The sequence below is a fragment of the Edwardsiella anguillarum ET080813 genome (assembly GCF_000264765.2).
Lineage (GTDB): Bacteria > Pseudomonadota > Gammaproteobacteria > Enterobacterales > Enterobacteriaceae > Edwardsiella > Edwardsiella anguillarum.
Map to the genome: position 1 here is coordinate 3,098,912 of NZ_CP006664.1, position 57,671 is coordinate 3,156,582.

Genomic DNA, 57,671 nt, shown 5'->3' on the forward strand with positions numbered 1-57,671 from the left:
CCGCGCTGTATGCGCGGGCCTATGACGGCGAGTGTCGGCGGGTGGTGGCGGCGGAAGCGACGGCGGTGGTCTGCCGCGCGCCGCAGAGCGCGCGGGTCAGCTACCTGTTCAGTGGGCAATGGGGTGGCCCGGCGGGGCTGATGCCGCCGGATGACGTGCTGAAATCATGGACGGTGAGCCAGATTGTCTGGCAGGCGGATGCGCAGTAACACGCCCTATTGTTTGTTTTACAGCAAGGGAATGCATGAGGTATGGCGTAAGATATGCATGGTCTGGCGTGGCCGGGCCACTGTTGCCCGGTGGCGGCGTAGCAGAAAACACCGATTATTTAGACTGTACAGTAATGGAGAGCTTCATGTCTCAGCCTCAGAGCGGCATTCTGCCGGAGCACTGCCGCTTCGGTATTTTTATCGAAGCCATGGCGCAAGGTGATCTGGATGGATTGCGTCAGGGATGTAAAACGTTTATTACCCAGCTGCAGGCGCTGCAACAGCGTTATCCTGATGCGCATCTGGGTGCGGTTGTGGCCTTTGGCCATGCGCTGTGGCGTGAAATGACGGCCAATGAGGAGGAGGGGGCGGCGCTGAAACCCTTCGAGCCGCTGGGTAAGGGGCTGGCGCCGGCGACGCAGCGCGATCTGCTGATCCATATTCAGTCGCTGCGTCACGACGTTAACTTTTCGCTGGCGCAGGCGGCGCTGGCCGCCTTTGGCGATGCCATTGAGGTAGAGGAAGAGATCCACGGTTTCCGCTGGGTTGATGAGCGCGATCTGAGCGGCTTTATCGATGGCACCGAGAACCCGGCCGGCGATGCCCGCCCGGCCGTCGGCGTGATTGCCGACGGTGTAGACGCCGGCGGCAGCTATGTTCTGGTGCAGCGCTGGGAGCATAATCTGCGTCAGTGGTCTCGCTTCAGCGTCGATCAGCAGCAGCAGATTATCGGGCGCACCAAGCAGGACAGCGAAGAGCTGGATCCCAGCGAGCGCCCTGATACCTCGCACGTGAGCCGCGTCGATCTGAAAGAGAATGGCAAGGGGCTGAAGATCATCCGCCAGAGCCTGCCCTATGGCACCGCCAGTGGGAAGCATGGCCTGATGTTTATCGCCTACTGCGCACAGCTGCATAATATTGAAAAGCAGCTGCTGAGCATGTTCGGTGAGCTGGACGGTAAACACGATCAGCTGCTGCGTTTCAGCAAGCCGGTCAGCGGAAGCTATTACTTCGCGCCGTCCGCGACGCGTTTGCTGACGCTGTGATAGCCGCGGGCCGTCGGCCCGCTCTGGCTTTGCGCAGCGCGTGCACCGTGCGGCGGGGATAAAAAAAAACGGCGCCGTGGGCGCCGTTTCTGTTTGCTGCTCGGTGCGATTACTTCTTGATGCGGATCACCGGCGTTTCGCCGACGACAACGTCGCCGGACAGCTTGATCAGCTCTTTGATCTCATCCATGTTGGAGATAACGACCGGCGTCAGGGTAGACTTGGCCTTCTCTTCCAGCAGCGGCAGATCGAACTCGATGACCACGTCACCCTTCTTCACGCGCTGACCTTCTTCGGCGATGCGCTTGAAGCCTTCGCCTTTCAGTTCAACGGTATCGATGCCGAAGTGTACAAACAGCTCTACGCCGCTGTCGGACTCGATAGAGAAAGCATGGTTAGTTTCAAAGATTTTACCGATGGTGCCATCAACCGGCGCGACCATTTTGTCACCGGTCGGTTTGATTGCGATGCCGTCACCGACGATTTTTTCAGCAAAGACGACGTCAGGCACATCTTCAATATTGACGATCTCACCGGACAGGGGCGCAAAAATCTCAATGCTGCCCGTTTCTTTCTTGTCGTCTGAAACCAGCGATTTCAGTTTATCGAACAAACCCATGATCTTCTCCTAAGCAAGTAATATTGGGCGGCGTTCCAGCTTTCGCCATCAGCAAAGGGTCTTTTCTTCGATAAACGTATTGATCACGCTCATCAAATCGTCAGCCGTCGGCTGACGCAGCGCCTCTTCTGCCAATGCCTTCACATCTTCAAAGTTCGCATTGCGAATGATTTTTTTGATGCGCGGAATTGAGATTGAACTCATGCTGAACTCATCAAGCCCCATGCCCAACAGAAGCAGTGTAGCACGCTCATCGCCAGCCAGTTCACCGCACATACCGGTCCACTTGCCGTGCGCGTGAGATGCATCGATCACCTGTTTAATCAGGGTCAACACTGACGGCGCCATCGGGTTATAGAGATGAGATATCAGCTCATTGCCACGATCTACTGCTAGAGTATACTGGGTTAAGTCATTTGTCCCAATACTAAAGAAGTCAACTTCCTTCGCCAGATGATGGGCGACGGTGGCGGCGGCCGGTGTTTCGACCATCACGCCGACTTCGATGGTTTCATCGAATACTTTGCCCTCTTCGCGCAGCTGCGCTTTCAGCTGCTCCAGCTCCGCTTTCAGCATGCGCACCTCTTCGACCGAGATGATCATCGGGAACATGATACGCAGCTTGCCGAAGGCCGAGGCGCGCAGGATAGCACGCAGCTGGGCATGCAGGATCTCTTTACGATCCAGGCAGATACGAATTGCACGCCAGCCAAGGAATGGGTTTTCTTCTTTCGGCAGGTCCATGTAGGGCAGATCCTTGTCCCCGCCGATGTCCATGGTACGGACGATCACCGCCTGCGAGCCCATGGCTTCGGCAACGGCCTTATACGCCTGGAACTGCTCTTCTTCCGTCGGCAGCGCGTCGCGGTCCATGAACAGGAATTCGGTGCGGTACAGGCCAACGCCCTCTGCGCCGTTGCGTTCGGCGCCGGCGACGTCACGCACGGTACCGATGTTGGCGCAGACTTCCACCTGATGACCATCCAGCGTGATCGCCGGCAGATCCTTCAGCTTGGCCAGTTCGTTCTTCTCGTTGATGTACTGCGTCTGGACGGCTTTCAGCGCGTCGATCGTCTCGGCGGTCGGGTTCAGGTAGATCTTGTTGTTGACCGCGTCCAGAATCAGATAGTCGCCGTTTTTCACCTGCTGAGTCACATCGCTGGTGCCGACGATCGCCGGCAGCTCCAGGGAGCGGGCCATGATGGAGGTGTGGGAAGTACGGCCACCCAGATCGGTAATGAAGCCCAGCACCTTATCCAGGTTCAGCTGCGCGGTTTCAGACGGCGTCAGGTCGGTTGCGACCAGAATGACTTCGTCCTGAATCGCGCCCAGATCGATGATGGTCATGCCGAGAATGTTCTTCAGCAGACGCTTACCGATGTCGCGCACGTCGGCCGCACGCTCTTTCAGGTACTCATCGTCCAGCTCTTCCAGGGCGGTGGCCTGGCCTTCGATAATTTCACGGGCAGCCGCCTCGGCGCTCATGGCGTTATCTTTAATCAGGGCTATGATTTCCTGCTCAAGCTCTTCATCCTCCAGCAACATGATGTGCCCTTCGAAGATCGCCGCTTTCTCTTCCCCGAGGGTTTCGCTGGCTTTCTGACGAATGGCTTCCAGTTGTTGGGCGGCCTTGTCGCGGCCGTCCTTGAAGCGGGCAATCTCCTGCTCGACTTCGTCGGCAGTGATTTTCTTACGGCTGATGACAATCTCGTCTTCTTTCAGAAGAAGCGCCTTACCAAAAGCGATGCCCGGTGATACTAAGATACCTGAAATCATAACCCTACCTTTGACGTTAGACTGGTTTTACCTGGAATGCTGAGCCGTCAGATTTACTCGAGCTCGGCCATCAGTTTTACCAGATGCTCAACGGCTTTCTGCTCGTCTTCACCCTCTGCGGAGATGGTGACGACGGTACCCTGGGTCAGGCCCAGCGTTTGCAGTTTGAACAGGCTTTTGGCGCTGGCGCTCTTACCGTTAGAGGTGACGGTGATGTCAGAAGCGAATGCTTTGGCTTCCTTCACAAACTGAGCGGCAGGGCGGGTATGCAGACCATTCGGAGCGGTGATAGTAACTTCTTGCTGGAACATAGGTTTCCCCAACTATTTTATGTTGAATGTTGTGGAGCTAAAGTTTAGCGCAATCGCTTGGCTTTAGCCTGTCTTTAGGTGCGTATCCGGTACGCTGGCGCCGTGGGCCTCCCCGCGGACAGGATAACGGGGTTCCCCCCTCTCCTGACCGGTTGACGGTGCTCAGCTTACCCCGGTTAAGGCCGCCGTCTGTATCGTTAAATCGATTCAGCGGCCTTTTCATACAAAGCGCGAATAATTTTGCGCTTCAAAATAATGGTCTGGTTAAATACTAGACCCCGGCGATAAAAGCAAGGAGAGGGGGTGGTAAAATTTGAACTGCTCCACAAAAAAAGCACCCAAATGGGTGCTCCTTTGAACAATTCATGCCATCGCATTCGCCGCTCATTCCGGCTCGGGAAACAGGCCGGCAAACAGGGCGGTGCTCAGATAACGTTCACCCGAGGAGGGCAGGATCACCACGATGGTTTTCTCCTGGAACGCCGGCATATTGGCCAGCCGTTCTGCAGCGACGACGGCGGCGCCGGAGGAGATTCCGGCGAGGATCCCCTCTTTACGCATCAGGCGGCGCGCCATGGCGATGGACTCATCGTTGCCGATGCGCTCCACGCGATCGACCAGCGTTAAATCGAGGTTGTCGGGAATAAAACCGGCACCGATGCCCTGGATTTTGTGTGGCCCGGGGACTATCGGGTCTCCGGCGAGCGCCTGGGTGATCACCGGAGAGTCTTCCGGCTCGACGGCCACGACGCTGACATTTTTAGCGCGATCCTGCTTCAGATAGCGGGCGGTGCCGGTCAGGGTGCCGCCGGTGCCGACGCCGGCGATGAAGACATCTACCTGCCCGTCGGTATCCTGCCAGATCTCCGGTCCGGTGGTCTGGCGGTGGATCTCGGGGTTGGCCGGGTTGCTGAACTGCTGCAGCATGACATAGCGCGCCGGATCGCGGGCGACAATCGATTCGGCCTTGCTGATAGCCCCCTTCATCCCCAGGGCGCCGTCGGTCAGGATCAGCTCGGCTCCCAGCCCCTTCAGCAGCTTACGCCGTTCTAGGCTCATGGTCTCGGGCATGGTCAGGGTCAGCTTGTAGCCGCGGGCCGCGGCTACAAAGGCCAGTGCGATGCCAGTGTTGCCGCTGGTCGGCTCAACCAGCTCGACGCCGGGCTTCAGAATACCGCGTTTTTCGGCGTCCCAGATCATGTTGGCGCCGATGCGATCTTTAACGCTAAAGCTGGGATTACGCGACTCTACTTTGGCCAGGATGCGACCGTTGCCGATATGATTGAGACGTACCAGCGGGGTATGTCCGATGGTATGGGAGTTATCTTGATAGATTTTGCTCATGGCCGCTCCTTTGCAGTCGTCTTTATCCGTCATACTGCTAGCAGCATACGCAATAACCCGTTAATAGGAAGTAAATAAAAATTATATCGTTATGAGGGATCACGATAACGGCGCGGGCGGCGCACTCGCGGGGGAGTGCGCCGCGGCAGGATTAGCGATTGATGGCCAGCTCGGCGCGATAGCGATCGACCCACATGGCCGTGGCGCCGCAGATGGCGACCGGCATGATCACCAGATTGACGAAGGGGAGCATGGTAAACAGGCTGACCAGCGCCCCAAACTGCAAGTTGTCGACCTTGTCAGCGCGCAGGGCATCGCGCATGCGCGGGAAACTAACCTTGTGGTTGTCAAAAGGATAATCGCAGTATTGCACCGCCATCATCCAGGCGCTGAACAGAAACCACAGCACGGGGGCCAGGGTCTGGCCGACGCCGGGGATCAGGTACAGCAGCAGCAGCACCAAGGCGCGCGGCAGGTAATAGGCCAGCTTAATCCATTCGCGCTTCAGAATACGCGGCAGATCTTTCATTACGCTCCACAGCCCGCTGTCCGGCAGCGGCTTGCCGGTCAGCTGTCCTTCAAGCTGCTCGGCCAGCAGGCCGTTAAAGGGGGCCGCGACCCAGTTGGCCAGGGTGCTGAAGAAATAGCTGAACACCAGCAGAACCGAGATGACGGCCAGGGGCCACAGCAGGTAGCCCAGCCACTGCAGCCAGTCGGGAACATAGCTCATCAGCGCTGGAATCCAGCGTCCGAGACGATCGAATAGCCACCAAAACGCCAGTCCCATCAGGATGATGTTGACCAGCAGCGGCATCAGCACGTAGCGCTTGATGCCGGGCAGGCGGATCAGGCGCCAGCCCTGGGCAAAATAGTATACGCCGTTGGCGTTGGTCGGCGACTGTGCGCCGCCGGCCGGGGATGTCGTGTTCATTTAACTCCGTCTTATGCTGTTACCGTGGTTGCTCGGGCCGCGGCGCGCTCCGCGATGTGATGGCGGCCAATGGCGCAGCCCGATGACTTATGATATCGGCGGATGCCGTGGGTTACCAGTTAGGACTTGGCTGAAAAAAGAGCAAAATAGAAGGAAAAATCATCTTTATTAACAGAAAGTTTAGTCCAGACTTGCACTTGTCCCAACACCCCAATACATTTATAGATTGAGGGTTTGCCAAAATGGCAATGTAATAAAACAACAGAGATTGCGATGATGCAGGATTTGCGTCTGATATTAATTGTTGTTGGCGCGGTTGCCATAATAGCGTTGTTGCTGCACGGCCTATGGACCAGCCGTAAGGAACGCTCTGCGCTGTTTCGCGATCGTCCGAACAAACGTCAAAAGCCGCGGCGCGACGAGAAACCGTTCTCTGAAATGGATGAAGGGGTCGGTGAGGTGCGCGTGCAGCGCGGCGGCAGCCCGCTTCCTCATCCGGTGGAGCCGGCCATGGGGGCGCTGGGTGAGGAGAGCGACGCGCGTCCCGATCCGCTGGATCTGCGGGAGAGCGAAACGCATCCGCTGGCGTCACCGACGCCGCGCCGCGACGAGACGGTCGATCCCCTGCTGGGCGATCCGCTGTTGGCCGCCGAGCCTGACGAAGCGGTGCCGCTGGCGTCGCCGTCTGCCGCGGTAGACGGCGCGCCTGCGGAGTCTTGCCCGACGGCAGCGGCGGACGAACGCCCCGCGGCGGAGGATGACGGCAAGGTGCGGGAGACGGTACTGGTGATGCACGTTGCGGCGCATCAGGGCAGCAGCATTGGCGGTGAGGTTTTGCTGCAAAGCGTGTTGCAGGCCGGTTTCCAGTACGGTGCGATGAAAATATTCCATCGCCACCTCAACCCGGCTGGCAGTGGGCCGGTGCTGTTCAGCATGGCCAACATGGTGAAGCCGGGAACCTTTGACGTCGAAAATATGGCGGATTTCTCTACGCCGGGCGTGTCGATCTTTATGATGGTGCCCTCGTATGGCGATGCCAGCCAGAACTTTAAGCTGATGCTGCAGTCTGCGCAGCGCATTGCCGACGATGTCGGCGGCGTGGTGCTGGACGATGAGCGGCGGATGATGACCCCGCAAAAGCTAGAAACCTATAAGGCGCGTATTCGTACGGTGCTGGAGAACCTGGGCCGGACCGCGTGACGTGATCGCGCCAGCGCCTTACCAAAACCCCCGTACTCCGGGGGTTTTTTATCATTAAATGGTGGCTTATGACTCCCACGATTGAACAACAACTCGAACAGCTGCGTGACGCGCTGCGCCATCATGAGTATCAATACTACGTTTTGGACGATCCGCAGGTTACCGATGCGGAGTACGATCGCCTGATGGCGCAGCTTAAGCAGCTGGAGGCCGAACACCCGGCGCTGGTGACGGCGGATTCGCCGAGCCAGCGCGTCGGCGGCGCGCCGCTGGCGGCCTTTGGTCAGGTGCGCCACGAGGTGCCGATGCTCTCGTTGGATAACGTATTTGATGAGGAAAGCTATCAGGCGTTTGACAAGCGCCTGCATGAGCGGCTGAAAAGCGGCGAGCCGCTGACCTTTTGCTGTGAGCCAAAGCTGGACGGGCTGGCGGTCAGCCTGCTGTATGAGCAGGGGGTGCTGGTCCGGGCGGCGACGCGCGGCGATGGCAGCACCGGCGAAGATATCACCGCCAACGTGAAAACTATCCGAGCCATTCCGCTGCGCCTGCAGGGAGAGGGGATCCCCGCGCGCATCGAGGTTCGCGGCGAGGTCTTCATGCCGCAGGATGGCTTTGAGGCGATGAATGAGGAGGCGCGCCGGCGCGGTGCGAAGATTTTTGCCAATCCGCGCAACGCCGCCGCCGGATCGCTGCGCCAGCTCGATCCGCGCATTACCGCGCAGCGTCCGCTGACCTTCTACTGCTACGGCTCTGGCCTGCTGGAGGGCGGGGCGCTGCCGGACAGTCACTATCAGTGCCTGCAGCGCTTTAAGTCCTGGGGACTGCCGGTCAGCGAGCGGGTGAGGCTGTGCTGCGGCAGCGCGGAGGTCTTGGCCTACTATCGCCAGACCGAGCAGGAGAGGCCCGGCTTAGGCTTTGATATCGACGGCGTGGTGATCAAGGTGGACGATCTCGCCATCCAGGAGCGGCTGGGCTTTGTCGCCCGCGCGCCGCGCTGGGCGACGGCGTTTAAGTTTCCGGCGCAGGAGCAGATGACGCGGCTAAACGGGGTGGAGTTTCAGGTTGGTCGCACCGGTGCCATCACGCCGGTCGCGCGTCTGGAGCCGGTGCAGGTGGCCGGAGTGACCGTCAGCAACGCGACGCTGCACAACGCGGATGAGATTGAGCGTCTGGATCTACGGATCGGCGATACGGTGATCGTACGCCGCGCTGGCGACGTGATCCCGCAGGTGGTGGGGGTGGTGGAGGCGATGCGTCCGCGCGATGCCCAGGAGATCGGCTTTCCGACCCACTGTCCGGTATGTGGCTCTGAGGTGGAGCGGACGGCGGGCGAGGCGGTGGCACGCTGCAGCGGTGGCCTGATCTGCGCCGCGCAGCGCAAGGAGTCGCTGAAGCATTTTGTGTCGCGCCGCGCGATGGATGTCGAGGGGATGGGCGATAAGGTCATCGAGCAGCTGGTGGATAAAGAGTATGTCGCGACGCCCGCCGATCTGTACCGCCTGAGCGCTGGTAAGCTGACCGGCCTGGAGCGGATGGGGCCCAAGTCGGCCACCAAGCTTATTGCCGCCCTCGATCGCTCGCGGGAAACCACGCTGGCCCGTTTTCTCTTTGCGCTGGGCATCCGCGAGGTGGGGGAGGCGACGGCGGCCAATCTGGCCAGCCACTTTGGCTCCCTACAGGCGCTGCGGGCGGCGGATTTGGAGAGTCTGAAGCAGGTTCCCGAGGTGGGCGAGGTGGTCGCCAGCCACGTCGTCCACTTTTTGAGCGAGGCGCATAACCGTCAGGTGATCGATGAGCTGATCTCCGACGAGGTCGGCATTCGCTGGCCTGAGGGCGCGCCGGCGCAGGCGGCGTCGGCGATCGACAGCCCGTTTGCCGGTAAGACCGTGGTGTTGACCGGTTCACTGAGCGTACTGTCGCGCGATGAGGCGAAGGAGCGTCTGACGGCGTTGGGCGCCCGCGTCAGCGGCAGCGTATCGAAGAAGACCGATCTGGTGATCGCCGGCGATGCGGCGGGCTCCAAGCTGGCGAAGGCCAATGCGCTGGGCATCGAGGTGATCGATGAGGCGCAGATGCTGCGTATGCTGGGGGCATAGCGGCCCCGCCGGGTCTCACGCGCCCGTTGGCTGCCGCTTCCGTGAGCAGACGGCGGGCGGTGATGATGGGATAGGTTAAAGTTGGCGTGCGTTGGCGCCGTTATATATCCCGACGGGCAGCAATCAGTGGAGAGGAACGTATGGCGTTGGGGCCAATAGATATGGCGGGCGGTATGTCGCCGCAGGCGCACGGCGGAGGACAGCTGAGCGCAGAGCTGTTGGATGCGCGCATCGAGCGGCTGCTGCAGGTGTTAAACCGCGGGGATTTAACCCCGGCGCAGCGTGAAAACACGCTGCGCGCCCTGACGGCGCTGCAGCGCGAGCGTACGCTGCTGCAGGCGTTTAGCCAGAGTGAGCCGAGCTCGGCCGCTGCCGCGGGACGGGAGTCTCCGCTGGCCAGCACCCAGCGGGGCGCGGCGGCGATGGCGGCGTCGACGGGACAGCCGGTATCGCGGGTTACTCTGGGGGAGCACGGTCGCATGCTATCGGAGATGGCCAACGTCGAGCGCGCGCTGGAGGTCAAAGAGGGGGCCGATAAGCTGTTTTCGTCCCTGGGCAAGTCGACGCTGCAGGCCGATCCGCTGCGTTCTCCGCTGGAAAACCAGGTGATCGTCGCCAGTCAGCTGGCCGTTCCGCCCGAGGGGGCCGACGACGATCCGCCGCCGGTGACGTCGGTGCTCAACCCTCAGCCGGTTTTTGGTTTCATTCCGGCGCAGTGGATCCCGGGCAGCGTTCGTGTGCAGGCCCGCTCGCCGGCCACGCTGCTGCTGATCGGGATTGTGATACTGCTTATGGTGATCCTGCTGGCCTGGTAGCGCTGCATGCACGGCGCTGCGGCGCCGTCGTGACGCGTTGATCGCCTGTTGTGCGGAATTACGCACGGCGTGACGTTTGTGCTGGATAGTGCTCGGGCAAGGCCGATATACGAATGTAGGAAGGTCATCAGGAACGGACGGAAAGGGAAAATGGTCAGACGCGATCAGATTGGTGGGTGATGACGGGATCGAACCGCCGACCCCCTCCTTGTAAGGGAGGTGCTCTCCCGGCTGAGCTAATCACCCAATCTGGAACCGGTAGGTCAGTACTCTAATGTATGTCAGCTGGAATAGGATGCTATGCTGCCGCAGCTCCATTCAGAGAGGGCTAAAACGCCTGACGTAACCTACCTAAGCGAGGTCAGTCGCTGCGCTAAATAACCATCTTTCATCGAATGAATGGTGGGTCGTGCAGGATTCGAACCTGCGACCAATTGATTAAAAGTCAACTGCTCTACCAACTGAGCTAACGACCCGAGTGGTGGGTGATGACGGGATCGAACCGCCGACCCCCTCCTTGTAAGGGAGGTGCTCTCCCAGCTGAGCTAATCACCCACAACGGTACTGCTGGCGCCCTGCGTTCAAGAAGTGGTGGGTGATGACGGGATCGAACCGCCGACCCCCTCCTTGTAAGGGAGGTGCTCTCCCAGCTGAGCTAATCACCCACTTCTTGAGATGCCGGATTGTTCAGGTTTCAGATTGGTGGGTGATGACGGGATCGAACCGCCGACCCTCTCCTTGTAAGGGAGATGCTCTCCCAGCTGAGCTAATCACCCATCTGGAAACCTGATTCGCGCAATAGAGATTGGTGGGTGATGACGGGATCGAACCGCCGACCCCCTCCTTGTAAGGGAGGTGCTCTCCCAGCTGAGCTAATCACCCAATCTGTATGGCGCTACACGGCGGGACACTCTAAAAGAGTGGTGGGTGATGACGGGATCGAACCGCCGACCCTCTCCTTGTAAGGGAGATGCTCTCCCAGCTGAGCTAATCACCCCCGCTGTGTGAGGCCGCATTATAGGGAGCCGCGGAAAATGGTCAACGCTTTTTTCAAGAAAAACTGTCGTTCGCCGGAAAAACGCCCAACGTGTCGCAGACTTAGCCAAAAGGGGCGGATTTAGCGTCTTTTCCCTGCCGATCCCGGCGCGGCCGGTGGGGGAGGCGCTATGTCGGCGGCGTCGGCTGACGCTGAGCGCGGGTGTGAGGGGGGAATTGCCTAACGACGTTGAGGAATTGAGGGGTAATGGTAAAATGCCGCCCACAGATATTTTGCAGCCCGCTTACCTATACTGGGAAAGGGTGGGTAACCTGCGTAACAAGGCCACTGTTCACATGAAAATTAAAACCCGTTTTGCGCCCAGCCCGACCGGCTATCTGCACGTCGGCGGCGCCCGTACTGCGCTTTACTCTTGGCTGTATGCCCGACATAACCAGGGCGAGTTTGTCCTGCGTATTGAAGATACTGACCTGGAGCGCTCCACGCAGGAGGCTATCGATGCCATTATGGATGGCATGAACTGGCTGAATTTGGATTGGGATGAGGGTCCGTACTACCAGACCAAGCGTTTCGATCGCTACAACCAGGTGATCGATCAGATGCTGGAGCAGGGGACCGCCTATAAATGCTATTGCTCCAAAGAGCATCTGGAGCAGCTGCGCGAAGATCAGATGGCCCGTGGAGAGAAGCCGCGCTATGACGGCCGCTGCCGCCATGACCACAGCCACCATGCCGATGATGAGCCACACGTGGTGCGCTTCCTCAACCCGCAGGAAGGCTCCGTCATTTTTGATGACAAGATCCGTGGCCCGATCGAATTCAGTAACCAGGAGCTGGACGATCTGATCATCCGCCGTACCGATGGCTCACCGACCTATAACTTCTGCGTGGTGATCGATGACTGGGATATGGGGATCACTCACGTTATCCGCGGTGAGGATCACATCAACAATACGCCGCGCCAGATCAACATCCTTAAGGCGCTCGGCGCGCCGGTGCCGGAGTATGCCCACGTTTCGATGATCCTGGGTGACGATGGCAAAAAGCTGTCCAAACGCCACGGCGCCGTCGGCGTCATGCAGTACCGTGACGATGGCTATCTGCCGGAGGCGCTGCTCAACTACCTGGTGCGTCTGGGCTGGGCCCATGGCGATCAGGAGATCTTCAGCGTAGCGGAAATGACGGAGTTCTTTACTCTGGACGCCATCAGCAAGTCAGCCAGCGCCTTTAATACCGAAAAGCTGCAGTGGCTGAACCACCACTATATTAACCATCTGCCGCCGGAGCAGGTCGCCGGGCACCTGGCCTGGCACGTGGCGCAGGCTGGCTATGACATCGCCAACGGTCCGCAACTGACCGAGATCGTGACCCTGCTGGGCGAGCGCTGCAAGACGCTGAAAGAGATGGCGCAGCAGGCCCGCTACTTCTACGAGGAGTTTAGCGAGTTTGACGCCGACGCCGCGAAGAAGCACCTGCGTCCGGTTGCGCGTCAGCCGCTGGAGCTGGCCCGTACCAAGCTGGCCGCCATCGGTGACTGGCAGGTGGAGTCCATTCACCATGCGATTCAGTCAACGGCCGATGAGCTGGAGGTCGGAATGGGCAAGGTCGGCATGCCGCTGCGCGTCGCGGTGACCGGTCAGGGGCAGTCGCCGAGCGTGGACGTGACCATTCACGCTATCGGCCAGGCGCGTGCGCTGGCGCGTATCGATCGCGCGCTGGCGTTTATCGACGAGCGCGCGGCGCAGCAGTAAGCGTCGAGATCGTCAGATATCCAAACCGGCCGCTGGCCGGTTTTTTGTTGTTCAGTCGCCCAGGCGGCGCAGAAACTCGTTGATACCGATACGCAGGATCAGCGAGGTGACCTTTTGGCGCTCCTCTTCGCTCATCTGCAGCAGAATGGAGTACCACACCTTTTCCGGTTGGCTACTGCTGATCAGATACTGCGCCTGTTCGTCACGGGCCAGTAGTTCGTCGATCACCTCCTGCGGAAAACTGCTGATGTGATATTCCACCGCTTTGCCCTGGACGCCGCTGCGTCGCTGTCGGCGCCAGCCTTCGGACTTCGCCCGCTGGTTGATGGCCTGCGGGGTCGATGGAAATCCTCCGATGCCGACCAGCTCTTTAGCCGAGTACCACTCCTTGTTCATGCCGCATTCCTGAATAGAGAGAAGTCAGTCGTATCATTTAACTGTACGAGTAACATGTTTACTCAATGTTAGGGGATGACGCTAGACGGAAAAAGGTAAAATTGTGGATTACCGGGCAGAATTGTTGAGTAAATAGACTGACTTGGCGGCTTTTGCCGCGCTTAACGCAGGAAAGGTAATTAGCCGTTGACAGTGCCGGTGGCCTTGCCCTATCATGCGCCCCGTTCCCGCGATGAAGCGGTGTGTACGGGGCTATAGCTCAGCTGGGAGAGCGCTTGCATGGCATGCAAGAGGTCAGCGGTTCGATCCCGCTTAGCTCCACCACTCTTTTCCAGAGAGAGTGGGTAAGGTACACAGGGTTTGGGAACGGCCACAAACGTGGGGCTATAGCTCAGCTGGGAGAGCGCTTGCATGGCATGCAAGAGGTCAGCGGTTCGATCCCGCTTAGCTCCACCAAATTTACCCGGCGGGCGATAGCCTGCGTCAGGGACCACGATTACGTGGGGCTATAGCTCAGCTGGGAGAGCGCTTGCATGGCATGCAAGAGGTCAGCGGTTCGATCCCGCTTAGCTCCACCAAACTTACCCGGCGGGCGTTAGCCTGTGTCAGGGGCCACGAATACGTGGGGCTATAGCTCAGCTGGGAGAGCGCTTGCATGGCATGCAAGAGGTCAGCGGTTCGATCCCGCTTAGCTCCACCAAAATATCAGGCCGACAGCGATGTCGGCCTTTTTTTGTCTTTTTTTGCCCTTTCTTTGCGGCGTTGTGCAGTGTTCCGGGTATTCTCCTCTTGCCTCTTGCCTCTTGCCTCTTGCCTCTTGCCTCTTGCCTCTTGCCTCTTGCCTCTTGCCTCTTGCCTCTTGCCTCTTGCCTCTTGCCTCTTGCCTCTTGCCTCTTGCCTTTTGCCTCTAGTCACTAAGCCACTCAGTCACTCAGCTGCCTTTCCGTGGGCTCTGGGAGTGGTGGGTGACGCACAGGGAGAGGGCGATAAAAAAGGCGCCCCGTAGGGCGCCTGGCATCGCGATAGCGTGGGTCGTGAATTACAGGAACAGACCCGCGATGGACGCAGAGAGAATGCTGACCAGCGTAGAGCCATAGACCAGCTTCAGGCCGAAGCGGGAGACCACGTTACCCTGGTGCTCATTCAGCCCCTTGATGGCGCCGGCAACGATACCGATAGAAGAGAAATTGGCGAAGGAGACCAGGAACACAGATAGGATCCCCAGGCCGCGCGGCGATAGCTCGCCGGCGATTTTCTGCAGATCAATCATGGCAACGAACTCGTTGGAGACCAGCTTGGTGGCCATGATGCTGCCGGCGTGCAGGGCCTCACCGCTCGGGATCCCCATGATCCAGGCAAACGGGTAGAACACGTAGCCGAGGATGCCCTGGAAGCTAATGCCAAACAGCGTGTCAAACAGGGCGTTGACGGCCGCGATCAGGGCGATGAAGCCAATCAGCATGGCAGAGACGATGATCGCAACCTTGAAGCCGGCCAGGATATATTCCCCCAGCATTTCGAAGAAGCTCTGTCCTTCGTGGGTGTTTTTCAGCTGCAGATCCGACTCACCCTCAACGGAGTAGGGGTTGATCAGGGACAGCACGATAAAGGTGCTGAACATGTTCAATACCAGCGCCGCCACCACATACTTGGGATCCAGCATGGTCATATAGGCGCCGACGATGGACATCGATACGGTAGACATCGCCGTTGCCGCCATGGTGTACATGCGGCGCTCTGACATTTTGCCCAGCACGTCTTTGTAGGCAATGAAGTTTTCAGACTGGCCGAGGATCAGGGAGCTGACGGCGTTGAAGGATTCCAGCTTGCCCATCCCGTTGATCTTGGACAGAACGGTACCGATAGCGCGGATAACGATCGGCAGGACACGGATGTGCTGCAGGATACCGATCAGCGCAGAGATGAAGACGATCGGACACAGGACATTCAGGAAGAAGAAGGCCAGGCCTTTATCGCTCATGTTACCGAAGACAAAGTTGGTACCTTCCGCGGCGAACTTGAGCAGCGTCTCGAAGAAGCCGGAGAAGCCTTTGACGAACCCCAGGCCGATGTCGGAGTTCAGGAAGAAGTAAGCCAGCAGAATTTCCACCACGAGCAACTGAATAATAAAGCGCACGCGGATGCTCTTGCGGTCATGGCTGACCAGCAGGGCGAGTACCGCCACCACCACAAGGGCCAGTAAAAAGTGCAGAATGGGGGACATACTTTGCTCCAAATTATGAGGCAGGCTAAATTTCGCAGCTAATTCTATGTAACGCTGGAACTAAAAACGAGACATTGATTGCATTTATTGAAATTGTTTTCACTTGGTAAGTAAAAAAAGTTAGAAAAGTAACAAAACTGCGCGGGACTGCGGGGGGAAAGGGAGCGCGTTGCGGCTACGTACGGCATAAACCACGCGGGACGGCGGCTGTGCGAATGTGATTAGCATAGCAGAATTACCCGGTGATTACCCTTTGCTGTGAGATTATTTTCAGCGGTCCATTGAGCATACCGATTGCAGGGATAGGTATTAACGCAAAAACGCAGTTGATAATCATTATCATCTATCTATACTGGAGGTAATAGAAACAACGGCAGTAAGGGCATCCTATGTTGAACACTCGGACCGTCGACGGCGTCACCCGCTCCCCTGCGCGCAGGATTAAGATCTCGCTGATGGGGCCCGCCTTCATTGCCGCCATTGGCTATATCGATCCGGGTAACTTCGCCACCAATATCCAGGCCGGCGCCTCGTACGGCTACACCCTGCTGTGGGTGGTGGTATGGGCCAACCTGATGGCGATGCTGATCCAACTGCTGTCCGCCAAGCTGGGGATTGCGACGGGAAAGAACCTAGCCGAGCATATCCGCGATCGTTTCCCGCGCCCGGCGGTATGGGCCTATTGGGTACAGGCCGAGATCATCGCGATGGCCACGGATTTGGCGGAGTTTATCGGCGCCGCCATCGGCTTTAAGCTGCTGCTGGGCGTCAGCCTGCTGCAGGGGGCGATTCTGACCGGGATCGCGACGTTTCTGATCCTGGGGCTACAGCGTCGCGGCCAAAAACCGCTGGAGCTGGTGATCGGGGCGCTGCTGCTGTTTGTCGCCGCCGCCTATATCGTGGAGCTGGTCTTCTCGCGCCCGAGCGTGGCCGGGCTGGCTCAGGGCATGCTGCTGCCGGACCTGCCGACGCAGGATGCGGTGGTGCTGGCCGCCGGCGTCCTGGGGGCGACGATTATGCCACACGTGATCTATCTGCACTCGTCGCTGACCCAAAAAGGCGACCATGGCACTCGGGCGGAGCGCTATGCCTCGACCAAGCTGGACGTGGCGATAGCCATGACCATCGCCGGCTTCGTTAACTTGGCCATGATGGCGACGGCGGCGGCGGCCTTCCACTTTAACGGGCACAGCGGGATCAGCGAGCTGGATCAGGCGTACCTGACGCTGAAGCCCCTGCTCGGCGAGGCCGCTGCCACGATCTTTGGCCTGAGCTTGGTCGCGGCGGGTCTCTCGTCGACGGTGGTGGGGACGCTGGCAGGGCAGGTCGTCATGCAGGGCTTCGTCCATTTCCACATTCCGCTGTGGCTGCGCCGCGCGGTGACCATGCTGCCGTCGTTTATCGTGATCCTGGCCGGCCTGGATGCCACCCGTATTCTGGTGCTCAGCCAGGTTTTACTGAGCTTCGGGATCGCCCTGGCGCTGCTGCCGCTGCTGGCCTTCACCGGTAATCGCGCGCTGATGGGGGATATGGTCAATAGCCGACTGGTACAGGCGCTGGGGAGGGTGATCGTCTTTCTGGTGGTCGGACTTAACCTGTACCTACTGATCACCGTACTGGCCGGTTAATCGTCGTCATCATCGTCGTCGTCGTGATGGCGATGCCAGATCGGGCGACGCCCCTGGTCGTCCCGATCGCCGCGCCATTTCCTGTGGCGCAGCGCGTTCTTCGGCCAGTCATCCAATGGCTCCAGCGCTTTTTCCGACCAATCATCCAGCGGCTCCAGGGCGTTTTCCGACCAGTCATCCAGCGGCTCCAACGCCTCCTCCAACGGATTATCGATGGACAGTTTGACCCCCGGCAATAGGTGCAGATCCGTATCGGCCTGCAGAGGGGCGCAGAGTAGCCACAGCACCGCCAGCAATAGATAACCATTTTTTGCCATTTCTCTCTCCAGATACATCGGATAGCAACGGGATATCGCCCAGTGTAGCGGTTTTGTCCCCTCGCCGGTGGGGCGCCGAGGCTGCCGGCGCCTTTTTGAGAGTTATCCGTATGCCGGAGACAGATCTAAATATGCCCATCGCGGTGCACCACCTGTGCTAGGCTGAGCGGCGTAGCGCGGCGTGAACACCGTCGCGGCTCGGAGGGGCCGCGACAGGGGCGCACGGCGGAGGCCGACTGTACCGCCAGGGGGATGAGGCGCAGGGATGAGTCCCCCGCCGGCGGATGGTGGCATACTGCCCAGTGATAGATACAGGCCCTCCGCAGGTGCGGCGGGGCGGCAGAAACGATCCCGCGAAGAGGCGGGCAGAAAGATAAGGGGAGTGACGGAAAATGAGCCGTTTTGCGTTGGTTGGCGATGTGGGCGGGACCAATGCCCGTCTGGCGCTGTGCTGTCTCGACACGGGGGAGCTCCAGGCGGTGCAGAGCTACCCGGGACAGCAGTTTGATAGCCTGGAGTCGGTCATCCGGACCTATCTGCAGGCGCAGGCGGTATCGGTGACGTCAGCCTGCATCGCGATCGCCTGCCCGATCACAGGCGATCGCGTGGCGATGACCAATCACAGCTGGGCGTTTTCCATCAGCGCGCTGCAGCGTTCTCTGGGGCTGGCGCATCTGTCGGTGATCAACGACTTTACCGCGGTCTCCATGGCGGTGCCGGTTCTCCCGGCGGAGAGCCTGCTGCAGCTGGGCGGCCAGACGGCGCAGCCCGATCGGCCCATCGCTATCTATGGCGCCGGCACCGGGCTGGGCGTCGCTCACCTGATCCGGGCCGGAGAGCGTTGGATCAGCCTGCCGGGTGAGGGGGGCCACGTGGATTTCGCCACCGGTAGCGATGAAGAGGACGCGCTGCTGACGGCGCTGCGCGCCGATCTGGGACGGGTCTCCGCCGAGCGGGTGCTCTCAGGGCCCGGTCTGGTCAATTTGTATCGCGCCGTCGCCCGAGTCGCGGGGCGGATGCCTCAGCCCCTGACGCCGCAGGAGGTCAGCGAGCGGGCGCTGGCCGACCGCTGCCCGGACTGCCGGCGGGCGCTGTCGCTGTTCTGTGTGATGATGGGGCGCTTTGGCGGCAATCTGGCGCTGAATATGGGCACCTTTGGCGGGGTGTATATCGCCGGCGGGATCGTGCCGCGTTTTCTGGCGTTTTTCCGCGACTCCGGCTTTCGTCAGGCGTTTGAGGACAAGGGACGCTTCAAGGCGTACCTCGCGCCGATCCCGGTCTTTCTGATCGTGCACGATAATCCCGGCCTGCTTGGCGCCGGCGCCTACCTGCGTCAGCAGCTGGGTACCCGTCTTTAACGCGCCATCGCCGCCCCCCGTCGCGGGGTGCGGCGCCAGGGAAGCGCGTGCGGATCAGTTCTGCTCATCCCACTCTGCGGCGGCGCTCTCTCCCTCTTCGCTGTCCAGCGGCGGCTGATACTGAAAGTCGTCGTCATCCCACTGATAAAGGGTGCTCTCCTCCTGCCACTCCTCGGTGATTTCGCCGTCGTCGTAGTCGTCATCAAAAATCGCCTGCGCCGCGGCGCCAAAGAACAGCGCGACGCCGTCGCCATCCTCCTGCGTATCCTCATGAAACTCGGCCATCCACAGGGTATCGCCATCCTGCAGGATATATTTTTGCAGGTTGAGCTGACTGACCTGCGGGGCGTCGTCGTCATGCTCGGCTAAAAACGCCTCACGCGCGGCGTCGATGGCTTCATCCAGCGTCAGATACATATCCATGGTGTGCTCCTTCCGGTCGGGTAAAGAGGGGGAGGGCCGCCGGGGCGGGTACCCGCTACGGCGATGACCCTGATGATGTTTTATTGTTGACGTAATCCGCAGGGCTGCAAGGCGCGTGGCAAAAAATTTACTCGGCGCGGGTTGACTAACCTACGGGAGGACAATGACATACACTATATTGGCTGCTATGGTCAGACAGGAGCGGTACGGCGGCAGGCCGTGCGCACCGCATTTTTGAGTGAATAACGCGGCCTCCGGCGATCGGCCGGGGGCGCTGCTTTAGATAAGGTTAACGCTGATGCAAACCATGAAAGTGATTTTTCACGTCTCTGAGGCTGCCAACTGTCTGCACGCATTCAATAACGCCCGTAACCTGATGGCCATCCGCGATGGTCAGCCGACGGAGATTCATATTTTGTTCAACGGCTCGGCCATCAGTACACTGCTGGCGGATAGCGAGGAGTCGCCGCGCTGGGAGACGCTGCAGATGCAGGGGATCGCGCTGTTTGGCTGCGAGAATAGCATGCGGGCGAACGGGATCTCCGCCGATCAGCTCTTGATGGGCGTACATACGGTGCCGGCGGGAATGTTGTCGCTGGTGGAGCATCAGCAGCAGGGATTCCTGTATATAAAACCCTAAGCACGATCCGCAGGCGGAACCTTCCGCCTGCGCTAAATGAGAAAGCCTTTCATACTGTCTCAAATTAACGACAATCCAATTTGTTCCGCTGTCGCAAATTAACGACAATTTAGGCGAGAGTCCGAAAAATATTTTACGGATAAAAAAACGGTTTATGGAAACTTATTATGCTGCACTCTATTCAGGTGTGCATTTTTAAATCTACAGCGCGAATAGTTTAGCCGCTAAATGGTTAAAATCGGACAAAAGCATTAGCAGTGGAACTATTTTAATTTGTTGTTTTTTATGTAAAATCACTCATCACTTCATCCGTGTAACGGGATGTGCTGGGCCGATGGCCCCGCGAGTATTATCCGCTTGTTGTCTGTAGGGTAACTAATCCATTACTATAGCCGCAGCAAGTAACTTAATTACCATGTTGTTAGGTTTGGTTGAGCACCATCAGGGGGGTATGTGCTTACACGTTTAATCTCCATTCGGCCGACATCGCGCTCTGTTTCCGGGCTGGCTGTATCAATGTTAATGATGTTTGCCAGCGCGCAGGCGTGGGCATTTTCATTGGATGACGTTGCCGCACAGGCACAGAAGCTGGCAGAGCAGTCTTATAAGGCACCCAAAAGCAATCTGCCGTCCGAGTTTCGCAATATGAAGTTTGCTGACTATCAGCAGATTCAGTTTAACAACGACAAACTGTACTGGACAGGGCAGAAGAACCCGTTCCGTCTGGCCTTTTACCACCAGGGGATGTACTTCGACACGCCGGTGAAGATCAATGAGGTGACGGCGACGTCGGTGAAGGAGATCAAGTACAGCCCGGACTACTTCAACTTTGGTTCCGTTAAGCATGACAAGGATGCGGTGAAGGATCTGGGGTTCGCCGGGTTTAAGGTGCTGTACCCGATCAATAAGGCGGGTAAAGACGATGAGATCATGAGCATGCTCGGCGCCAGCTACTTCCGGGTGATCGGTAAAGGGCAGGTGTATGGCCTGTCTGCCCGCGGCCTGGCGATTGACACCGCGCTGCCCTCTGGCGAGGAGTTCCCGCGTTTCCGCGAGTTCTGGATCGAGCGTCCGAAGCCGCAGGATAAGCACCTGGTGATTTTTGCCCTGTTGGACTCGCCGCGTGCGACGGGGGCCTACCGCTTTATCCTGCGCCCGGGTACGGATACCGTAGTGGATGTGCAGGCCCGCGTCTTCCTGCGCGATAAGGTGGGGGTGCTGGGCATCGCTCCGCTGACCAGCATGTACCTGTTCGGTGCCAATCAGCCGTCGACGACGGTGAACTACCGCCCGCAGCTGCATGACTCCGAGGGGCTGTCGATCGCCTCCGGTAACGGCGAGTGGATCTGGCGTCCGCTGAATAACCCGAAACACCTCGCCGTCAGCACCTTCAGCGTCGACGATCTAAAAGGCTTCGGCCTGCTGCAGCGTACCCGCGACTTCAGCGCCTATCAGGATCTGGATGACCGCTACGATCTGCGCCCGAGCGCCTGGATTGAGCCGCGCGGTAACTGGGGGAAAGGCAAGGTTGAGCTGGTTGAGATCCCGACCGCTGATGAAACCAACGACAATATCGTCGCCTTCTGGATCCCAGACAGCCTGCCGCCGATCGGAAAGCCGCTGGACGTGGCCTACCGCCTGATCTTTACTCGCGACGAAGCCAAGCTGCACAGCCCCGATCTGGCCTGGGTGAAAAGCACCCTGCGCTCCGCCGGTGACGTGAAGCAGTCCAACCTGATCCGCGAAGCGGACGGCAGCACCGCGCTGCTGGTGGACTTTGTCGGCCCGGTACTGAAAGGGCTGGAGCCGGATGCGCCGGTAACGACGCAGGTGACCACCGACGACAATACTAAGCTGCTGGAGAACAGTCTGCACTATAATCCAGTGACCAAGGGATGGCGTCTGACGCTGCGCTTTAAGGTTAACGATCCGAAGAAGCCGGTGGAAATGCGCGCTTATCTGATCAAGGACGGTAAGCCGCTGAGCGAAACCTGGAGCTATCAGTTACCTGCCAATGAATAAATCTCAGGAAAATGCCAACGCCTACCTACAGGCGTTGGCGCCGGACGCGGAGCAACGGGCCGCGCTCGATCAGCACCTCTCCCATCCGCCGCGTTCCGTGGAGGATGTTCATCTGTCGCTCGCCGCTGCGGACGCCGGCGAGGGCGAGGGCGCCGAGGCTGCGCTGCGCTCCGTGGCCGCCCGTCTCGATTTAGGCTGGCGCGATGGGGAGCATCAGCGGGCGGCGCTGGTGCAGGATCAGGCGGGTCATACCGCCATCAAGGCCATGCCGACGATCCGCCGGACCTCCATGTTTCCGGAGATCTGGCGCACCAACCCGTTCATTCGTCTGTGGGAGCGGCTGCTGGGGCGTACGCCGCCGCCAAAGCATACCTTTCAGAGCCATCAGGAGGCCGAGGCCGACAAGCGCTGGCGTCGGATGGGCTCTCTACGTCGCTGGGTGCTGCTACTGCTGACCTTTGGACAGACGGCGATCGCCACCTGGTATATGAAGACTATCCTGCCCTACCAGGGGTGGGATATGGTCGATCCGATGTCGATTTTCCACGGTAAGCCGCTGATGCAGTACACGCTGGAGCTGCTGCCCTATGTGCTGCAGTTCGGCATCCTGATCCTGTTCGCCATCCTGTTCTGCTGGGTTTCCGCCGGCTTTTGGACGGCGCTGATGGGCTTTTTGCAGCTGCTGATCGGGCGGGATAAATACAGTATCTCCGCCAGTACCGTCGGCGATGAGCCGATCGATCCGGCGCATCGGACCGCGCTGATCATGCCTATCTGCAACGAAGACGTCTCGCGGGTGTTCGCCGGGCTGCGCGCCACCTATGAATCCGTGGTGGCGACCGGTCAGCTGGCGCACTTTGACGTCTTTATCCTGAGCGATAGCAGCGATCCTGACATTTGCGTGGCCGAGCAGAAGGCCTGGATGGAGCTGTGCCAGGAGGTCGACGGCGCGGGGCACATCTTCTACCGCCGCCGTCGCCGCCGCGTGAAGCGTAAGTCCGGCAACATCGACGACTTTTGCCGTCGTTGGGGCGGAAACTACAGCTATATGGTGATCCTGGACGCCGACAGCGTGATGAGCGGCGAGTGCCTGACCGGACTGGTTCGCCTGATGGAGGCCAACCCGACCGCCGGTATCATCCAGACCGCGCCGAAGGCCACCGGCATGGATACGCTGTATGCGCGTGTTCAGCAGTTTGCGACCCGCGTATATGGTCCGCTGTTTACCGCCGGCCTGCACTTCTGGCAGCTAGGGGAGTCCCACTACTGGGGGCACAACGCGATTATCCGCGTGAAGCCGTTTATCGAACACTGCGCTCTGGCGCCGCTGCCCGGCAGCGGGACGTTTGCCGGCTCGATCCTCTCCCATGACTTCGTCGAGGCGGCGTTGATGCGCCGCGCCGGCTGGGGTGTCTGGATAGCCTACGATCTGCCCGGCTCCTATGAGGAGCTGCCGCCTAACCTGCTGGATGAGCTGAAGCGCGACCGCCGCTGGTGTCAGGGCAACCTGATGAACTTCAGGCTGTTTTTCGTCAAGGGCATGCATCCCGTGCACCGGGCAGTGTTCCTGACCGGGGTGATGTCTTACCTATCGGCGCCGCTGTGGTTCCTGTTCTTGATGCTGTCGACCGCGCTGCAGGTGGTGCACACGCTGATGGAGCCGCAGTATTTCCTGCAGCCGCGTCAGCTGTTCCCCGTCTGGCCGCAGTGGCGTCCAGAGCTGGCGATCGCCCTGTTCTCGACAACCTTGGTGCTGCTGTTCCTGCCCAAGCTGTTGAGCGTGGTGCTGATCTGGGCCAAGGGGTCGCGTCAGTTCGGCGGGCCGCTGCGCCTGCTGGCCTCGATGCTGCTGGAGATGCTGTTCTCGGTGCTGCTGGCGCCGGTGCGGATGATCTTCCACACCGTCTTTGTGGTCAGCGCGTTCCTTGGTTGGTCGATCACCTGGCAGTCGCCGCAGCGTGACGACGACGCCACGCCCTGGAGCGAGGCTTTCCGTCGCCACGGATCGCAGATGCTGCTGGGGCTGGTCTGGGCCGGGGGCATGGCAGTGCTGGATCTGCGCTTCCTGTGGTGGCTGTCGCCTATCGTGGTGTCGCTGATCCTGTCGCCGTTCGTCTCGGTGATCACCAGCCGTCGTACCCTGGGGCTGCAGTGCAAGCGCGCCAAGCTGTTCCTGATCCCCGAGGAGTACCAGCCGCCGATCGAGATGGCTGCCACCGAGCGCTATGTGGCGCTGAATCATCAGCGTCTGCTTGACGATGGCTTTATGCACGCCCTGCTGGATCCGTTGTACAACGCGCTGGCTTGCGGTATGGCCACGGCGCGTCACCGCAATCATCCGCTGATTGCTCGCGACAGGGATGCACGGGTGGCCCATGCGCTGGCCGAGTCGCCGCGAACTCTGGGCAAGGCGGAGCGTCTGACGCTATTGAGTGACCCGGTGGTGATGGCGCGTCTGCATCAGGCGCTGTGGGCCGATCCGGAGCGCTACAGTCAGTGGCATACGGCCTACCGTCAGCTGGCGCCGGCCTACCGTCTGTCGACCTCCGCGTGACGGCTCCGGAATTCAGCCCCATGCGTGTGCGGGGCTGAACCGATAAGCTAACCCCCTGTGAGCGCTATGCTGGCAGGGGGTTTTTCTATGGTAAAGAGACGCGTGTGGACGGCTCCCCCGTAGAGGGGGCGTAGTACGGTCATCGTGCGATTATTTCATTCGCTGAAAATAGTGCATTAGAAATAGATATACCCCGCGATTTTTCTCTGCCGATCTCTTTGAGAGTATTACCGCTTTCTATAGCAGGCCTAAGGCTGCCGTTGCCCATTTGGCTACGTCACAAAGCGGTGCTCACATAGCTTTTGTAGTGATAAGCGTGTTATTGGCTGTCATTGCATAAACTCAATGAGGGTAGAAATAGCGAGGCTAATCTATTAGGATAATCCAGCGCCGAGTCAATTATTTCTAATTTCAATGTTATCTTAGTGAGTTATATAATAATGAATATATCAATCAGGTTAGCCAATTCGCTTGGCTGTTCTGTTGCTGGGACTGCTGTCATATATAGTATTATTAACGCATTTAAAAGTTCAAAAATATCTGTCGTAACTAAATTTCCTACGCTTCTATATGGTATCTATGATATAGATGTCATCTCTACGACATCAGATTTCGGCGGTAGCTACTGCGTTGATCTCAGAAAATATACGGCGCGGAGACCTCATAATTCTTTCCCTCCACGACCTAGTTATTACCATAGGGAGATGGCTGAAGAGCAACTTAAATGCACATTACCGAACTTTGAGCCTAACTATATTTACAATCGAGAGAGATAGCGTTTGCACACACAGAGCTTAGACGATACAAAAAGCCTATAGTGTGGCTACAAACAGTAACTACAAGCTCCAACCGTAATTGGTCTATAGATAATTGGAGGAATCTTATCAATTTGTTTAAGTCAGAATGTACTTTCATCGATCTCTCACATGCAGGTTACTCGTTGCGAGAGTCTCTTGCTATCACAACGCAATGCCAAGCTGGAATCTGTCTTGATAGTTTTTTGATACATGGTTCTGCTGCGGTGGGCGCTAAAAATGTTATTGCTCTGCTTGGAAGTTCAAAGCCTGAAGTTGTTACTTATCCTGGCCAAGATGTTTGCTATTCCCCAGCATCATGTGAAGCTCAACCTTGTGGTATGCATGGCTATTACAGGGGATGTTCAATAGCATTTGAGCATAGGTTTACTGATAATATATGCATTCATGAAAATTATAAATGCATGGACAGTATTACCCTGTCTCAGGTGGCTGATAAACTGATGAAAAAAATAAGGTGGCGATTCGCACTCAGATGCCGATTATTGCTGTAGTACGTGTAATCGAGACCAATTGTCAAAGGCATGAAATAATAGACAATAAAACGCGCTTGGGGAGTGACGTCAATGCGATATAAAGTACGTAACATAAGGCTTCAAGACGTTGCGGACAAAGCTGGGGTTTCGTTAATGACGGCATCTCGGGTCATCAGCAATCCTAATTTGGTTGCAGAGAAAACAAGAAAACACGTCGAAGTCATAATCGCTGAATTAGGTTATATAAAAAATGATATGGCCAGTTATTTAGCATCATCAAAAAATATTTTTTGCTTTATTATCGTTGAGTCCAGGCTAAAAAGAACGGATTTTTCAATATATATTGAGCGGGTGTTGGACTGTGGGATGATCCCCTGTGTATTTTTCTTTGAGAGCGTCGCTGAACTTTCTGCCAATGTTTTAAGGGCTAAAGCGATTTCTTCACCTGAAATGTTTGTTTTATTCTCTACTTCGTGCATAGATGCCAATGATATATTGACGCAGCTAAAGATTATTAATCTTGTCGATGAGGGGTAACGCATCGCGCCGCCTGGGGATAAGCGATGCGTTTCTGTTGTCCGGCGCTCCGGCCTTCTCTATGCGTGGGCACCTTAGGCGCGCATCAGCAGCGCCGTCCGTGCGTCAGCTCGGCGAGCGCATAGGCTTTGGCACCGCGCCGCGGCAGGCTCAGGGCGCGCGGTAGCGGAGAGTCTAGCGCAGCAGATAGCGGGTGCTCAGCGTTTTCTCCTTGCCCTGGACCACGGCGTGCACCTGCTCCTGTTTGGCTATCAGGCGGCAGTTCCCGGCGCTGTCCCAGCGCTGGCAGGTCATCAGGTAGGTGATGAAGGGGGTTTGCGCCAGCCCGCCCAGATCGCGGCCATCGGCGGTAAAGCGCGAGCTGGAGAGGCCGTTGTGGCGGATAACCAGACGCAGTCGGCTGTCAGGGCGGTAGAAGTAGAGCCCGTAGCCCGGCGACTGCCCCAGGGAAAGGTAGAAGCGCACCCGGCCATCCGGGGTATAAACATAGTATTGGCGGGTGATGCCCAGGGTGCCGTTACCCGCTTCTACCTGGGTCGCTTTGGTGATCCGCCCGGCGCCATCGCGCTTATAGACGCAGACCTGCTGGCTGAGGGACTGCGTTTGTCCCATCTGCAGAGCAACCACGCTGCGGCTGATCCAGCCGCCCCAGCCATCGCGATCCAGCTGGCTTTGCCACAGCGGATTGGGGCCATAGCCTTGCCAGGCGGCGTTGGCTCTCATATTGCGCTTCAGCCCTCCGTAGGCTGAACGACTCCTGGCGCACGTTGCGCACGGCGCCGAGCAGATCGCCCTCCAGCGGGATAATGTTATGGGAGCGGACCCGCGCCTGCGCGCGCGTCTGGCGTCGCGGCCAAGATGTGCGGGGAAAGCAGCAGAATGCCGCAGCATAGCAGAGCGGAGCAATGGTGCATGGGGCCTCCAGGGGCGACCCGGCGGAGAGCGTGAGTGGATAGGGAGAGCGTAACACCGGCTGGCGAAAAGTGTTACGCCCACGGCGTCGGACGCGCGTCAGCCGGCGCTCTGGCTCCCGCAGATCTCACACGCTGGACTGGCGGTCAGCGCCATGCTGCGCCACTGTGACGCCATGGCGTCATACAGCATCAGGCGCCCGCGCGGGATCTCCCCAAAGCGACACAGCAGCTTGATACACTCCATGGCCTGGGTCGCGCCGATGATCCCGACCAGCGGCGACATGACGCCCGCCTCAACGCAGGTGAGGGCGTTAGCGCCGAACAGGCGGCTCAGACAGCGATAGCAGGGCTCGCCCGGCTGGTAGGTGAAGACGCAGACCTGCCCCTCCATACGGATGGCCGCGCCGGAGATCAGCGGGGTCGCCGCGCCGCGGCACAGGCGGTTTAGGCACTCGCGGGTTTCGACGTTATCGGTGCAGTCCAGCACGGCGTCGACCTGCGCTATCTGCCGCGCCAGCGCGGTATCATCCAGGCGATGGGCGACGGCGCTCAGCCGAATGTGGGGGTTGATCTCGGCCAGCGTCTGCCGGGCTGAGGCCACTTTATCCATCCCGATGCGTGCGTCGGTGTGCAGGATTTGCCGCTGCAGGTTAGACAGCGAGACGGTGTCAAAGTCGAGCAGCGTCAAGTGGCCGACGCCGGCCGCCGCCAGGTACTGGGCGGCGGCGCAGCCCAGCCCGCCGAGGCCGACGATCAGCACCCGGCTAGCCTTGAGGCGCTCCTGGCCGTCAAAGTCAAAGCCGCGCAGTACAATTTGACGGTTATAGCGCAGGGTTTCCGCATCGCTCAGCGGAGGCAGCGGTACAGGATCGCCCATCTCAGCTCCTCAGCAGCGGGTTGAACAGCTCTACGTCCACCGTCTCGCCGGCGGCGACGGCGCCGCGCTCACGCTCCAGCACGATAAAGGCATTGGCCGCGGCGAAGGAGCTGAAAACGTGGGACCCTTGATGACCGGTGCTGCGCACCTCCAGCTCTCCCTGGGCATTGCTGCTGACGATGCCGCGCTGAAAGTCGAGACGCCCCGGCACCTTTTTCAGCGGGCTTAAGGTGCGGGCCTTCAGACGCTGAGGCGCCTGCCAGTGGCTGTGGCCGGAGAGGCGCGCCAGCAGCGGTTGCACCAGCTGATAGAACGTGACGGCGGCGGAGACCGGGTTTCCCGGCAGACCGCAGAACAGTGCGTGGCGCAGTCGGCCAAAGGCAAAGGGTTTTCCCGGCTTCATCGCCAGCTTCCAAAAGCTGATGGTGCCGACCTCATCGAGGATCTGTTTAGTAAAGTCGGCCTCGCCGACGGAGACGCCGCCGCTGCTGATCACCAGATCCGCCTGCGTATCGGCGCGGCGAAAGGCGTCGCGCAGCGCCTGAGGATCGTCGCGGACGATGCCCAGATCGAGGATGTCACAGCCCATCTGTTTGAGCATCAGGGTGATGGCAAAGCGGTTGGTATCGTAGATTTGTCCCGCCGCCAGCGCGCTGCCGACCGGCTGCAGCTCATCGCCGGTGGAAAACAGCGCGACGCGCAGGCGGCGCACGACCCGGACGCGGGCGATACCCAGGGAGGCCAGCAGCGGCAGCTCGGCGCAGCCCAGGCGTACGCCGGCGTCCAGCACCACGGCGCCGCGGCGGATATCCTCGCCCACCAGGCGAATGTTTTGCTCCGGCTGCACGGGATGGCTAAAGCTGACACCCTGCTCCCCCATCTGGGCCTGCTCCTGCATGATCACCGCCTCGGCCCCCGCCGGCACGGCGGCGCCGGTCATGATGCGTATCGCGCTGTGCGCCGGCCAGGTACCTTGAAACGGTGCACCGGCAAATGCCTTGCCGGCGATGGGCAGCGGCTGGGCGCTGCGCAGATCGGCCAGACGTACGGCATAGCCGTCCATGGCGGCGTTGGCAAAGGGCGGTACATCCAGCGGTGAGACAATGGGCTGTGCGCTGATACGCCCGGCGGCATCGGCCAGGGAGACCTCTTCGTCATCGGCGATCGGCTGCGCGTCGTTCAGCAGTCGATCCAGCGCCTGTTGCAGGGAAAGTAGATCCGGGGGGGTACAACAATCCATCGTAATCTCCGACGTGATCACCCGCCGGCGGCGGGATGATAAGTAAACGGTGGGCCCATTATGGCAGATTATCGTCTCGGGGAGAATCTGACCCAGCCGCGCGGCGCGGTTTGCGCCGCGACACGGATTTCTACGATAGGAAATAACGAATTTACCGCGCGCGATCAACGGCGAAAGCGGCGTCCGGCGCGGATGAGCTAATGCGCCGGCGTCGGGAGGGGATAGGCGGATCGCGCGCTGGGCCGTCGACAGAGGGGATTGCGCTGGATTAAGGCTCCGGACTTCACTACAGTGGGAGACAACGCATTGCCGTGATCTGTATCATGTTGGGCCGTGTTCCGTAACGTGGCGCAATATCGGTGCAGAGCCCGAGTGGCATCATCGGTGTGGGGAGGCTGGCGCGGGGCCGATGTTCCGGCGCAGAGATAAGAGGTATCGGGAGATAAGTGATGTCATCGCTAAGTAAAGAAGCTGCACTGGTGCACGAGGCGCTGCTGGCGCACGGGCTGGAAACCCCGCTGCGCGGTGAGCCGCTGGCGCGCGATACGCGTAAGGCGCAGATTGAGGCGCATATGACCGAGGTCATGAGACTGCTGAATCTGGATCTGTCGGATGACAGCCTTACGGAGACGCCGTCGCGGATCGCCAAAATGTACGTGGACGAAATTTTTTCCGGCCTGGATTACGCGAACTTCCCTAAAATCACCATTATTGAAAATAAAATGCATGTCGATGAGATGGTGACGGTGCGCGATATTACGCTGACCAGCACCTGCGAACACCATTTCGTCACCATCGACGGTAAGGCGACGGTCGCCTATATCCCGAAAGAGGGGGTGATTGGGCTGTCCAAGATCAACCGGATTGTCCGCTTTTTCGCCCAGCGTCCCCAGGTGCAGGAGCGTTTGACCCAGCAAATCCTGGTGGCGCTGCAGACGCTGTTGGGCACCAAGAACGTCGCCGTCTCCATCGATGCGGTGCACTACTGCGTCAAGGCCCGCGGCGTACGCGATGCGACCAGCGCGACCACCACTACCTCGCTCGGCGGGCTGTTTAAAACCAGTCAAAATTCCCGGCAGGAGTTTCTGCGCGCGGTGCGCCACCACGTCTAGCGCGGGCTCAGGAAACATGAAAGCGCCGGCGCGATGCCGGCGTTCTCGCCTGTAAACCACGGAGAGGATCACCATGGCCGAGATGTCTGCGGCGGCGCAGCGGGGACGAGCGTCCCGGATCGCGACGCTGGATGCCCTGCGCGGCCTCGCGCTGCTGGGGATCCTGCTGATGAATATCGTCGGCTTTGCCCTGCCCAAGGCGGCGTACCTGAACCCCGCCTATCAGGGGATCCCCTCCGCCTGGGATCAGGGGGCATGGCTGCTGCTCAGTCTGACGGTGCAGGGCAAGTTTCTGGCCCTGTTCGCGCTGCTGCTCGGCGCCGGCCTGCAGCTGCAGCTGCCGCGCGGCGGGCGCTGGATCCAGGCGCGCCTGGGATGGCTGATGCTGTTTGGGCTGCTGCATACCCTGCTGCTGTGGGACGGCGATATTCTCCTGGCCTATGGTCTGATCGGCCTGATGTGCTGGCGGACGATCCGCGACGCCGGTTCGGCCCGCGGCCTGCTGTACCGCGGAGCGGGGCTGTATGCCGTCGGGCTGGGGATGCTACTGCTGCTGGCTGTGATGAGTCGCGCAGAGCCACACGGCTTTTGGCAGGCCGGCTATGCCGAGATCCAGTATGAGAGTTACTGGAAGCTGCGCGGGGGCATTGAGGCCTGGCGTAATCGCGGCGAACTGCTGATAAGCAATCTGCTGGCGCTGGCGGTGCAGTATGGCTGGCAGCTGGGTGGGGTGATGCTGCTGGGCGCGGGACTGATGCGCTGCGGCTGGCTGCGCGGCCGCTTTTCCTCTGCCCACTACCGGCGCTGCGGGGCTGTACTGCTGTTGGGCGGACTGGCGCTCCAGGCGTTGGGCAGCGGTCTGCAGTGGTATCTGCGCTGGGATTTTCGCTGGTGCGGCTACCTGCTACAGCTGCCCGGTGAACTGGCGGCGCCGCTGATGATGCTGGGCTATGTGGCGCTGATCTACGCCGCCTGGCCGCGTCTGTCGGGCTGGTGGCTGACCGCCGCCCTGCAGCGGGTTGGGCGTATGGCCCTGAGCAACTATCTGCTGCAGACGCTGATCTGCACTACGCTGTTTTATCGGCTGGGGCTGTTCAATCACGCCGGGCGCGCCGCGCTGCTGCTGTGGGTACCGCCAGTGTGGGGCTGCTGCCTGCTGTTTGCGTCGCTCTGGCTGCGCGTCTTCCGCCAGGGGCCCGTCGAGTGGCTGTGGCGCCATCTGACCGGGCTGTCTCTGCGCGTCTGAGGGCGTGAGGCGCCCGATGCCACCCCCTGCACATTCTAAAAGTCGTAATTGTCAATTTCGCTATTGCGCTTGACCTCCTTTCGCACAGCTATTAAAAATAACGGGTTTTCATTTTTATCTTTACTGCGGGATTTATCCTGCGGTTTTTATTTTTTTATGCTTGTATTCAGTGCTATTTCCCTCAGTCCTGGCGTGATTTCTTCTGAGGTTATTCTATTTCTGTGACCAGGCTCTTGTTGTAATGATTTGATTTTTATAAAAGATTCATGCAGGACGTTTTTTGTATCACCGTTCTGACGTTATATTATTTAAATATAAAATATTCCACCTAGAGCGCGCGGTGTACCCGTTTATTCGGGTTGCGCCACGGGATAGGCTTTATGATCAACCGGGGTGGTGATGCCGCGGCGTTAAAATGACGGAAGGCGTTGGGTAATAACCGGCTAGGAACGCTGCCCTACGAGGGGCGTCTGTCCCGCCCGGAATGGTCCCCGATTCACGTCGTCCTACCCCGCGCCGCTGGCCGTGGGCGCGCGTGAGGCCGGTCTGCCCTCTGCTGCGGATGGCACCTTGTCCATTGGATCGTTTTATTAGGGTATCGGTCAACGTGATGCAAAGAGTTACCCGTTGCTTAGGTCAATATGCGCTGCCTGTCTCGCTCAGCGTACTGCTGCTGCCGCCGGCCTGGTTTTTCTCTCCCCAGACCGTCATCAATGGCCAGGCGCTATTTTTGCTGCCGTTGCCTATGGCGCTCGCCGCTGCGCTGGTCATGCTGTTTGGCCTGCGGGCGCTGCCCTCCCTATCGCTGGCGCTGCTGCTGTTTTTGCTGCTATTGCCCCCGCGCGCTCCCGCCGCGGCCCTCGCGCTGGGCTGTGCACTGCTGCTGCCGCTGTCGCCGATCGCCCATCTCAGCCTGCGTCTGCTGGGAAAACGCGGGCGCTGCGATCTTAACCGGGGCGGCGGGACGCCACTGGCGATTCGCCTGCTGGGGTTTGGTCTATTTTATCCCATCGGCAGCTGGCTGATGATGCTGCTGGGCGGAACGCTGATGACGCCGCTGTCGATGGGCGACGCGGCCGCGCCGCCGCGGGATCTCCCCTTTGCCCTGCTGGCGCTGGAGGGCATGATCCTGAGCTGCGTCGCGCTGACGCCGGCGCTGTATTACCTGCTGCGCATGCTGCTTAGCCCCGGCCGTCTGCGGGCCTTTGGTGTCGACTGTCGGCGCGCGCTGCGGCGCGACATTCGCGGCCTGTTTTTGCCGATCTATCTCGCGGCGATGGGGGCGCTCTGTTTCCCGTCGACGTCTCATGTCAATCTGGGCTATCTGACGCCGCTGCTGTTCGTGCTGTTTGTCTTTGCGTCGTTTCATTTCCGCTACCGGGCGGTGTTGCTGCTGTGGGCGCTGACGGTGCTGGGACTCCTGGCCTGCAGCGCTAATTTTATCCAGCTGGGTAACCGCCACTATCAGCTGGCCTTCCTGTCATCCGCGCTGATCGCCTTTAGCATCGCCCTGGTTTATATGGCGCAGGTGATTACGCGCAGCGACAGGATGCGCCGTCTCTACCTGCGTCTGCGGCGGCGCGACGGGCTGGTCGATCTCCCCAGCTTCCGCACCCTGAGTGACCATCTGGCGCGCCGTCCCCTTGGCACCCTGTGTATCCTGCGCCTGAGTAACCTGGATATTCTGAGCCGGTGCCACGGCGTGACGATGCGGGCGGCGACAAAAAGCCAGCTGGCCGCGTATCTGGCACCCCTGCTGCTGCCCGGGGAGCGGGTGTACCAGATGCCGGGGGCGGAGCTGCTGATCTATCTGCAGGCCGATGCCGATCTGCCGCGCATCAACGCCATTCGCGCTACGCTGATAGCGCAGGCGCTGGTGTGGCAGCAGCATCCGGTGACGCTGCAGTATGGCGTGGCGTACTCTCCGTTCGATGTCCATCGCCAGTCGATCCACGGCGTAGTGGGGCAGTTGAGCTACCTGGCGGAGCGGGCCTGTCGGGACAATGTGATCCTCCCGCTGTACGGTAATGAGGCCGACGCCAACGCCGCGGTGAACGAACAGGTCTTCTGGCTGCAGAAGATCACCCTCGCCCTGCAGGAGAATGCGCTGCTGCTGTACGCCCAGCCCATCGTTCACCGCGGAGGGCAGCGCTATTATGAGATCCTGGCCCGCATGCAGGACGGCGAGCAGCTGGTGCTGCCGGGGAAATTCATTCCTTTTATCACCGCGTTCAACCTGTGCGCGCAGTTTGATCTGCTGATCATCGAAAATGTGGTGCGCCATATTCACCGTGCCGGGTTAGACAGCTCCAGCACCTGTTTTTCGGTAAACCTGATGCCGCTGACGCTGATGCAGCGCAGCGTGGCCGCGCAGATCATCGCCCTGTTTGAGCGTTATCAGGTGCGGCCGCAGGCGGTGATCTTTGAGATCACCGAACAACAGTATTTACTGGATGAAAACGCCGCGCTGGAGACGGTGCGCGCCCTGCGCGCCTACTGCTTTAAGATCGCCATCGATGACTTCGGCACCGGGCTCTCCAACTATCAGCGCCTGAAGCACCTTAACGCGGACGTGGTGAAGATCGACGGCATGTTTGTTAAGGATATCGTCAACAGCTCGCTGGACCGAATGATCATCAAGTCTATCTGCGATATTGCCCGTGAGCGGCAGCTGCAGGTGGTCGCCGAATACGTTGAATCGCGTGAGCAGATGGAGGTCCTGTGCAGTCTGGGGGTGCAGTATCTGCAGGGTTTTTTGCTGGGCGAGCCGCGCCCGCTGACGCAGGCGCTGTAGCGCGCCGGTTAGGGGGTTGTCTGGTGATGGGGCTGCTGCTCCAGCGCCTGCAGCTGCTCAGGCAGCACCGCTGGGTAGCTCTGGGCGTCGGCGGCGACCTTATGCACCGCGGGGATCGGGATCGGCGGGCCGAGAAAGCGCGGCTGGCGCTGCAGTAGGTAGAGATCGGTGAGGGCGCCGAGGCGGGCGCCAATTTCGCGCAGGCGCACCAGCAGCATATCTTTGGGAGAGGGCACCGCCAGGCACTGGGCCTGAATCCCCAGATGCAGGGCGATAAACAGCGCCCGCTCGCAGTGGAAGCGCTGGGTGATGATGGTGAAGTTATCGGTATCGAAGACCCGGCGGGCGCGCACGATCGAGTCCAACGTACGGAAGCCGGCATAGTCCAGCACGATATCGCCGTTCGGCACCCCCGCGGCGATCAGATCACGGCGCATGGTCACCGGCTCATTGTAGCTTTGCAGGGCATTGTCGCCGCTCAGCAGCAGATAGCTGACCTTATTGCTGTTATAGGCATTCAGCGCGCCCTGGATACGGTAGCGGTAATACTGGTTGATAACGCCGGGGGCCACATATTTAGCGGTGCCCAGCACCACGCCGACCTCCCGGCGCGGCAGGTCCTGCACGTCTTCGTAGATATAGGGGGCCGTGACCCAGCTAATCCAGCGATCAAGCGCCAGCGCCGCCAGCCCCGCGAGGATGACAACACCGATCAGGCCATATATGAGTCGCTTCCACCACATGGCGTACTTCCCGTTATTCTCTCTCTCCCGAGGCTACTTTACCCGCCGACGCGGCGCAAGCCATAAGGCGCGTGCGCAGGGCGGATGGCGGTTATTTGCGCGAAAGTGCGCCGGGCCGCGGAGGCCCGGATGTGGGGGGACGGCGACCCGAGAAGGGACACCGCCAGAGGGGGCTAGAATGAGGTTCGCTTATAGCTACGGTAGATCGGCAGCCAGAAGTTATGATCGATGGCCTGCAGCAGCGCCTCGTCCGAGGTCAGCACCGCGACGCCCTGACGCTGGGCCGCCTTGGCGACCTGAAAGGCGATGTCGCGTGAAACCTGCTGGATATCCTTCAGGTCCGGTAGCAGGGGGCCATGGCCGTCGCGCGCCAGCGGCGAGCTGTCGGCCAGCGCCCGGCTGGCGGCCATCAGCATGCCGTCGGTCACCCGCCGCGCACCGCTGGCCAGGACGCCCAGGCCGATGCCGGGGAAGATATAGGCGTTGTTACACTGGGCTATCGGATAGCGCTCTCCCTGATAGAGCACCGGCTCGAAGGGACTGCCGCTGGCGACCAACGCCGCGCCATCGGTCCAGTTGATGATATCCTCCGGACGGGCCTCCACCCGGGAAGTGGGATTAGAGAGCGGCATGATGATGGGGCGAGGGCAGTGGCTGTGCATTTCGCGCACGATCGCCTCGCTGAACAGCCCCGGCTGACCCGATACGCCGATCAGCACCGTGGGGTGGGCGTTGCGTACCACGTCGAGCAGGGAGATCCCTTCGCTCTCCGTCTGCCAACCAGCCAGCGCCTGCTGTTTTTGTACCAGACGGCTCTGGAAGTCGAGCAGGTTGGGCAGGCGATCGGTCAGCAGTCCGAAGCGATCGACCATGAAGATGCGTGCCCGCGCCTCTTCGTCGCTCAGCCCCTCGGCGATCATCTGGGCGATGATCTGCTCTGCGATGCCGCATCCGGCAGATCCGGCGCCGAGGAAGGTAATGGTCTGATCGCGCAGACGGCTGCCGGCGGCGCGGCTGGCGGCGATCAGGCTGCCCAGGGTGACGGCCGCGGTGCCCTGAATGTCGTCGTTAAAGCAGCAGAGCTGATCGCGATAGCGGCTCAGCAGCGGCATGGCGTTTTTCTGAGCGAAGTCCTCGAACTGCAGCAGAACATCCGGCCAGCGGCGTTTGACCGCCTGAATGAACTCCTCGACGAACGCATTATATTCATCACCGGTAATGCGCGGGTGACGCCAGCCCATGTACAGCGGATCGTTGAGGCGCTGTGGGTTATTGGTGCCGACGTCCAGCACCACGGGCAGGGTATAGGCCGGGCTGATGCCGCCGCAGGCGGTGTACAGCGACAGTTTACCGATAGGGATCCCCATACCGCCGATGCCCTGATCGCCCAGGCCGAGGATACGCTCGCCATCGGTGACCACGATCACCTTGACGTTCTGCTTGGTGGCGTTTTGCAGCATGTCATCGATGCGATCGCGGTTGGGATAGGCGATAAACAGCCCGCGTGCGCGCCGGTAGATATCGGAAAAGTGTTCACAGGCCTCACCGACCGTCGGGGTATAGATGATGGGCATCATCTCGCTAAGGTGGCCGCGCAGCAGGCGGTAGAACAGGGTCTCGTTGGTATCCTGAATATTGCGCAGGTAGATATGCTGCGCAGTGGCGTTCTGAAAATCACAAAACTGACGATAGGCGCGTTCAACCTGCTCTTCAATGGTCTCGATGGCCTCAGGCAACAGACCGCTCAGGTTAAAGTTATTGCGCTCTTCCTCACTGAAGGCGCTGCCCTTATTCAACAGCGGGAATTCAAGCAGGATGGGGCCGGCATAGGGAATATACAGCGGACGTTTACTTTCGTGTTCCAGATCCATAAGTACGCTCTTATGTTAACGGGATGAAATAACACGCTGAAGATCCTAAAAGAGAGTTAGCCATTGTTCAATGTTTGTTATCAAAACTATTCATTCAATATATGTTTTGTAACAATGATTTTGGCGAGCGAACGCGGCGGGGAAGGTCACGCGCAGAGGTAACGGGCCAGAGCGCCCGAGGGCACTCTGGCGTCCGGGTTACAGCAGATGGTGCTGCAGATCGTCGCAGCCCAGCGCCTGTAGGGTGGCGCGCGTCGCCGCATGCTGCGACAGGGCCGCCTGACGGGACTCCACCAGCGCGGCGCGGCGGATGGCGTCGACGCTGTCGCCGGACATGTTCATCAGGATCAGGGCGGCCTGCAGCGGTGGCAGGCTGGGGTTAAAGGCGGCATTTTCCGCATAGCGGCCGGCATAGACGGCGCGGTCGGTTTCGATAGCCACGCCGCTGTAGGCCTGGCTGTACGGCGCATGGCTGGCGTTAGCGGCGTCCAGCGCCGCCTGCAGCAGGGGATCGCCGGCTGCATTGTCCAGCGCCAGCCCGTGATGGGTTGGGTCTAGCAGCAGGGTTTTTATCTGCAGATCGCGCGGGCCAAAGGCATCGGGCAGGTAGTCGCCCAGCGTGGCGGCGCGGCGGCCCGGCAGATGGATCGGCAGCGCGGTACCGCTGTTCAGTTCATTCATAAACTGGCGGCAATGGCCGCAGGGCGTGCAGTTAACGGTGATCGACGCCAGCGCGCGCTCGCCCCGTAGCCAGGCGTGGGTGATCGCGCACTGCTCGGCATGGATGGTCTGCTGCAGCGGCGCGCCGGAAAACTCCATATTGGCGCCGAAGTAGAGGTTACCGCTGGCGCCATGGACGATAGCGCCGACCTGAAAATGAGAGATCGGCGTAAGGGCACAGGCGGCGGCCAGCGGCAGCAGGGCAAAACTCAGGGCCTGGCGATCCATCTGACAGGCATGACCAATGGCATCCACCTGGGCTGCGGTGATCACGGCGTTGAAGGTGTCAGACGCCATCACTGGCGTAAGCGCCGCCTGGAGTTCGGCAGGCAGCTGGCGGAATGCAACGGCAAAGCGTGCGTGCATGGGAAAGCCTCTTGTGAGTTACGGGAGGCTATTGTAAGGAAGCGAATAGGTGATATTTGTGATAATAATCACTTTTTGAGTGCAATAATTGTAATATTGGTCTCGAATTAGAGATTTATTTCAACTTTTTTTAACGTAAAAACGGGTGCTGATGGCGGAGAGCGCCGATCGGCGCCCTCCGCTGTGACGATGTTATCAGAAGATATGCAGCAGTATCGGGAACAGAAACGGCGCCAGCAGGGAGGTAATGATCCCGCAGATAACCAGCGCCAGAGAGCTAAAGGCGCCCTCCTGGTAGTCGACCTCCGCGCAGCGGGCGGTCCCCAAGGCGTGGGATGCCGTCCCCATGGCCAGACCACGCGACGCCTTGGTGCGGATATTCATGGCGTTCAGCAGGGTGTGGCCGAAGACGGCGCCCAGGATCCCGACAAAGATGACGCAGACGGCGCTGATGGCCGGGATACCGTGGATGGACTGAGCGACGGCCATCGCGATCGGCGTAGTGACCGATTTCGGCATCACCGAGGCGGCGATCTCCGGCGTCGCACCGAGCCACAGGGCGATGGCGGTACCGGTGATCATCGCGGTGGCGCTGCCAATAAAGCAGATGGTGATGATGGACTTCCAGCGGGCACGGATCTGGTGCAGCTGTTCATACAGCGGGAAGGCCAGCGCCACGACCGCCGGCTGCAGCAGGCTGTTGAGCGCCGAGCTGCCGGCAAAATAGTTTTTGTAGGGAATATGCAGCAGCAGCAGCAGCGGAATGATCACCGCCATGGAGACCAGCAGCGGATTGAGCAGCGGCATATTCAGGCGCTGGGCGAGACGGCGGGCGCCAAAGAAGACCACCAGCGTCAGCGGCAGTGACCACCAGATATTCAGCATGACGGTCATCATTGTTTACTCTCCTGCGGGTGGCTCAGGGGCTGTTCGCCGTCGTCGGGCCGCTCGCGATGCACCAGGTGTGAGCAGTAGGCGACCACCACCATAATGATCAGGGTGCTGACCACGCAGGAGACCACGATGGGGCCAAACTGGCGGCACAGCACGTCGTAATACTGCATGACGCCCACGCCGATCGGTACGAACAGCAGCGCCATATAGCGAATAAACAGGCTGCACCCCGGTTTGACCCAGGTGGCCGGCATAATCTGCGAAGCCAGCAGGGCAAACAGGATCAGCATACCGATGATGCTGCCTGGGATCTTGATTGGTAACAGGGTGGCAAGCGCATTACCGGCAAACAGACACAGGTAAATCAGCACGAAGGCACGTGCGTATTGCCAGCAAAGAGAAAGTGGATTTGACATCGTAGTGTACCCAAAAACGAAAACATAATCATCATACAATTAATCGGTAAAATGTGCTACTGATCACATCATGAATTCGCTCTATGGCAGCCATGCCAATTTGGTGGGGTATTGTCGGCGTCGCAGACAAGGATCGCGCCGGGTTACCCGGCGCGAAGGGGAGTATGAACGGCTCAGGGTTTCTCTGCGCTGCGCAGAGGGGGCGTCGCACGCTCCGTCGCCGCGCCGTCCTGATGTGCCGCGCTGCGGCGGTGCGGACGGCGAAACAGCTCATAGATACACAGCGCCAGCCCCAGCCAGATCAGCGAGAAGCTGATCATCTTGGGCAGATTGATCGGTTCGCCGAAGGCCAGCACCGCCAGCAGAAACTGCAGAGAGGGTTCGACATACTGCGCTAGGCCCACCACCGTCAGAGAGGTGCGTTTGATGGCGGCGGCAAACAGCAGCAGCGGCGCATAGGTCACCGGCGCCGTCAGAATATACAGCGAATACTCAGACAGGCTGAGGCTGCCCAGATCGCTGCCGCCGCCGATCTGCTGCCAGAGGGTGATCCCCAGCGCCAGAGGCAGCATCCAGACGGTCTCCAGCGTCAGGGAGGTCATAATATCGTAGCGGATATACTTACGTACCAGGCCGTAAAAGGCAAAGGTGATGCCCATGACTAGCGCCAGCACCGGCACCCGCCCCAGCAGGATGATCTGGTAGGTCAGGCCGATGATGGCCAGCAGCACCGCGATGCGCTGAAAGCGGGTTAGCCGGTCGTGCAGAAAGATGACGCCCAGCGCGATGGCGAATAGCGGATTGGTGAAGTAGCCCAGGCTGGCATCCAGCACCAGGTGGTGGGTTAGCGCGTAGATGAAGGTGGTCCAGGAGACGCTCATGATGGCGCCGCCCAGCAGGCAGCAGTAAAGCGAGCGTTTATCCTGCCAGGCCGCGCGCCAGGAGGTGCGGTGCCTGAACAGCAGGCGCAGCGCCAGCAGCAGGGGAACAGACCAGAACAGACGCTGGGCCAGCAGTTCGAAGGCATTTGCATCGTTCAGCAGCTTATAGTATAGCGGCGTGATCCCCCACAGAATAAACGACAGCACCGCCAGCAGCGGTCCATTGCGCAGCCACATAGTTCAAGCCTTGATTGTCTGCTCCGTCGCGGAGCCTGGTTATCGACCACCCCGCCGCGGGCAGAGTGGAAAGCGTGCGCAGGATGCCGCAGTAAGCGCCATGTAGGTGACGACGGCTGCATCCTTCCGGCGCAGACTATTATCCTACTAATTCACGGGCATAATCAAACAGCGCCCGCAGCAGCGTCAGCCGCTGGGGCTGATCCTCATAGCGGTTGTACAGCATTTCCAGCGTCTGTAGATAATCCTGTACGCGCTGCGGCGTCAGCATGGCCTGGCGATGCTGCTGCCAGCGGCGCATCTCGCTCTCATCCAGCGTCGCCGGGTAGTTACGGGCGCGGTAGCGAAACAGCAGCGGCGTGATGCGCCGATCGCTGAAGCGTAGATCCAGCGCCGGCAGGTTCTGCGGCTGGGTGGCGCGAATAATTTGCATCGCCTGGCGATCGGCGTCGCTGAAGAAGCCGTCGTACAGCTGGTTGTCCACGTCGTCCGATGGCGGAAAGGGTGGCGCATCGGCAAATAGGGATACCACCTTGTCACGGATCTCGCTGTGCTGCTGTAGCAGGGCTAAATTATCCCGGCAGCGCGGGCGATCGAGCCCCAGTCGGACGGCGTTGTCCGCGAGCAGGGTTTTCTCCGGCGCCAGCACCGGACATTTATTGATATGGACTAGCTTGATGGGCACCGGCACGGCGTCGCCCAGCTCGCTGCGCGGCGTGTAGAGCCGTTCGCGCAGGGCGGCGGGGTCCAGGGTCAGCAGCGGGGTGATATCGCTGTCCAGATCGCAGACGATCACCGCGTTTTTATTCTCGGGATGCCAGGCCAGCGGGGCGATCAGGCTGGTGTTACCGCGCAGGGCGCCGAACATGCCGGAGACATGCACCAGGGGCGTCATCGTGGCGATATCGATAAGCTGAGCCACCCGGTTCTTGTTGCGCAGCTGGAACAGATAGTCGAACAGCCGCGGCTGGGCCTGTTTGACCAGCCTGGCCAGCGCGATGGTGGCGTAGACATCGGCCATGGCGTCGTGGGCGTTGCTGTGCTCAATGCCGTTGGCCTGAGACAGGTGCTCCAGCTTGAAGCTGGGCAACCCCTGCTCGTTTTCCGGCCAGACGATCCCCTCGGGGCGCAGGGCGTAGCAGGTGCGCACCACACCCAGCAGATCCCAGCGAGAGTTGCCGTTTTGCCAGCTGTAGGCGTAGGGGTCAAAGAAGTTGCGGTAGAACAGGTTGCGGCTCACCTCATCGTCGAAGCGAATGTTGTTATAGCCCACGACACAGGTGCCCGGCACGCTGAACATCCGGTGGATACGCTCGGCGAATTCGGCCTCACAGACCCCCTGCGCCAGCGCCGTCTGCGGGGTGATCCCGGTGATCATCACCGCGTCGGGCTGGGGCAGGTAATCATCGGCCGGCCGGCAGTAAAACACCTGGGGTTCTTCGATGATGTTGAAGTCGGCGTCGGTGCGCACGCCGGCGAACTGAGCGGGACGATCCCGCGCCGGATGCTGACCGAAGGTTTCATAGTCGTGAAACAGGAATGTATTTTGTATGCTTCGGTTTTTCACTGTCACCTTCCGTATACGCCTTTTGTTTTATCTTGTTGATTTATATGGGTGTTTCATGATTTCACTCGCAATTCGCTGTACATTGCTCGATGCTGTCTGTTGTGATCGTGCATACGAATAGGAGATACATGTTCAGTGCATAAATCATAACTTCATTAAGCTAAGAAAACTAATATAGCGTTCGGTGACGCTCGCAGCGTTCTTAACTCGATTAACGTTTGGGCGAAAGATCGGGCTAAGAGGTGCTCAGACCTGTGTTCTCATTCGGCGTGAAGGGCCAAGCCTCTTCTGGCTAGTATGGCATCAGGCTCTTCCAGGTTTCTGCTACATTTCTCCGCGCATAAGCTGAACCTGGATTTTTTGTTGAAAATGGCCTACTTCATAATAGAGTAATCATTTTTCATGTCTGGTAACTGCATCCCCTCTGTTCAATATATATTAAAAGCTCTACTTTTTATCAATAGGCGTATTTTGAACTTCACTATGTTAATTCTTTAATATCATTCTGTTTTTTTGATTTTATTTTTTTTGATAGATTATAGATTGGGTACTCTATAGTATATGATATAAGAATAGAACTGAGGATTATCAAAAAAAATACCAGTGGTGACAGGTAGATTATATTTGTTTCCGATAGTATGGTTTTAAATCCAATGTACCAAAAAATACCATGAATTAAGTATAAACTGTAGCTTGTTACGCCTAATCGCTTAAGCCCTTTTATATTTAATATGCCAAAAAATGTAGCGCCATTACAAATCATTATAAATAACAAAGCTGCAAAAAGTGGAGAGATTGCAGTAGAGATTTTCCCAGTAAAAGGAATTATAAATAATAAAATAATAACCGCGCTTTGGATAATAGTGTTAGACGTTAGCCTATCCAATAATTTCATATGAAAATGCTTGCAGAAAAAACCAACTGAAAAGAAAAAAATGGCTAGGTAAACGCCAGAGTTTAACTCTGGATGTGCTATTTTAGTATAGATATAAAAGATAAATGACAGTATCGAAACAATTATTCCTGTGACCGCCCTTTTATTTAATGGGATTAGCAGTGCAATTAATGGAAGGGCAAAATATAAACGCCACTCCCATGCTAATGACCAGGTTACTCCGGCATTAATAATATTGCTATTGGACATGCCAAATAAAGGGTTTCTTTCATTAAATATTCCGCCATCAAACCATGGTATTATATTTAATAAATGCTCTTTACTTTGACTTCCATAAATATATGAAATCAAAACACAACACAAAGATGATAATATAGTAACTGGAACGATTCTTAAAAATCGTTTCTTATAAAACGACACCCACCAAGATAGTCGATTTATAGAGATGTTTGAAAAAAGGTATCCTGATAGAATAAAAAAAATGCCAACGGCAAATTTCCCTATAAATGAAAAAAAATAATTCCCATTAATTACCCACATGCCTGTTTTTGAGTAAAAATAATTAAAAAAGAAGTGATGGAACACTACCATTATAGCTAAAATGGCTCTCAGTCCGTCGAGGTGATTCAGCGGCCTTTTATCCATTTTCTCCATAAACGAAAAAAAAGATAAATTCATCATTATAACCGTTGCAACAACAATGCCGACTGCCCATAAGATCATTATCATCTCATTGTACATGAATGTTTCCACATTTTAGAACCTCTGTCGAATTTTATAGTTGATCTGTCTCTTAGTCAATTTTCTTAGCTTAATGCCGTATTTTTCAATAGAAATCATTGCCAATGATTATTGTCTGCGGGTTTCTTAAGAGAGAAAGTGGATGAGGATGATCTTTTCCTTGATCTTCTCTCTCGCAGTACGCCATACAACCAGAATTCCTACAGGAAAAAGACTGTTGGGCACAGGCAGAATTGATGAGCAATAGGACAAAGATGAAGCAGAACATCGTGTTATCGTTATTTTTATAGGTATCCGTTACTTATTATAATTTGTTGCTACTGGATGGATAATTATTGGACGATGGCGATCATGGTTGATAGCTGCCAACCAAGACTCAGGGGATTCGTCGCCTGCAGCGTTAGAAGAAACTCAGACAGGGAGAATGCAATGAAGGACACACCGGCGACGACAATATTGGCGTCATGTGTTGAATTCAGGGCGGACTCGGGTGACGTTCGCCTATTCGCGAGCGCTCTTTTTCCCTGATGTTGCTCCGAGGTCATTGATAGGGTAGCTGCTGGTTTATTCTCTCTACGAATCTAAAATAATATTATATTACAACGTGTTATGTATTTGTTGTGTGGGTTAAATGCAGTACTAGCACGCAAGATAATAGTCGGGCTTAAATCCGTGTTATCTATGCTATCTTATTGATATTAATTGATTGTTTGACGATTTGCACGATGAGAGTAAGCCTGAGGTTCGGGGGATATGTCGTTAGTCCGATGCGTTTTGCCCATACATCATTCCAGGATCACTGGTTTAACATTGATAGATTAGGATGCTGAGAGAGGAATGATGACGCCACCGCGCAGCTCCATTCAGAGATGCCCATCGCCCGGCGCGGGTAGCGTGGGCAGAATAACGCAGTAGGTATGCCTCCCTGCGAGAGAGGCATCGATTGTCCAGCCCCTATCCTCCTGCTTAGAAGAAAAGGGACACATTTCAAAATTTTTTTATGCCGCGGATTTCCGTTACACTAAAGGTTCATCTCTGTTGAGAGCCTGATCCAAGGTCGTTTCCGTGCGTTTAAATAAAAGTATCACCCCGTTTGACTCCTTCATCTATGGGCACTACCGCGCTGTGCACGGCGTGCGTATGGCGATCTCTTTCGTATTAACCTTTCTCCTGATCCGATTGCTGGCGGTGCCGGAGGGCGCCTGGGCGCTGATCACCATGGTGGTGGTGATCGGGCCGATCTCCTTCTGGGGCAACGTTACCGTCCGGGCGCTGCAGCGCTGTATGGGGACGGTGTTTGGCGCTGCATCAGGGCTGGTGGCGCTGTATCTTGAACTTTATTCGATGAGTCTGATGCTGGCGTGGTGCGCCGTCGTGATGTTTGTCTGCGGCATCGCGGCCCTAGGCAAGCGCCCCTATATGGGGCTGCTGATCGGCATCACGCTGGGCGTGGTGTGCGCCGCCGGACCCGGCGATATTCAGACGGCGCTGCTGCGCAGCGTCAACGTGATCATCGGTTCGCTGCTGGCGCTGCTGTTTGCTAGCATCTATCCGCAGCGGGCGTTCACCCACTGGCGTTTAAAGATGAACCATGGCCTGACCTGCATGAGTAACATTTATAGCGCCTATGTGTCACCCAATATGGTTGAGCGTCCGCAGCTGACCGAACGCCAACAGCACATTCTCTCCGACCTGGGCACCGTACGCGGCCTGCTGGCACCCAGCGCCCGGGAGACCAAGGTAGATAAAGCGGTGTTCGACGCCATTCAGGTGATCACCCGTAATCTGGTGGCTACGTTGGAGATGATGACCGACGCCTATTGGGCCAGCCGCGAAAGCCACTTTATTATGCTGAACGCCACCCGGCTGCGGGCGTTTCAGAAACTGACCATCAACGCCCTGCACGGGCTGTCGGAGATGCTGCTCAGCGGACGGGTGGAGGAGACGCTGGAGCGTCTGCCGGAGATGGAGTCGATGGTGGCAGAGCTGAAGACGCTGATCGAGCAGGCACAGGCGCACAGCGATGAAGAGGCGCCGATCTATGGCTATCTGTGGCTGAATATGCAGCTGGCGATGCAGCTGGATGAGCTGCGCGATCTGCTGAGTAACGTACTACGCCGCTGAATGGTGCAGGGGCCGCCGCGGCGCGGGCGGCTGATTTTGTCCGCCCGCTGTGCGACAATGGCGCGCCATGTTTCCCGCAGCGAGTATCAATGACCCTTTCCAGCGCACTCAAAACCCAGATCTCCCAGTGGTATAAGGCCCTGGCGCAGCAAATTCCCGATTTTGTCACCCGCCCGCAGCAGCGGCAAATGATCGCGGAGGTCGCGCGTGCGCTGAGCGGCGTCGACGCCCGTCATTTGGTGATTGAGGCGCCGACCGGCGTCGGTAAAACCCTCTCCTATCTGTTGCCCGGCATCGCCATCAGTCGGGCGCAGCAGAAGCCGCTGGTGGTGAGTACCGCCAACGTGGCGCTGCAGGATCAGATATATACCCAGGATCTGCCGCTGCTGCGGCGAATTATCCCCGATTTGACCTTTACCGCCGCCTTTGGCCGCGGTCGCTACGTGTGTCCGCGTAATTTGGCGGCGCTCTCCGAGCAGCAGGATGGGCAGGGATCCCTGCTGCTGTTTATCGATGATGCGCTGCAGCCGGGCAGCGAGGAGGAGCGGGCGCAGTGCCGGCGTCTGCAGGGGGAGCTGGAGAGTCGCCGCTGGGATGGGTTACGCGATCATCTGCATGACAATCTGGACGAGGGGCTATGGGCCAAGATGAGCACCGATCGGGCCAGCTGCCTGAATCGCAGCTGTTCCCACTTTCGCGACTGCCCGTTTTTTCTGGCGCGGCGTGAGATTGAAAGTGCCGATGTGGTGGTGGCCAACCATGCGCTGGTAATGGCGGCGCTGGAGAGTGAATCGGTGCTGCCGCCGCCGAAGGATTTGCTGCTGGTGCTGGATGAGGGGCACCATCTGCCCGATGTCGCCCGCGATGCGCTGGAGATGGAGGGCGAGATCACGGCCCTGTTTGTGCAGGGGCAGATCGATATGATCGTACGCCATATCGAACAGTGTCAGGCGCAGTATCAGCCCAAAAATCCGCCGCGCTTGCTGAACAGCGAGCGCCTGCAGGCGCACACGGCGGAGCTGCGTCAGCTGCTGACGGATTTCGATCGTGCCGCCGCCGGGCTGCTGGCTGAGGAGCCTCAGTACCGCTTTATTCTGGGCCAACTGCCCGAAGCGCTGGGCGAACTGGCCCAGCGTCTGTATAAGCTGTGCGATGGTCTGCGCGGCCTGAGCGAGTTCATGATGAACGATCTGCAGGAAAAAACCGGTAGCCACGATGCGCTGCGCCTGCAGCGTGCGCTGCTGCAGATGAGCCGAGCGTTCAGCTATCTAGAGGCGCTGAGCAAACTGTGGCGCCTGGCGGCGCTGGAGCAGGCCTCCAATGCGCCGATCTCCAAATGGCTGACGCAGGAGGTCAGCGACGGCGTGCATCACCGCTATCTGCACTGCGTTGGGATCCGGGTCTGCGATCAGCTGGAGCGCTTACTGTGGCGGCGCATTCCCCATGCGGTGATTACCTCGGCGACCCTGCGCTCCCTGAACCGCTTTGACCGTATCAGCGAGCTCTCTGGTCTGAACAGCCAGGCCGGCGATCGCTTTGTGGTGCTGGACTCGCCGTTTGACCATGTACACCAGGGACGCCTGGTGATCCCGCAGATGACGCTGGAGCCTACGCTGGCGCAGGAGGGGGAGCATTTACGTCAGATGGCCCACGTTTTCCGAACGGCCTGGCTGCGCGGTGAGCATACCGGCATGCTGGTGCTGTTTGCCAGCCAGCGGGCGATGCAGACGTTTTTGGGCTTTGTACCAGATCTGCGCTTGGGGCTGCTGGTGCAGGGGGACCGCCCCCGCTATCGCCTGGTGGAAGAGCACTGTCGCCGGGTGCGCGCCGGGACACAGAGCGCGCTGGTCGGGCTGCAGTCGTTTGCCGAGGGGCTGGATCTGAAGGGCGAGCTGTTGACCCAGGTGCATATTCATAAGGTGGCCTTTCCACCGGTAGACAGCCCGGTGATCCTGACGGAGGGAGAGTGGCTGAAGTCGCGTAACCGCTACCCCTTTGAGGTGCAAAGCCTGCCAGGCGCCTCGTTTACCCTGATCCAGCAGGTCGGGCGGCTGATCCGCAGCCACGCCTGTCGCGGCGAGATCGTCATCTACGATCGCCGCCTGCTGAACAAACCCTACGGTAGCCGTCTGCTGGCCGCGCTGCCGGTGTTTCCGATCCTGCAGCCGCCGCTGCCGGAGGGGGAACCGCCCGCCTGGCCACAACCTGCGCCATCCAAGCGAGCCCCCCGCCGCGCTGCGCGCCGCCGAAATAACACTTGCCAAACAGAGCATCGCCTCCTGCCGCTCGGGTCGTTTCCCGGGGCGGAGCGGTGTGTTCGCCGTTTCGAAAGGGAGGCTCCCCGCGCGGGAGAAATGCCGTTGTCCAACTTGTCTAACTTGTCTAATTCTGTTTCTTCCTCTGGCGCAGCGCTTACGCCTGCGCGCGGGCTGGCACCGCTGGCGCAGGATGAACTCGATCTGCTTTCCCTGCTGCTGGTGCTGTTCAAGGCCAAGTGGGCGATCCTTGGCGCCGTACTGCTGTGCGCCCTGCTGGGGTTTATCGCCAAGACACAGCTGCCGCAGAGGTGGACCAGCTATGCCGAGCTGATCCCGGCCCAGGCGCGCGAGCTGTCCGCGATGAACAGCGAGCTAAACCAGCTGGCCCTGCTGGATATCAAGGTCGACGCTACGCCGGGCTGGCTGATGGCCCGCTTTGTGCAGCTGTATGAGTCGCAGATCGTGCGCCGTGAATATATTGCCCAGACGGATTACTACAAAACGCTGGCGGCAGATCAACCCGATCCGCTGGCGCGTGAGCGTCTGCTGAGTTCGCTCACGCAGCAAGGCTTTACCCTGAAGAACAGCCAGCTGGATCAGGCGACCGAGAGCAAAGAGTACACCTATTACCGGCTGGGGGTCAGCGCCCGCAGCTCTCAGGAGGCCCATGCGCTGCTGCAGGGATACATTGACTTTGTCGCCGGCCGGGTAGTGGACGATCTGCGCTATAACATTAAGAATCAGCTAGATCAGACCCTGGCACGGGAGAAGGCGCAGTATCAGCTGACGCTGCAGCGCCTGAAGAATGCGCAGCAGGTGAAGATCCGCCGCCTGGACTATTCGCTGGCGGTGGCGCAGGCGGCGGGGATCAGCAAGCCGCTGTACGGCAACGGCGCAACGTTTAAGGATGACGACGATTTCCCGATTTCGCTGGGCACCAATGGCCTGCGTCAGAAGCTGGACATCGAGCGCAGCCAGACGGATCTGAGCGAGCTTAACGCCGGGCTGAAGAACAGCCAGATGTATATCGCGCGGCTGAGCCAGGTACACCTGGATGCGCTGACGGTACAGCCGTTTAAGTATTTGATGCTGCCGAGTGTCCCGGTGCAGAAAGAGGCGCCGAAGGGAGCGTTGATCGTGGTGCTCTCCGCGTTGACCGGTCTGCTGCTCTCCTGCGGCGCGGCGCTGATGCGTCATGCCATTGTGAGTCGGAAAGTGGGATCTTTTAATTAATAAATCCGTATAGATGGGGGGAATGACTTCTCCCCATCTAATTAGAGGGTATATAGATATATTTACTTGAATTGTTCGTTCGCCAATTGATTTTTTGGCTTTTTATTTTTAATTATTGCTGTTTTTTAGGCTTTTAATCTGTTGTATTAGTAAAGTATTCTATAATGTAAAGTTTGATGTTATCATCCAAAAAAAGTATTTAAATGGTGATAATATGCCTCCTTTGTCTCGGTTGAAAGGAAAGAATCTCTCTTGGGTTATTAATAAAGCTATATCAATAATCGTCGAAAATATAAATATTCTATATTATCGCTGGCGGCGAATTATACATGAGGGCCATATTTATCGATGCCAAGATGAATATCGCTTCGATCGATCTTCATTAACACGGGCGAGAGATGCCGGAATATCGGGAATTATGCGTTTGTATAATGAGGAACGCTACTTAGAAAGCTCGATAGAAAGCTATATTGATCAATTGGATGAATTGATCATTGTGCATAACCGCTGTACAGATTCTACGCCAGCCATCTGTGAGAAAATGCGCAAAAAATACCCACACAAGATAAAGGTATTTCATTATATCCCAGCTGTGGCTCCGCCAGGCAGTCTTGAGCATGTCGCATTAGATCCTAGGGATGAGCGGAGTTTGGTTAATTACTATAACTTTGCGTTGTCAAAAACTACCAAAGAATATGTCATGAAGGTCGATGGTGATTGTATCTTAATTACCGATGCCTTTCTTAAAATAAGAGAGTATATTCTTTCAAAAAATCCCAGCGATGAATATAATTATTTTTTTGGTATTAATTTAAAACGTAATGATGTGGGTGAGCTAGCGTTAAGAAAAAGTGCTCCTCTCACTGCGGGTTATGATCATGGTATCTTTAGGGTATCAAAAAATACGTTTTTCAAGCATGCGTATAATTATGAGGTTTTTTCTCATAAATCAAAAGAAAAAAGCAATGGTATCGTTTTTTATCATTTAAAATCATTAAAAGAAGATCTTGCCGTTGATTCTCATGGATTGGATACTAAATTTTATCGTAGATATTTTAGTGACCGGTTGAGTCAGGACTTTATTGAGTGGTCTGATTTCCCTCAGACCAAGGGAATGCCACGCCCAGACTATATTAATGATTTGTAGCTATTGAATATTCCCTCTCTGAGTTTTGATATATCTGCATGCTATTGCAGATATATTGATATTTGAATGGATATAGTCGGTTTTTATGACATTCATTGATATATTTATCTCTGCAATTATCCAAGGTTGCCAATGTCTCGTGATTGCCTTGGTTAGACATCGCGATAGTCGCATGAGTGCGTAGATCGCTTTAGACTGGCTTACACTGAATGGCGTAATCTGTATCATTATCAAAAATTTTAACTCTCCATCTGGGCTGAGCTATATAGATCACCGTATTAATTTTTGCCATGGGCGATATTTGACGTAGAAACTATCCCTAAAATGTAGGATGAAAATCCTAGGTCGCAGACGTATTAGCCATACTAATGGGATATCGGAGCACATACCTCAGCGCAGCCTCCAGAGTGCACTGTGGTGCCCACGCATTAATAGGTTGCAGCGAGTGTATCATTGTGTGGAAAACGCCAGCCCATTTCTGATGAGTAGACATGGACTGGAAAAGTGCAGCGGTATTCTGGCTCAAGTCGCGCTTCACTTAGCAAAAATATGCTTAGCAATATCTTATCTATATGAATTATATAGATAGTTTTGTTACGCTATTTTCTGCTGCGCCTTGAGCCAGGCTATCTCATCCTGCCAGCGATCGGGATCGGTGGTTTCCAGGATCAGCGGGATGCCGTCAAAGCGCGGATCGCGCATGATCCAGCGGAACGCGGTATAGCCGATATTGCCTTCCCCCAGACTCTGGTGTCGGTCAACTCGGCTGTTGAAGGCGCTTTTCGCATCGTTGAGGTGCATGCCACGCAGATATGTAAAGCCGACGGTGCGGGAGAATTGGGCAAAGGTCTCCTCGCATGCCGCTTCGTCGCGCAGATCATAGCCGGCGGCGAAGGCATGGCAGGTATCGATACAGACTCCGACGCGCGATTTGTCCTCGACCTGCTCAATGATGGCCGCCAGCTGCTCGAAGCGGAAGCCCAGGTTGCTGCCCTGACCGGCGGTGTTCTCGATCACCGCGCATACCCCCTGGGTCTGAGAGAGTGCGAGATTGATTGACTCCGCGATGCGGGACAGACAGTCGCGCTCGTCGATCTGCAGCAGGTGGCTACCGGGGTGAAAGTTGAGCAGGGTCAGCCCCAGATCGGCACAGCGCTGCATTTCATCGATAAAGGCGCCGCGCGACTTTTCCAGCGCCTCGGCGACCGGATGGCCCAGATTGATCAGGTAGCTATCGTGCGGCAGGATCTGCTGCGGCCGATAGTCATAGCGCGTGCAGGCGGCCCTGAAGGCGTCAATGGCATCGTCCGTCAGCGGGGCCGCCTTCCATTGGCGCTGGTTCTTGGTGAACAGCGCAAATGCGGTGGCTTCCAGCGCATGGGCGCGGGCGGGGGCCTGATCCAGCCCTCCGGCGGCGCTGACGTGAGCTCCAATATATTTCATAGGGTTATCTCCTGTTGCGATGGCGCTATTATGGCACTGAACGCACGGGCAGCGTAGTTTTTTACCCAAAACAAAACACCCTGCTAACCATGGGTTAACAGGGTGCGGAGGCTGTCGTTTACAGGCAGCGCTGGATCACGACGTTGATGGCGGCGCCGCCGATAATCAGCCAGGCGAACAGCAGGCTGGCCAGAATGATGGGGCGGATACCGGCCTGGCGGATGGCGCTGATGTGGGTGGTCAGGCCAAGGGCGGCCATGGCCATGGCCAGCAGGATGGTATCCAGGGTGATCAGCGCGTGCACCAGCGCGCCGGGCAGCAGGTTAAAGGAGTTAAAGCCGGCGACCAGAATAAAGATAACCGCGAACCAGGGGATGGTGATCGGGGCTTTTTTCCCACCGGCGTTGCCGGCGCCGCGGCTGAGCGCGCTGGACAGGATCAGCAGAAACGGCGCCAGCATCATCACGCGGATCATTTTGGCGATAACCGCGGCGTTGCCGGTGTCATCGCTGATAGCGCGTCCGGCGGCGACCACCTGGGCCACCTCATGTATCGTAGATCCAATATAGATGCCGAAGCTTTCCTGGGTCATGGCGATCCACTGGTAGTGGGCGTTGAGCTGATAGAGCCAGGGGTACAGGAAGATGGCGATGGTACCGAAGATAACGACGGTCGAAACGGCAACCGAAACCTTGCTGGCGTCGGCTTTGACCACCGGTTCGGTGGCCATGACCGCCGCCGCGCCGCAGATGCTGCTGCCGGCACCGATCAGCATCACGGTCTGTTTGTCCATGCCAAAGACTTTACGACCCAGCCACAACGCCAGCAGGAAGGTGGAGCTGAGGGTCAGCGCATCGGTGACGATGCCGGTTAGGCCAACGTCGGCTATTTGCTGAAAGGTCAGGCGGAAGCCATACAGGATGATCCCCAGGCGTAGGAATTTCTGTTTGGCCAGATGAACCCCGACGGAGCAGGGAATGCTCAGGGCCGGATAGACGCTGTTGCCGATCAGTATACCGAGGATGATGGCCAAGGTCAGGGCGCCAAAGCCGAGCTGTTCGACCCAGGGCAGGGCACCGGCCCACATGGATACGGCGGTGATGATGCCGGTCAGCAGCAGCCCGGGGAGCAGGCGCAGCAGGGCGTGGGTCTGGTGTGAAGCGCGCGATCTGTTTTCTGTCATTGTTATTCTGAACTGTATTATTGTGAATTTAAGAGCCGTCAAGCTTAAAGAGACAGTGGCTAAATTCTAAATCGATAATAGTACTATGTTTTATAGACATATTTGCTAGATACCTCCGCGCCGGATGCGCTCGGCTTAGGCATCCGGCGGGGTGGCGGCATTGGTATTGATGATGATCAGCAGGACGCTCAGGGGGGAGAGCAGCGCCGCCAGCGCCGCGGTAACCGTGTTGCCCTGAGAGAGCAGCCAGGCGCCATAGTAAAAGCCGCAGGCCAGCGTCACCTGCAGGACAAAGGCCAGCGCACCGCCGCGCCACCCGCGCCTGGCCCAGGCAAAGGCGCAGATCGCCAGGGTCACCAGCGCACCGATCAGATAGCCATACAGGGTTTCCATGGTAGCCTCCCGCCCGCCGCTGTCGTGTTTAGACTGCCTACGTTGAGTATAGTGTAATTGTGCCGGGGTAAAGGACGGCGGCGTTTGCGCAGGGTGGGGCGACGGCGAATAAATCACCCGTTTGTGTTATAGTCAGACGGGATCTTTCGGCGGCGGCGTCAGGTACGCACGGCGCTGCGCAGGGAAGAGGCGCGCGGGTGCGACGCGCTCCGCTGGGATTTTCCAGGGCGCCCCGGCCGTGTGTGCGGCAGGTGCGTCTGAGTGACAGTAGCTGGGTTAACTATCAATCATTTACATCAATCATCAATAAAGGAGATCCACAATGGATGGCACCTATAACATGATTTTGGTACCGGTTGATTTGGAAGAGCCTCAGTTGACGGAGGTCGCGCTGAAGCACGCCCTGTTTTTGGCCGAGCAGTCCCAGGCTTCGCTGCGCCTGCTACATGTGCATTCCCCTGTTCCCACGATCTTTATGAGCGAGTATCCCCAGCAGATCGCTGAGCTGCGTGATGCGGCGCTACAGCAGGCCGAAAGACGGCTGGAGGCGCTGGCGGCATCGCTGCCGCTGCCGCCGGAGCGCACCGGCGTCAAGGTCTGCTGGGGCTCTATCTATGATGAGATCCTGAAAGAGGCCGGGGCGTGCGGCGCGGATTTGATCGTGATCGGCTCACGCCGTCCCAGCATGTCAACCTACCTACTCGGCTCTAACGCCGCCCGCGTGGTGCGCCACGCCAGCATCTCCGTGCTGGTGGTGCGCTGATCCTGCGCCGGCCTCTCTGGTCGGGGAGGCCGGACGTGAGATATTAATCGCTTTAAGTAGTAAATTCTTTCTGATTTATCTATAGTTGGCGCTGCGCACGCAATATTAGACGCAGAGAGCGGCCCCGTCGTCGTCGGGTCACAGGGCTATCGGCGCCGGGGACGGCGCGTTGGTTGAAACGGTTTGGATCTGTCTATGCACATTACCTTGCGACAACTGGAAGTTTTTACAGAAGTACTGAAAAGCGGTTCGACCACGCAGGCATCCATGGTGCTGGCGCTTTCGCAGTCGGCGGTGAGTGCGGCGCTGTCGGATCTGGAGACCCAACTGTCGGTGCGTCTGTTCGATCGCGTAGGTAAACGGCTGGTGGTCAACGAGCACGGTCGCCTGCTGTATCCGAAAGCGATGGCGTTGCTGGAGCAGGCCAGCGAAATCGAACAGCTGTTTAAGGGGGAGAGCGGGGCGCTGCGCATTGCCGCCAGCAGCACCATCGGTAACTATATTCTGCCGCCGATGATGGCCGCCTACCGTCGCGATTTTCCCGTGACGCCGCTGGAGCTGCACGTGGGCAACAGCCACGATGTGATCAGCGCCGTGGCGGAGTTTAACGCCGATCTGGGGCTGATCGAGGGGCCGTGTCACATGCCAGAGCTGACCACTCAAAGTTGGCTGGAGGATGAGCTGGTGGTGTTTGCCGCGCCGGATCACCCGCTGCTGCGTGAGCCGGTCACCCTGGCCCGTCTGGCGGAGGCGCCGTGGATTCTGCGTGAGACTGGCTCCGGCACCCGCGAGGTGGTTGAACATCTGCTGCTCTCTCATTTGCCCCACTTCGATCTGGTGATGGAGCTGGGCAACTCCGAGGCCATCAAGCATGCGGTGCGCTATGGCATCGGCATCAGCTGTCTGTCGCGCCGGGTGATCGAAGAGCAGCTGAGCAACGGTACGCTGGTCGAGGTCGTGCTGCCGGAGATCAATCTGCATCGCTCGCTGTATCTGATCCACCACCGCCAGAAGCATATCTCCAAGGCGCTGGCCCGTTTTCTGAGCTACTGCCAGGCGTAGCCTCCGCGGCGGCGGCAGCAGGGGCTGCTGCCATAGCTCATTGTGATCTTTGTGTATTTTTATTGCACACGCGATTAGCCACTCGCTAATAATCCCGCAACCATCATGAAGCTCTCTTATTATCGTTAGATTGTTACTTCCCGCCGCAGATGGATTTGTTACAATCCCGCCTGGTTTCATGATTCAACGCAAAACAACGATAGGGTTCTAATGGCTCAGACAAAAACTACCGTCCCCGACGCGGGACAAGGACCGGCGCTGCGCCGGGAGTTAAAAGCGCGGCACTTGTCGATGATCGCTATCGGCGGTTCTATTGGTACTGGGCTGTTTGTCGCATCGGGCGCTACGGTGTCCCAGGCCGGCCCCGGCGGTGCGCTGCTGTCGTATATCATCATCGGAATGATGGTGTACTTCCTGATGACCAGCCTGGGTGAGCTGGCGGCGTTTATGCCGGTGTCAGGCTCGTTTTCTACCTACGGCTCACGCTATGTGGAAGAGGGCTTCGGCTTCGCGCTGGGCTGGAACTATTGGTATAACTGGGCGGTGACCATCGCCGTCGATCTGGTGGCCGCACAGCTGGTGATGGGCTATTGGTTTCCCGATATGCCCGGCTGGATCTGGAGCGCGCTGTTCCTGTGCCTGATTTTCCTGCTGAACTATATTTCGGTGAAGGGCTTTGGCGAGGCGGAGTATTGGTTCTCGCTGATCAAAGTCAGTACCGTGATCATCTTTATCGCCGTGGGGCTGATGATGATCGCCGGCATCCTGAAGGGCGGCGAAGGCGCCGGTTTCCATAACTGGACCGTCGGCGATGCGCCGTTTGCCGGGGGCTTTGCCTCGATGATCGGGGTGGCGATGATCGTCGGCTTCTCCTTCCAGGGCACCGAACTTATCGGCATTGCCGCGGGGGAGTCGAAGGATCCGGGTAAAAATATTCCGATGGCGGTGCGTCAGGTCTTCTGGCGAATTCTGCTGTTCTATGTGTTCGCTATCCTGATCATCAGTCTGCTGATCCCCTATACTGACCCCAGCCTGCTGCGCAATGACGTGAAGGATATCTCCGTCAGCCCGTTCACCCTGGTGTTCAAGAATGCCGGTCTGCTCTCTGCGGCGGCGGTGATGAACGCGGTGATCCTGACGGCGGTGCTGTCAGCGGGTAACTCCGGGATGTATGCCTCGACGCGCATGCTGTATACCCTGGCGACGGAGGGCAAGGCCCCGCGTATTTTCGGTCGTCTGTCCAAGGGTGGCGTGCCGCGCAACGCGCTGTACGCCACCACGGTGGTCGCCGGTCTGTGCTTCCTGACCTCGATGTTCGGCAACCAGGAGGTCTATCTGTGGCTGCTGAACACCTCGGGGATGACCGGATTTATCGCCTGGCTGGGGATCGCCATCAGCCACTACCGCTTCCGTCGCGGCTACGTGATGGCGGGACTCGACCTGAACGCGCTGCCGTATAAATCCGGCTTTTTCCCGCTGGGGCCGATCTTCGCCTTTGTGCTGTGTCTGATCATCACGCTGGGACAGAACTATGAGGCGTTCCTGGAGGATCGCATCGACTGGTACGGTGTGACCGCGACCTATATCGGCCTGCCGCTGTTCCTGATCATCTGGTTCGGCTATAAGCTGACGCAGGGAACCCGGTTTGTCCGCTATAGCGAGATGACCTTCCCGACGACCAAGATCGACTAAGCGGTTTACCGCGAAAAAGCGCTCCGGGTGCCTGTGCCCTGGGGCGTTTTTTTTTGCCTTTTTTCCGCGGAGGGGGCTGCACTGTCGATGCAGGGGCGATAAAAAACCCGCCGTAGCGGGTTTGGGGGGGGAACGGACAGCGGCGTTACTTCACCTGCTGACCCGGCTGTGCGCCACAATCCGGGCTGAGCAGGAAGATATCCTTCCCGCCTGGGCCTGCGGCCATCACCATCCCCTCGGAGATACCGAAGCGCATCTTACGCGGCGCCAGGTTGGCGACCATCACCGTCAGACGGCCGACCAGCGCCTGCGGATCCGGATACGCGCTACGGATGCCGGAGAAGACTTGGCGCAGCTCGCCGCCGAGATCCAGT

At 58.2% G+C, this 57,671-nt stretch carries 45 protein-coding genes, 11 tRNA genes and 1 pseudogene (2 of these 57 running past the window's edge); 26 read left to right on the forward strand and 31 right to left on the reverse strand.

The genetic code is table 11. From position 1 onward, the window contains the following. Together ETEE_RS13940 and ETEE_RS13945 are read left to right on the forward strand one after the other, a co-directional pair. Window positions 1–209: the end of an RpoE-regulated lipoprotein gene (locus tag ETEE_RS13940; RefSeq protein ID WP_034163516.1), read on the forward strand. 373 nt of this gene lie to the left of the window's left edge; only the last 209 of its 582 coding nucleotides appear in the window; the start codon falls outside the window, past its left edge; its stop codon occupies window positions 207–209. 146 nt (window positions 210–355) lie between these two features. After that, window positions 356–1,255: a Dyp-type peroxidase gene (locus ETEE_RS13945; RefSeq protein WP_034163514.1), complete on the forward strand. Its 900-nt coding sequence runs from the start codon at window positions 356–358 to the stop codon at window positions 1,253–1,255. A gap of 109 nt (window positions 1,256–1,364) precedes the next feature. Here the strand turns inward: ETEE_RS13945 and crr are convergent, their stop codons facing one another. The 5 genes from crr to cysZ form a co-directional block, all read right to left on the reverse strand. Next, a complete protein-coding gene (crr, locus tag ETEE_RS13950) occupies window positions 1,365–1,874 on the reverse strand; it encodes a PTS glucose transporter subunit IIA (protein WP_012847994.1) in 510 nt (169 codons plus the stop codon). A 48-nt stretch (window positions 1,875–1,922) separates the two neighbouring features. Further along, window positions 1,923–3,650, reverse strand: coding sequence for a phosphoenolpyruvate-protein phosphotransferase PtsI (ptsI, locus tag ETEE_RS13955; protein ID WP_034163513.1), 1,728 nt, complete (start codon window positions 3,648–3,650; stop codon window positions 1,923–1,925). Between the two features lie 53 nt (window positions 3,651–3,703). Next, a complete protein-coding gene (gene ptsH / locus ETEE_RS13960) occupies window positions 3,704–3,961 on the reverse strand; it encodes a phosphocarrier protein Hpr (protein ID WP_034163512.1) in 258 nt (85 codons plus the stop codon). A 384-nt stretch (window positions 3,962–4,345) separates the two neighbouring features. Next, a complete protein-coding gene (gene cysK, locus ETEE_RS13965) occupies window positions 4,346–5,305 on the reverse strand; it encodes a cysteine synthase A (protein ID WP_034163511.1) in 960 nt (319 codons plus the stop codon). 151 nt (window positions 5,306–5,456) lie between these two features. Continuing rightward, on the reverse strand, window positions 5,457–6,236 hold the full coding sequence (gene cysZ, locus ETEE_RS13970; protein ID WP_034163510.1) for a sulfate transporter CysZ: 780 nt from the start codon (window positions 6,234–6,236) through the stop codon (window positions 5,457–5,459). Window positions 6,237–6,509: 273 nt separating this feature from the next. Between cysZ and zipA the strand changes: the two genes are divergently transcribed. The 3 genes from zipA (at window position 6,510) to ETEE_RS13985 (ending at window position 10,347) form a co-directional block, all read left to right on the forward strand. After that, window positions 6,510–7,436, forward strand: a complete 927-nt coding sequence (zipA, locus tag ETEE_RS13975; RefSeq protein ID WP_034163509.1) for a cell division protein ZipA — start codon at window positions 6,510–6,512, stop codon at window positions 7,434–7,436. A 68-nt stretch (window positions 7,437–7,504) separates the two neighbouring features. Continuing rightward, window positions 7,505–9,532 carry an NAD-dependent DNA ligase LigA gene (gene ligA, locus ETEE_RS13980; RefSeq protein ID WP_034163508.1) on the forward strand — a complete coding sequence of 676 codons (2,028 nt, stop codon included), beginning with the start codon at window positions 7,505–7,507 and terminating at the stop codon, window positions 9,530–9,532. A gap of 140 nt (window positions 9,533–9,672) precedes the next feature. Then, window positions 9,673–10,347, forward strand: a complete 675-nt coding sequence (locus ETEE_RS13985) for a hypothetical protein (RefSeq protein ID WP_034163507.1) — start codon at window positions 9,673–9,675, stop codon at window positions 10,345–10,347. Between the two features lie 170 nt (window positions 10,348–10,517). On the opposite strand, the gene ETEE_RS13990 is transcribed toward ETEE_RS13985, so the two are convergent. From ETEE_RS13990 to ETEE_RS14020, 7 genes are all read right to left on the reverse strand, one after another. Then, a tRNA-Val gene (locus tag ETEE_RS13990) sits at window positions 10,518–10,593 on the reverse strand. 154 nt (window positions 10,594–10,747) lie between these two features. After that, window positions 10,748–10,823 (reverse strand) — tRNA-Lys (locus ETEE_RS13995). 3 nt (window positions 10,824–10,826) lie between these two features. Further along, window positions 10,827–10,902: transfer RNA gene (locus tag ETEE_RS14000), tRNA-Val, on the reverse strand. 34 nt (window positions 10,903–10,936) lie between these two features. Then, window positions 10,937–11,012, reverse strand: a tRNA-Val gene (locus ETEE_RS14005). Window positions 11,013–11,047: 35 nt separating this feature from the next. Further along, window positions 11,048–11,123: transfer RNA gene (locus tag ETEE_RS14010), tRNA-Val, on the reverse strand. A gap of 30 nt (window positions 11,124–11,153) precedes the next feature. After that, a tRNA-Val gene (locus ETEE_RS14015) sits at window positions 11,154–11,229 on the reverse strand. A 39-nt stretch (window positions 11,230–11,268) separates the two neighbouring features. Continuing rightward, window positions 11,269–11,344 (reverse strand) — tRNA-Val (locus ETEE_RS14020). A gap of 335 nt (window positions 11,345–11,679) precedes the next feature. Here ETEE_RS14020 and gltX point away from each other — a divergent pair. After that, window positions 11,680–13,095, forward strand: coding sequence for a glutamate--tRNA ligase (gene gltX, locus ETEE_RS14025; protein ID WP_034163506.1), 1,416 nt, complete (start codon window positions 11,680–11,682; stop codon window positions 13,093–13,095). Window positions 13,096–13,146: 51 nt separating this feature from the next. Here gltX and ETEE_RS14030 read toward each other — a convergent pair whose 3' ends face one another. Then, window positions 13,147–13,491, reverse strand: a complete 345-nt coding sequence (locus ETEE_RS14030) for a DNA-binding protein (RefSeq protein WP_034163505.1) — start codon at window positions 13,489–13,491, stop codon at window positions 13,147–13,149. Window positions 13,492–13,739: 248 nt separating this feature from the next. Here ETEE_RS14030 and ETEE_RS14035 point away from each other — a divergent pair. From ETEE_RS14035 to ETEE_RS14050, 4 genes are all read left to right on the forward strand, one after another. After that, window positions 13,740–13,815, forward strand: a tRNA-Ala gene (locus tag ETEE_RS14035). Between the two features lie 56 nt (window positions 13,816–13,871). Beyond that, window positions 13,872–13,947 (forward strand) — tRNA-Ala (locus ETEE_RS14040). Between the two features lie 46 nt (window positions 13,948–13,993). After that, a tRNA-Ala gene (locus ETEE_RS14045) sits at window positions 13,994–14,069 on the forward strand. Window positions 14,070–14,115: 46 nt separating this feature from the next. Next, window positions 14,116–14,191, forward strand: a tRNA-Ala gene (locus ETEE_RS14050). Between the two features lie 339 nt (window positions 14,192–14,530). Here the strand turns inward: ETEE_RS14050 and ETEE_RS14055 are convergent. Next, the gene (locus ETEE_RS14055) at window positions 14,531–15,715 is read right to left on the reverse strand and encodes a NupC/NupG family nucleoside CNT transporter (RefSeq protein WP_034164984.1); all 1,185 of its coding nucleotides are present in this window, start codon (window positions 15,713–15,715) and stop codon (window positions 14,531–14,533) included. 389 nt (window positions 15,716–16,104) lie between these two features. Between ETEE_RS14055 and ETEE_RS14060 the strand changes: the two genes are divergently transcribed. Next, a complete protein-coding gene (locus tag ETEE_RS14060; protein WP_034164985.1) occupies window positions 16,105–17,343 on the forward strand; it encodes an Nramp family divalent metal transporter in 1,239 nt (412 codons plus the stop codon). Here ETEE_RS14060 and ETEE_RS14065 read toward each other — a convergent pair. Beyond that, window positions 17,340–17,660, reverse strand: a complete 321-nt coding sequence (locus tag ETEE_RS14065) for a hypothetical protein (protein ID WP_034164986.1) — start codon at window positions 17,658–17,660, stop codon at window positions 17,340–17,342. The two genes, ETEE_RS14060 and ETEE_RS14065, sit on opposite strands and share 4 nt — an antisense overlap. A gap of 392 nt (window positions 17,661–18,052) precedes the next feature. Between ETEE_RS14065 and glk the strand changes: the two genes are divergently transcribed. Then, a complete protein-coding gene (glk, locus tag ETEE_RS14070; protein WP_034164987.1) occupies window positions 18,053–19,018 on the forward strand; it encodes a glucokinase in 966 nt (321 codons plus the stop codon). Window positions 19,019–19,072: 54 nt separating this feature from the next. Here the strand turns inward: glk and ETEE_RS14075 are convergent, their stop codons facing one another. Next, window positions 19,073–19,441 (reverse strand): MysB family protein, encoded by a 369-nt coding sequence (locus ETEE_RS14075; RefSeq protein WP_034164988.1) that lies wholly within the window; start codon window positions 19,439–19,441, stop codon window positions 19,073–19,075. A 298-nt stretch (window positions 19,442–19,739) separates the two neighbouring features. On the opposite strand from ETEE_RS14075, the gene ETEE_RS14080 reads away from it, so the two are divergent. From ETEE_RS14080 to ETEE_RS14095, 4 genes are all read left to right on the forward strand, one after another. After that, window positions 19,740–20,081: a DsrE family protein gene (locus ETEE_RS14080; protein ID WP_034164989.1), complete on the forward strand. Its 342-nt coding sequence runs from the start codon at window positions 19,740–19,742 to the stop codon at window positions 20,079–20,081. A 525-nt stretch (window positions 20,082–20,606) separates the two neighbouring features. Then, on the forward strand, window positions 20,607–22,103 hold the full coding sequence (locus ETEE_RS14085) for a glucan biosynthesis protein G (protein ID WP_117026474.1): 1,497 nt from the start codon (window positions 20,607–20,609) through the stop codon (window positions 22,101–22,103). Beyond that, the gene (gene mdoH, locus ETEE_RS14090) at window positions 22,096–24,657 is read left to right on the forward strand and encodes a glucans biosynthesis glucosyltransferase MdoH (protein ID WP_034164991.1); all 2,562 of its coding nucleotides are present in this window, start codon (window positions 22,096–22,098) and stop codon (window positions 24,655–24,657) included. The genes ETEE_RS14085 and mdoH overlap by 8 nt, the downstream gene beginning before the upstream one ends. Before the next feature lie 1,381 nt (window positions 24,658–26,038). After that, the gene (locus ETEE_RS14095) at window positions 26,039–26,485 is read left to right on the forward strand and encodes a LacI family DNA-binding transcriptional regulator (RefSeq protein ID WP_034164992.1); all 447 of its coding nucleotides are present in this window, start codon (window positions 26,039–26,041) and stop codon (window positions 26,483–26,485) included. Window positions 26,486–26,659: 174 nt separating this feature from the next. On the opposite strand, the gene ETEE_RS14100 is transcribed toward ETEE_RS14095, so the two are convergent. The 3 genes from ETEE_RS14100 to moeA form a co-directional block, all read right to left on the reverse strand. After that, on the reverse strand, window positions 26,660–27,208 hold the full coding sequence (locus ETEE_RS14100) for a hypothetical protein (protein WP_225865151.1): 549 nt from the start codon (window positions 27,206–27,208) through the stop codon (window positions 26,660–26,662). A 288-nt stretch (window positions 27,209–27,496) separates the two neighbouring features. Beyond that, a complete protein-coding gene (gene moeB / locus ETEE_RS14105; protein WP_034164993.1) occupies window positions 27,497–28,276 on the reverse strand; it encodes a molybdopterin-synthase adenylyltransferase MoeB in 780 nt (259 codons plus the stop codon). 1 nt (window position 28,277) lies between these two features. Beyond that, entirely contained in the window at window positions 28,278–29,516 is a 1,239-nt protein-coding gene (gene moeA / locus ETEE_RS14110; protein ID WP_034164994.1) for a molybdopterin molybdotransferase MoeA, read from the reverse strand. 449 nt (window positions 29,517–29,965) lie between these two features. Here moeA and folE point away from each other — a divergent pair, with 449 nt between their 5' ends. The 3 genes from folE to ETEE_RS14125 all read left to right on the forward strand — a co-directional run bounded on the left by folE (window position 29,966) and on the right by ETEE_RS14125 (window position 34,668). Further along, on the forward strand, window positions 29,966–30,628 hold the full coding sequence (gene folE, locus ETEE_RS14115; protein WP_034164995.1) for a GTP cyclohydrolase I FolE: 663 nt from the start codon (window positions 29,966–29,968) through the stop codon (window positions 30,626–30,628). Between the two features lie 73 nt (window positions 30,629–30,701). Further along, window positions 30,702–31,874, forward strand: coding sequence for a DUF418 domain-containing protein YeiB (gene yeiB, locus ETEE_RS14120; RefSeq protein WP_034164996.1), 1,173 nt, complete (start codon window positions 30,702–30,704; stop codon window positions 31,872–31,874). 610 nt (window positions 31,875–32,484) lie between these two features. Next, window positions 32,485–34,668, forward strand: a complete 2,184-nt coding sequence (locus ETEE_RS14125; RefSeq protein ID WP_034164997.1) for an EAL domain-containing protein — start codon at window positions 32,485–32,487, stop codon at window positions 34,666–34,668. A gap of 8 nt (window positions 34,669–34,676) precedes the next feature. Here ETEE_RS14125 and sanA read toward each other — a convergent pair whose 3' ends face one another. The 8 genes from sanA to ETEE_RS14165 all read right to left on the reverse strand — a co-directional run bounded on the left by sanA (window position 34,677) and on the right by ETEE_RS14165 (window position 43,999). Then, window positions 34,677–35,411, reverse strand: a complete 735-nt coding sequence (sanA, locus tag ETEE_RS14130) for an outer membrane permeability protein SanA (protein WP_034164998.1) — start codon at window positions 35,409–35,411, stop codon at window positions 34,677–34,679. Between the two features lie 173 nt (window positions 35,412–35,584). Next, on the reverse strand, window positions 35,585–37,282 hold the full coding sequence (locus tag ETEE_RS14135; RefSeq protein ID WP_034164999.1) for an NAD-dependent malic enzyme: 1,698 nt from the start codon (window positions 37,280–37,282) through the stop codon (window positions 35,585–35,587). 198 nt (window positions 37,283–37,480) lie between these two features. Then, entirely contained in the window at window positions 37,481–38,368 is an 888-nt protein-coding gene (gene cdd, locus ETEE_RS14140; protein ID WP_034165000.1) for a cytidine deaminase, read from the reverse strand. Between the two features lie 195 nt (window positions 38,369–38,563). Further along, on the reverse strand, window positions 38,564–39,253 hold the full coding sequence (locus tag ETEE_RS14145; protein ID WP_015461209.1) for a CidB/LrgB family autolysis modulator: 690 nt from the start codon (window positions 39,251–39,253) through the stop codon (window positions 38,564–38,566). Between the two features lie 8 nt (window positions 39,254–39,261). After that, entirely contained in the window at window positions 39,262–39,678 is a 417-nt protein-coding gene (locus ETEE_RS14150; RefSeq protein ID WP_034165001.1) for a CidA/LrgA family protein, read from the reverse strand. A 173-nt stretch (window positions 39,679–39,851) separates the two neighbouring features. Further along, entirely contained in the window at window positions 39,852–40,796 is a 945-nt protein-coding gene (rarD, locus tag ETEE_RS14155; RefSeq protein ID WP_034165002.1) for an EamA family transporter RarD, read from the reverse strand. Between the two features lie 139 nt (window positions 40,797–40,935). Next, a complete protein-coding gene (gene sbcB, locus ETEE_RS14160) occupies window positions 40,936–42,363 on the reverse strand; it encodes an exodeoxyribonuclease I (protein WP_034165003.1) in 1,428 nt (475 codons plus the stop codon). A gap of 481 nt (window positions 42,364–42,844) precedes the next feature. Continuing rightward, window positions 42,845–43,999 carry an acyltransferase family protein gene (locus ETEE_RS14165; RefSeq protein WP_034165004.1) on the reverse strand — a complete coding sequence of 385 codons (1,155 nt, stop codon included), beginning with the start codon at window positions 43,997–43,999 and terminating at the stop codon, window positions 42,845–42,847. Between the two features lie 1,065 nt (window positions 44,000–45,064). Between ETEE_RS14165 and ETEE_RS14175 the strand changes: the two genes are divergently transcribed. The 4 genes and pseudogenes from ETEE_RS14175 to ETEE_RS19490 all read left to right on the forward strand — a co-directional run bounded on the left by ETEE_RS14175 (window position 45,065) and on the right by ETEE_RS19490 (window position 50,761). Continuing rightward, window positions 45,065–46,123: an FUSC family protein gene (locus ETEE_RS14175; RefSeq protein ID WP_034165006.1), complete on the forward strand. Its 1,059-nt coding sequence runs from the start codon at window positions 45,065–45,067 to the stop codon at window positions 46,121–46,123. A gap of 89 nt (window positions 46,124–46,212) precedes the next feature. Continuing rightward, window positions 46,213–48,372 (forward strand): annotated as a pseudogene (gene dinG, locus ETEE_RS21955) (ATP-dependent DNA helicase DinG); the annotation flags it as partial. A 105-nt stretch (window positions 48,373–48,477) separates the two neighbouring features. Next, a complete protein-coding gene (wzz(fepE), locus tag ETEE_RS21960) occupies window positions 48,478–49,614 on the forward strand; it encodes an LPS O-antigen length regulator Wzz(fepE) (protein WP_227625207.1) in 1,137 nt (378 codons plus the stop codon). Between the two features lie 214 nt (window positions 49,615–49,828). Then, window positions 49,829–50,761 (forward strand): glycosyltransferase family 2 protein, encoded by a 933-nt coding sequence (locus tag ETEE_RS19490; protein ID WP_071881922.1) that lies wholly within the window; start codon window positions 49,829–49,831, stop codon window positions 50,759–50,761. A gap of 594 nt (window positions 50,762–51,355) precedes the next feature. On the opposite strand, the gene nfo is transcribed toward ETEE_RS19490, so the two are convergent. The 3 genes from nfo to ETEE_RS14200 form a co-directional block, all read right to left on the reverse strand. Then, window positions 51,356–52,204, reverse strand: coding sequence for a deoxyribonuclease IV (nfo, locus tag ETEE_RS14190; RefSeq protein WP_034165007.1), 849 nt, complete (start codon window positions 52,202–52,204; stop codon window positions 51,356–51,358). Between the two features lie 118 nt (window positions 52,205–52,322). Beyond that, on the reverse strand, window positions 52,323–53,387 hold the full coding sequence (locus tag ETEE_RS14195) for a YeiH family putative sulfate export transporter (RefSeq protein ID WP_034165008.1): 1,065 nt from the start codon (window positions 53,385–53,387) through the stop codon (window positions 52,323–52,325). Between the two features lie 135 nt (window positions 53,388–53,522). Then, window positions 53,523–53,780, reverse strand: a complete 258-nt coding sequence (locus ETEE_RS14200; RefSeq protein WP_034165009.1) for a DUF2545 family protein — start codon at window positions 53,778–53,780, stop codon at window positions 53,523–53,525. Window positions 53,781–54,102: 322 nt separating this feature from the next. Here ETEE_RS14200 and ETEE_RS14205 point away from each other — a divergent pair, with 322 nt between their 5' ends. The 3 genes from ETEE_RS14205 (at window position 54,103) to ETEE_RS14215 (ending at window position 57,297) form a co-directional block, all read left to right on the forward strand. Then, on the forward strand, window positions 54,103–54,543 hold the full coding sequence (locus ETEE_RS14205) for a universal stress protein (protein WP_034165010.1): 441 nt from the start codon (window positions 54,103–54,105) through the stop codon (window positions 54,541–54,543). A gap of 195 nt (window positions 54,544–54,738) precedes the next feature. Next, a complete protein-coding gene (gene yieE / locus ETEE_RS14210) occupies window positions 54,739–55,605 on the forward strand; it encodes a DNA-binding transcriptional regulator YeiE (RefSeq protein ID WP_034165011.1) in 867 nt (288 codons plus the stop codon). Between the two features lie 210 nt (window positions 55,606–55,815). Then, window positions 55,816–57,297 carry an amino acid permease gene (locus ETEE_RS14215; protein ID WP_034165012.1) on the forward strand — a complete coding sequence of 494 codons (1,482 nt, stop codon included), beginning with the start codon at window positions 55,816–55,818 and terminating at the stop codon, window positions 57,295–57,297. Between the two features lie 145 nt (window positions 57,298–57,442). Here the strand turns inward: ETEE_RS14215 and metG are convergent, their stop codons facing one another. Then, window positions 57,443–57,671 carry the 3' end of a methionine--tRNA ligase gene (gene metG / locus ETEE_RS14220; protein ID WP_034165013.1) on the reverse strand. 1,820 nt of this gene lie beyond the right edge of the window, so only the last 229 of its 2,049 coding nucleotides appear in the window; its start codon lies beyond the right edge, outside the window; it ends in the stop codon at window positions 57,443–57,445.

What these genes read in the sequence shown, in the direction of transcription:
- ETEE_RS13945 (WP_034163514.1), top strand. Translation starts at nt 356, where the DNA reads ATGTCTCAGCCTCAGAGCGGCATTCTGCCGGAGCACTGCCGCTTCGGT.
- crr (WP_012847994.1), bottom strand. Translation starts at nt 1,874, where the DNA reads ATGGGTTTGTTCGATAAACTGAAATCGCTGGTTTCAGACGACAAGAAA.
- ptsI (WP_034163513.1), bottom strand. Translation starts at nt 3,650, where the DNA reads ATGATTTCAGGTATCTTAGTATCACCGGGCATCGCTTTTGGTAAGGCG.
- ptsH (WP_034163512.1), bottom strand. Translation starts at nt 3,961, where the DNA reads ATGTTCCAGCAAGAAGTTACTATCACCGCTCCGAATGGTCTGCATACC.
- cysK (WP_034163511.1), bottom strand. Translation starts at nt 5,305, where the DNA reads ATGAGCAAAATCTATCAAGATAACTCCCATACCATCGGACATACCCCG.
- cysZ (WP_034163510.1), bottom strand. Translation starts at nt 6,236, where the DNA reads ATGAACACGACATCCCCGGCCGGCGGCGCACAGTCGCCGACCAACGCC.
- zipA (WP_034163509.1), top strand. Translation starts at nt 6,510, where the DNA reads ATGATGCAGGATTTGCGTCTGATATTAATTGTTGTTGGCGCGGTTGCC.
- ligA (WP_034163508.1), top strand. Translation starts at nt 7,505, where the DNA reads ATGACTCCCACGATTGAACAACAACTCGAACAGCTGCGTGACGCGCTG.
- ETEE_RS13985 (WP_034163507.1), top strand. Translation starts at nt 9,673, where the DNA reads ATGGCGTTGGGGCCAATAGATATGGCGGGCGGTATGTCGCCGCAGGCG.
- gltX (WP_034163506.1), top strand. Translation starts at nt 11,680, where the DNA reads ATGAAAATTAAAACCCGTTTTGCGCCCAGCCCGACCGGCTATCTGCAC.
- ETEE_RS14030 (WP_034163505.1), bottom strand. Translation starts at nt 13,491, where the DNA reads ATGAACAAGGAGTGGTACTCGGCTAAAGAGCTGGTCGGCATCGGAGGA.
- ETEE_RS14055 (WP_034164984.1), bottom strand. Translation starts at nt 15,715, where the DNA reads ATGTCCCCCATTCTGCACTTTTTACTGGCCCTTGTGGTGGTGGCGGTA.
- ETEE_RS14060 (WP_034164985.1), top strand. Translation starts at nt 16,105, where the DNA reads ATGTTGAACACTCGGACCGTCGACGGCGTCACCCGCTCCCCTGCGCGC.
- ETEE_RS14065 (WP_034164986.1), bottom strand. Translation starts at nt 17,660, where the DNA reads ATGGCAAAAAATGGTTATCTATTGCTGGCGGTGCTGTGGCTACTCTGC.
- glk (WP_034164987.1), top strand. Translation starts at nt 18,053, where the DNA reads ATGAGCCGTTTTGCGTTGGTTGGCGATGTGGGCGGGACCAATGCCCGT.
- ETEE_RS14075 (WP_034164988.1), bottom strand. Translation starts at nt 19,441, where the DNA reads ATGGATATGTATCTGACGCTGGATGAAGCCATCGACGCCGCGCGTGAG.
- ETEE_RS14080 (WP_034164989.1), top strand. Translation starts at nt 19,740, where the DNA reads ATGCAAACCATGAAAGTGATTTTTCACGTCTCTGAGGCTGCCAACTGT.
- ETEE_RS14085 (WP_117026474.1), top strand. Translation starts at nt 20,607, where the DNA reads ATGTTTGCCAGCGCGCAGGCGTGGGCATTTTCATTGGATGACGTTGCC.
- mdoH (WP_034164991.1), top strand. Translation starts at nt 22,096, where the DNA reads ATGAATAAATCTCAGGAAAATGCCAACGCCTACCTACAGGCGTTGGCG.
- ETEE_RS14095 (WP_034164992.1), top strand. Translation starts at nt 26,039, where the DNA reads ATGCGATATAAAGTACGTAACATAAGGCTTCAAGACGTTGCGGACAAA.
- ETEE_RS14100 (WP_225865151.1), bottom strand. Translation starts at nt 27,208, where the DNA reads ATGAGAGCCAACGCCGCCTGGCAAGGCTATGGCCCCAATCCGCTGTGG.
- moeB (WP_034164993.1), bottom strand. Translation starts at nt 28,276, where the DNA reads ATGGGCGATCCTGTACCGCTGCCTCCGCTGAGCGATGCGGAAACCCTG.
- moeA (WP_034164994.1), bottom strand. Translation starts at nt 29,516, where the DNA reads ATGGATTGTTGTACCCCCCCGGATCTACTTTCCCTGCAACAGGCGCTG.
- folE (WP_034164995.1), top strand. Translation starts at nt 29,966, where the DNA reads ATGTCATCGCTAAGTAAAGAAGCTGCACTGGTGCACGAGGCGCTGCTG.
- yeiB (WP_034164996.1), top strand. Translation starts at nt 30,702, where the DNA reads ATGGCCGAGATGTCTGCGGCGGCGCAGCGGGGACGAGCGTCCCGGATC.
- ETEE_RS14125 (WP_034164997.1), top strand. Translation starts at nt 32,485, where the DNA reads ATGCAAAGAGTTACCCGTTGCTTAGGTCAATATGCGCTGCCTGTCTCG.
- sanA (WP_034164998.1), bottom strand. Translation starts at nt 35,411, where the DNA reads ATGTGGTGGAAGCGACTCATATATGGCCTGATCGGTGTTGTCATCCTC.
- ETEE_RS14135 (WP_034164999.1), bottom strand. Translation starts at nt 37,282, where the DNA reads ATGGATCTGGAACACGAAAGTAAACGTCCGCTGTATATTCCCTATGCC.
- cdd (WP_034165000.1), bottom strand. Translation starts at nt 38,368, where the DNA reads ATGCACGCACGCTTTGCCGTTGCATTCCGCCAGCTGCCTGCCGAACTC.
- ETEE_RS14145 (WP_015461209.1), bottom strand. Translation starts at nt 39,253, where the DNA reads ATGCTGAATATCTGGTGGTCACTGCCGCTGACGCTGGTGGTCTTCTTT.
- ETEE_RS14150 (WP_034165001.1), bottom strand. Translation starts at nt 39,678, where the DNA reads ATGTCAAATCCACTTTCTCTTTGCTGGCAATACGCACGTGCCTTCGTG.
- rarD (WP_034165002.1), bottom strand. Translation starts at nt 40,796, where the DNA reads ATGTGGCTGCGCAATGGACCGCTGCTGGCGGTGCTGTCGTTTATTCTG.
- ETEE_RS14165 (WP_034165004.1), bottom strand. Translation starts at nt 43,999, where the DNA reads ATGTACAATGAGATGATAATGATCTTATGGGCAGTCGGCATTGTTGTT.
- ETEE_RS19490 (WP_071881922.1), top strand. Translation starts at nt 49,829, where the DNA reads ATGCCTCCTTTGTCTCGGTTGAAAGGAAAGAATCTCTCTTGGGTTATT.
- nfo (WP_034165007.1), bottom strand. Translation starts at nt 52,204, where the DNA reads ATGAAATATATTGGAGCTCACGTCAGCGCCGCCGGAGGGCTGGATCAG.
- ETEE_RS14195 (WP_034165008.1), bottom strand. Translation starts at nt 53,387, where the DNA reads ATGACAGAAAACAGATCGCGCGCTTCACACCAGACCCACGCCCTGCTG.
- ETEE_RS14200 (WP_034165009.1), bottom strand. Translation starts at nt 53,780, where the DNA reads ATGGAAACCCTGTATGGCTATCTGATCGGTGCGCTGGTGACCCTGGCG.
- ETEE_RS14205 (WP_034165010.1), top strand. Translation starts at nt 54,103, where the DNA reads ATGGATGGCACCTATAACATGATTTTGGTACCGGTTGATTTGGAAGAG.
- yieE (WP_034165011.1), top strand. Translation starts at nt 54,739, where the DNA reads ATGCACATTACCTTGCGACAACTGGAAGTTTTTACAGAAGTACTGAAA.
- ETEE_RS14215 (WP_034165012.1), top strand. Translation starts at nt 55,816, where the DNA reads ATGGCTCAGACAAAAACTACCGTCCCCGACGCGGGACAAGGACCGGCG.